The following is a 56,101-nucleotide window of genomic DNA, read 5'->3' as shown; positions in this document are numbered from 1 at the left end:
GCGAGCTCCCGTCCGCGTACCGCTGGAGCTCCACGGGCGCGCTGGCGCAGCCCAAATCGGGGTGGGCCTCACTGAAGGACTTCACCGTCGTCCCCTACAACGGAAAGCAGCTCGTCTACGCGACGACGCACGACAACGGCTCGAGCTGGGGCTCCATGAACTTCACCCCGTTCACCAACTGGTCGGAGATGGCATCGGCCGGCCAGAACACGATGTCGTCCGCGGCCGTGGCCCCGACGCTCTTCTACTTCGCGCCGAAGAACATCTGGGTGCTCACCTACCAGTGGGGCGCGACCGCCTTCTCGTACCGGACATCGAACGACCCGACCGACGCGAACGGCTGGTCGGCCCCGCAGACGCTCTTCTCGGGGAGCATCAGCGGCTCGGGGACAGGCCCGATCGACCAGACGATCATCGGGGACGGGACGAACATGTACCTGTTCTTCGCCGGTGACAACGGCAAGATCTACCGGGCGAGCATGCCGATCGGGAACTTCCCGGGCAGTTTCGGGACGTCCTCGACCGTCGTCATGAGCGACACGACGAACAACCTGTTCGAAGCCCCGCAGGTCTACAAGCTGCAGGGCCAGAACCGTTACCTCATGATCGTCGAGGCGATCGGAGCACAGGGCCGCTACTTCCGATCGTTCACGGCCACGAGTCTGAACGGGTCGTGGACGCCGCAGGCCGCGTCGGAAAGCAACCCGTTCGCCGGCAAGGCCAACAGTGGCGCCACCTGGACCAACGACATCAGCCACGGCGAACTGATCCGCACCGGCCCCGACCAGACGATGACCGTCGATCCCTGCAATCTGCAGCTGCTCTACCAGGGCCGCAGCCCCCAGTCAGGCGGTGACTACGGCCTCCTGCCCTACCGGCCGGGCCTGCTGACGCTGCAGCGCTGAGACGTGACACGGCCGGCTCCCGTCGCGTACGCGGCCGGTCGCCCCCACCCCCCGCCTCCCCCCGCCGTCGCAGCCGCGCGACGAGGGGAGGCGGGGCCCTTCGTCCGGTGCCTGTCCGCGGTCGGTAACGGTACGGAACGAGTGGCGCGGAGCGTTCGGGTCCGGGGGCACACTGCCTGTGCGTCATTCATCGGGCGCGCATCGCGGGTGCGGAGACATCGGGGGAAACCGATGCGCAGGAACAGGAAGTTGTACGTGCCGGGGCCGGCCGTCGCGGCCGCCCTGGCCACCACGGCGTGCGAGCCGGGCCTCGAGCGGATGGCCGCCGTGCAGGACAACGGGCAGCTCAAGGGCCGCCGGGCGCCCCAGTTCCACTTCCGGACGAACGTGCCGGACGGTGACCCGAACTCGATGCCGGACGGCGAGCACCTGCTGATCTACCTGTACCAGATCATCGGCGGCACGTAGGTGAGTGGTCCGGCCCTCCCCTTCGTGCACCGCAGGAGGGCCGGCCACCTCAGCGGGTGACGACGTGCCGTTGGTCCGGGACGCAGTGGGTCATCGTCAGCCCGGTGACGTCACGCGGCGGGTTGTCGCCCAGGCGGGCGAGCCGGCTTCGGTCCTCGTCGGTCAGCTCCTGGCCGGGCAGGGGTTCCAGGCCGGCGACGTCCTTCGGGGTGATGCCGAGGCCCTCGCCGATCCTGAGACCCAACTCGTTCTCCACCAGGAGGAAGTGCCAGACCATCCGCTCCCGGACCGGCCGGTCGCACTGCGAGAGCAGGTCGACGAGGTTGCGCACGAGGTCCTCGCGCTCCCACTGCTCCATCAGGAGGTAGCGCTGTCCGGCCTGGAGGTAGTCGTTGGTCCGTGGGATGCGCTTACGGGTGAGCCTGCCGCGCAGTTCGGGGCCCACCTCGTCGTGCGCGGGGTACTGCGCCTCCCGCAGGCCCCCGGTGATGGACGGCTCGTAGTTGACGAGCGGATTCTCCCCGCCGCCGTCGACGTGATACGTCATCAGACCGTCGCGCTGGTTGGTGCGTACGGTGGCGTTCTTGGCCTGGTTGACGGGCAGTTGAAGGTAGTTGGGGCCGACCCGGTAGCGCTGGGTGTCGCTGTACGAGAAGGTGCGGCCCACCAGCATCTTGTCGTCGGAGAAGTCGAGCCCGTCGACCAGCACCCCGGTACCGAAGGAGATCTGCTCGTTCTCCGCGAAGTAGTTCTCGGGCATCCGGTCGAGCACCATGCGGCCGACCGCCCTGGGCGGGAAGTCCTGTTCGGGCCAGGTCTTGGTGTCGTCGAGCGGGTCGAAGTCCAGCTCGGCGTGCTCGTGGTCGTCCATCAGCTGGACGAGCAGTTCCCACTCCGGGTGGTCGCCGCGCGCCACCGCCTCGTACAGGTCCTTGGTGGCGTGGCCGAGGCTGTCCGCCTGTACGTTGGCGGCGTCCTCCTCGGTCATGCTGCGCACGCCCGCCTTGGGCATCCAGTGGTACTTCACCAGGAAGGACTCGCCCGCCTCGTTGACCCACTTGTACGTGTTGACGCCGAAGCCCTGCATGTGGCGGTAGTCCGCCGGGATGCCGCGCGGGCTGAACAGGTTGACGAGCATGTGCATGGACTCGGGCGTCTGCGACATGAAGTCGAAGATGCGCCTCGGCTGCTGCTCGAACGTGACGGGGTCCGGCTTGAGCGCGTGGATGACGTCGGGGAACTTGATCGCGTCCCGGATGAAAAAGACCCCCAGGTTGTTGCCGACGAGGTCCCAGTTGCCGTCCTCGGTGTAGAACTTCACCGCGAAGCCGCGCGGGTCGCGGGCCGCCTCGGAGGAGTCCCGGCCGCCGATGACGGTCGAGAAGCGCACCGCCACGTCCGTACGCTTGCCGCGCTCCTGGAAGAGCTTGGCGCGGGTGAAACGCGCGACGGGCTCGTCGCCGAAGGTGCCGTACGCCTCGAAGTAGCCGTACGCGGTCACGCCCCGGGCGTGCACGACGCGCTCGGGGATGCGTTCGCGGTCGAAATGGCTGATCTTCTCGAGGAACTGGTAGTTCTCCAGGGTGGCCGGGCCACGGGCGCCGACGGTGCGCTGGTTCTGGTTGTCGTGGACGGGATGACCCTGCCGGTTGGTGAGCGTCTCGCGCTCGTCGCCGCCGGTGGGGCCACTGCTCGATACGTCCGTCACGTGCGTCGACTCCTTCGAAACGTGTACGTATGCCCCTGACCACCAAACTATGCGAGGTTCGCGTACACGGCAGGATGAGCCGTCCGCGCGGGCGGAGGCGCAGGTCCTCGGCTCCGATCGGTTCGGCTGTCGGATCGTCGTTCCCCGGTGTCAGAGCAGCAGGATGATCGCGTAGACCAGGAAGAACGCCGCGACGAGCGCCGTCACGACGGCGATGAGCGCCATCGGCGCCTTCGACCAGCCCTTCGGCGGGTTGTACGTGATGTCCTGGGGGCCCGCACCCGACATGCCGCTCTCGTCGGGCGGGGTCTCGCCGGGCGGCACCTGGCCGCCGGGTTGCGGTCCTGTTCTCCGGCGGGGTTCCGGGCCGGGGTCCGGGGTCTGCGAAGGAGTCATGTGATCCACGTTCCCCGATGACCGCCGGGTTCGCCCGCCCACAGCCCGCCCACGGCCATGCTCATGCGGGCACGGACCACGCGATGACCAGCAGTGGCGTCCCGGCACGCAGTGTGACCCGGTCCGTCGCCCGCGAGGCGTCCGGCGTCTCCCCTCCACGGCGGCCGGAGAGGAGCGGCAAGACCGCCGCGTGCGGCGGTTGGCAGGCCGCGCGTGCGACGGCCCGGCCCGGGGAGAGTGCACTCCCGGGCCGGGCCGCCTGTCCGCGGGGTTGCCGCTATCCGGCGTACGTCTCGAACTCCGCGACCCGCGGCGTGCCACTGGCGCCGGTGATCTCGAAGGTGATCTTGCGCAGGGAGGTGGCCGGGATGGTGATCGTGCCGGCTCCGCTGCCGGTCTTGAGGACCGCGCCGGTGTCCGCGTTCAGCAGCCGCCAGGAGCCGATCACGCCCTGGGCGGCCGCGGCCTCGCGGATGGTGACGGCGGAGACGGTGGTGGCGGAGTCCCACTTGACGGAGACGGAACCGGTCGAGCCGACCGGGGACCAGTAGGTGCTCAGGTTACCGTCGCGGACGTTGCCGTAGCTGGTCCCGCTCGCCTTGCTGGAGCCGTCGGCGGCCGCACCGAGGCTGAGGTTGGTGCCGGCGGGCGTGGTCGGGTCGGTCGGGTCCGGCGTCGGGTCGGTCGGGTCCGGGGTGGGGTCCGTCGGGTCCGGGGTCGGGGTCGTCGTGGAGCAGTTGCCGTCCGAGACCTTCAGCCCCTTGTTGGCGCCCGCCGTCCGGGTCACGATGTCCGGCACGCAGGCGGCCCCGTCGAGGGTGTACGCGTAGGGGATGCTGACCGTGGTGTTGGACTTCGGGTCGGGGCCGGCCGGGTGGTTCTCGCTGCTGGGCTCGGACCAGGTCACGTTGTCGAAGGTGTTGCCACTGACCTGCCAGTATCCGGTGGTGTCGGTGTAGAAGGTGCCCAGGACGTCCTTGGAGTCCTTGAAGTAGTTGTTGTCCACCTTGGCGTGGGCGCCGGCCCGGGAGTTGATCCCGGACTCGTTCAGCTTCACGTAGTAGTTGTTGTAGATGTGGGCGATGCCACCGCGCAGCAGAGGCGTGCGGGAGTCGAGGTTCTCGTACAGGTTGTGGTGGAACGTCACGTAGCCGTTGTCGAGTTGGGTCTCGCTGGAGCCGATGAGGCCGCCCCGGCCGGAGTTGCGCAGGGTGCTGTAGGACAGCGTCACGTACTGGGTGTTGTCCTTCATGTCGAAGAGGCCGTCAAACCCTTCGGATTCGCCGCCGGACGCCTCCAGGGTCGCGTGGTCGACCCAGACGTTGCGGACGCCGCTCTCCATGCCGATGGCGTCGCCGCCGTTGGAGGTGGGCGAGCCGGACTTCTTGACGTTCTTGACCGTCACGTTCTGGATGATGATGTTGCTGGACTGGCGTATGTGGATGCCCAGTTGGTCGAAGACGGCCCCGCTGCCGACGCCGACGAGGGTGACGTTGCTGATCTCCTTGAGTTCGATGACACCGTCCGCCGTGTTGCAGCTGTCGCCGGACACCTTGGCGGTGTTGGCGTGGTTGATGGTGCCCTCGACCTCGATGATGATCGGGGTGCTGCTGCTGGCCCGGCCGCACAGGGCCTGGTGGATCTGGGTTCCGGTGGTGGCCCGTACGGTCTGCCCGCCGGCGCCGCCGGTCGTTCCGCCGTTCTGGCTCGCGTAGCCGGTGGCGCCGCCCGCCACGGCGGCCGAGGCCTCGGGCATCGTCAGGAGCGCCCCGGTCGCGGCCGCCAGGGCCATCGTGGACAGTGCCGCAGAGAGTCGCAGTGCGACTGGTCGCCTCATGTTCGTTCCCATTCGTCGAAGAGAGATGGAAAGCGCTTTCCGGGTGGCGAGGATAGAGGTGCCAACGCTTCCAGTACAAGGATGTGAACACCGAAAGACTGCGCTTTCTTGATTTGGGCACGACAAATCTATGGCGTTCACGGCGTAACCGGGTCGTAACGACCGCGAGGTCCTCCCCCGGCCGGTCAACCGGCTGGACCACCCGCTGGACGAGGACCTCGACCACCCGCGGTCAGCGGGATGTTCACCTGCGCGCGGTCTATTCCTCCGCCCCGAGCGCCACGGCAGCCGGCCGAAGCAGGGCGCGCCGATGACGGCGGCGACGAGGCCGACCGGGATCCGCGCGAGTGCGATGACGGTCCGGTCGATGGTGTCGGCGACCACGACCAGCAGTGCGCCGAGCACGGCCTCGGGGAACATCGGTACAGCGGTTATCGGTGAGAACGATCATGGCCGTCTAGCACAGTGATCCACTTCGCCGCTGGGGTTCGGTGAAACGCCTCCGGGCCCGGGCCGGGGCTGGCTAAGGTCCGGCTCGTGCCGGTGGAGTTTCTGAGCGATGAACAGGCCGAGGCGTACGGGACGTTCGCCGAGGAGCCGACGAGGCCCGAGCTGGAGCGGGCTCAGGAGCCGAAGCGCACGGCGATGCTCACCGCGGTGGTGCTGCACCTGGAGGCGAAGGTGATCGACGAGGCCCTGGACCTGTTCCAGGTCCTGATGGCCACCCGCCTGCTGAACACGGCGAAGCGCAAGACGGAGAAGGAGCGGCTGTCGACGCTGCCGCAGCTGGAGAAGGCGTCTCGCGTGCTCGCGCGAGCGGCGAAGGTGCTGCTTCAGGAGCTGGAGCTGGTCGAGGAGCAGGAGGCAGACCTGGACGTGGCCGCGCTGTGGGCGGTGCTGGAGGAAGTCGCCCCGCGCGCCGCCGTGATGACCGCGGCGGCCACCGTGGTCTCGCTGGTGCCCGAGGACGAGAACTCGGCCGAGGTCGCCACGCGGGCCGCGCTCGCGAACCGGTACGCCACGGTGCGCCCGTTCCTCGCGTTGCTGGGCGAGTCGAAGGCGCTGGACGCGGCCAGCGCCGGTAAGCGGGTCCTGGCCGGGGTGCGCGGCCTTCCGGCGCTGGCCCGGCGGAAGGTGGGCGTCAAGCCGCTGCTGCCGCGCGAGGGGATGACAAGCTCGTGCCGCCCGCGTGGCGCAAGGCGGTGTACGCCAACCCGGATCTGCCGCAGGGCGCGGTGGACCGGGACGCGTACGTGGTGTGCGTGCTGGAGCAGCTGCACCGGGCCCTGAACAACCGCGACGTCTTCGCCTCGCCCTCGCACCGCTGGTCCAACCCGCGGGCCCGCCTGCTGGACGGGCTCGACTGGGGCGCGGTCGAGGAGGACGTCCTGGCGGCCCTGAGCCTGGACATGCCCGTCACCGAGCACCTGGCGGAGCTGGTGCGGGGCCTGGACGCCGGATGGAAGCAGCTCGCCGAACGGCTGGAGGAGGCGGGGCCGGCGGTGAAGGTCTCCATCGAGGTGGCCGGCGACGGGCGGGTGAAGCTGAACGTCGACAAACTGGGCGCGCTCGGCGAGCCGAAGTCCCTGACCTGGCTGCGCCAGCGGGTCGAGAAGATGCTCCCGAAGATCGACCTGCCGGACCTGCTGTTCGAGGTGAACGCCTGGACCGGGTTCCTCGACGCCTTCGTCCACCTCCGCGACGGCACCACCCGGATGAAGGACCTGCCCACCTCGGGGGTCGCGCTGCTGGTGTCCGAGGCGTGCAACATCGGCCTGGCCCCGGTGGTCAACCCCGGCTATGAGGCCCTGACCCGGGCTCGGCTCGTGGACGTCGACCAAGTACTACCTGCGCGCCGACACGTTCGCGGCGGCGAACGCAGCTCTCATCGCCGCCCAGGCCGGCATCCCGATCGTGCGGTACCGGGGCGAGGGGCCGCTCGCCTCCGGGGACGGGCTGCGCTTCCAGGTGCCGGTGCGCACCATCAACGCCGCCCCGTCGCCGAAGTACTTCGGGTTCAAGCGGGGCATCACCTGGCTCAACGCCGTCAACGACCAGGTCGCGGGCATCGGGCAGATGGTCGTGCCCGGCACCCCGCGCGACTCCCTGCACATCCTGGTCGGCGGCGTGAAGCCGGAGATGGTGGCGACCGACAACGCCTCGTATGTTGTTACCTGGACACCTCACTCCCCGTTAGCCCGGAAAAGCGGCCGGACAGGCCGTCAGACGGGGTTGTTCCGGAGGTTCCTGTGCGCGTCCTGCACCAGCGTCAAAATGGTGGGTCGCACCTGGTCGAGCTGCTCGACGATGCGGGCGAGCCGATCGAGGTCATCTCGGGGTTCCTGCGGTTCCTGGCCGCGCGGGACTGCTCGCCGAACACGCTCGTCTCGTACGCCTACGACCTGCGGCACCTGTGGCGGTTCTTCGGCGAGCGTGGCCTGACCTGGGACCAGTTCGCCCCGCCACACGCGATCCCGCTGCTGGAGTACCTGCGCTCGGTACCCTCACGCCGCCCGCGGCACCGCATGGTGCTCACCGTCGCCACGGTCACCCCGGACGGGCCGGCCACCAAGCTCGCGGCGACCACCGTGAACCGAATCCTGGCCGCAGTGTCCTCCTTCTACGAGTACGTGATTCTCGCCGGGCTGCTGGATCGGGCCAACCCGATCGAGAAGCGGCCGGACCCAGCCCTGCAGCGGGTGTCCGAGCGGCACCAGCCGTTCATGGGGCGAGCCAGCCGGCAGCGGCCGGTACGCCGTGCGGTCCGGGTCAAGACCGTCCAGTAGTTGCCCCGCCCGCTGGACGAGGTCCAGGTCAGGGCCTTGCTCGGCGAGCTGCGGTCGGTACGGGACCGGGCCTTGGTCCTGCGGATGCTCCAGGGCGGCTTGCGGCCCGGGGAGGTCCTCGGTCTGCATCTGGAGGACATCGCCTACGGCAGGCGGCGGGTGGTGATCCGCCACCGAGATGACCACCCGAAGGGTGCGCGGTCGAAGTCGCGCTACGAGCGGGTGGTGGACCTGCACGAGCCCGAGGCCCTGGCTGCGGTCAGTGCCTACGTGATGGGCGACCGGCCCACGGACGCGGCAACGCCACTGGTGTTCCTGATCGGCGGCCACGGTGCCCGGAGGCTGGAGCCGCTCGGCTACGACGGCCTGGTGCGGATGTTCTCCCGTGCCTGCACTCGGGCTGGGATCCGCGAGCCCTGGGTAACCCCGCACGCTCTGCGGCACACTCACGCCACGCGCATGTGGGAGGGCGGGATGCGGGAGTTGACGCTGCAGAAGCGACTCGGTCATGCCTCTCCGGAGTCGACTCGGATCCATACCCGGGTCTCCGATCCGGCCGTGGTGGCCGAGTACAACCGCGCCCTCGGCGGGCACAGCGCGGTGGCTGGGGAGGCGAAGTGAGGGCCCGGGCCGTCTCCACGGCGGCCATGCTGGCCAGCCCCGGATCCATTCCGCACCAGCGCCGCAGCCGACGGCACTGCCCGGAGGAGGAGTGGCGCGCCTACGTCCAGGGTCAGGACGGCAACCGGCAGTACCAGCTGATGAAGCTGCGGTTCCGTCGGCAGTTCGTCGAGCGTTGGCCCACGCTGTCCGGCTGGTTCGGCGCTCCGCTGGTCGAGCGGGTCGGCCGGTTGCACGGGGAGTCGTATCACCGCCCGTCCTACCCGGTGTCCTTCCGGGCCCGCACCTACCTGGTCTATCTCGGACTGCGCGGCTACGCGACGTTCGACTACCCGTGGCTGTTCGCCCCGGGGCAGCTCGCCATCATCGAGCCGGCCGCCGCGCTCGGTATCGACCTCGGTGCTAAGCAACTCGTCGACGACGCCATCAGCCTGGGCTTCAATCCGAACTCGGCCCGGCAGGCGATGCACTGGTCGGTCAGCCGCATCGCCCTGCACACCGGAATCTTCGACATCACCGCAATCACCGAGGACTACATTGCCGAGGCCCTGCAGGCGATCCGATTCTTCGCCGACCACCCGGACCTGGAGCAGTTCTACCCGTCCCGGCAGCGCTACCTGGAGGGTGCCGCAAAGAACTGGATCACCCACCTCCACCAGCTACAGGTGGTGCTCTACCACCGCGGCCAGGTCACGACGGAGCCCCGCAAGCTGATGCCGTCCTGGAAGCCGCCGCTGGCACTGCCCCCGCAGATGCAGGCCGTCGCGGAAAGGTGGCTCGCCGCCCGGCGGCTGACCGACCGTCCGTCGACCGTGGACAAGCTGGAGCTCGCGATCCGCCGCTTCGGGGACCGGCTCGGTGAACACCATCCCGAGATCGACTCGTTCGCCGACGTGACCCGTAACCACTGCCTGGGCTGGCTTCAGCACATCGCCGAGACGCCGACCGAACAGACCGGCAAGCCCCTCGGCGTCGTCTCCCGGATCCAGCGGACCTCCGGTCTGGGCCAGTTCTTCCGGGACACGGCCGCCTGGCAGTGGGACGGCGTCCCGGGCCACAGCCTGATCGGCCCCGGCGACTCGCCGAAGTCACCGATCAAGGTCCCGCGGTTCATCCCCGACGACGAGCTGGACCGGTTGATGCCGGTGGTCGAGCAGATCGCCTGTCCCTTCCAGCGCGCCGCGCTGCTGGTCGCCCGCTGGTCCGGCGCCCGCCGGGACGAGATCCGCCGACTGCCCATCGACTGCCTGGACCGCTACCCCGACGGCACTGCCCGGCTGCGGCTGCCCGCCCGCAAGACCTACAAGGAACGCGTCGTCCCGCTGCACGCGGATGCCGCCACCGCCCTGCAGAAGGTCATCGACCTGCGCAAGAACGGACCGGAGCGGCCCTTCACCGACGAGTTGACCGGGCAGCCGGTGCGCTACCTGTTCATGCAGCACGGCAAGCTGCTGTCGACCTTCTATCTGTTCGACACCCCGATCCAGGCGGCCTGCAAGGCCGTCGGCCTGGTCCAACCCGGTGGTCGAGGAGGCGCCGGCCGCGGCACCGTCACCGCCCACCGGTTCCGGCACACCGTCGGCACCCAGCTCGCCGAGCGCGGCGCCAAGCTCCACACGATCATGAAGGTCCTCGGGCACTCCAGCGTGTCCATGGCCCTCGTCTACGCGCAGATCAGCGACCAGGAGGTCCTCCGCGACTACAAGGCCGTCCTGGAACCCAGTGCCAGCATCGCCGGCCCGGCCGCCGAGGAGCTGAAGTCCGGCGCTCTGCCCGAGGCGGCCGTCGACTGGCTGAAGACAAACTTCTTCAAGACCGAACTCGAACTCGGCCATTGCCTGCGGCTCCCAGCCGAAGGCCCCTGCGAGTGCGACCTCTACCTGACCTGCGCAAAGTTCGTCACCACACCCGCCTACGCACCACGACTGCGAGCGCGGCGCAAGGTCGAGCACGCCCTCGCCGCCGACGCCGCCAACCACGGCTGGGCCCGCGAGATCGAACGCCACCACTGCACCGCCGGCCGCATCGAGCGACTACTGACGGACCTCGGTCAGCCACTCGATGACCCGACCGAGACCCTGGAGAAGAAGCACCGCTGATCAGCGAGTCGGGAAGGAAGCCAGGGCAAGGTCCCATTGGTCAGCTGCGTGAAGCAGCGCAGCCGTATCCACCCGCACCTCCACGACGTACTGGTAGATGTCCGCCCCGTCATCGCCCTGCTGCCACGGGGGTGCCGCCTCCAAGGACAGGTGCACGCGAATCGCCGCCTCACTGTCGCTTCGATCGGCGAGGCTAACGGCCAGGACCGGCTCGACGAACCACGTGTCCGGGGACAACCAGCCTTCGGCATCGGGTCCGGTCACAGCTACCGTCCCCGCGGCCACCGCGCGCAACCAAGCGGACACCTCACCGGCTTCATCGGTCAGCAGACACGGATCGGCAAAGGACCAGCTGCCCTCGGGAGTCGTCACCGCTCCACCGACGACCAGCCAGTTGTCGTCGTATGACTGACCCCGGACCTCGGAGAACTGATACCGCAGCAGGCGAAGCTCGACACTGCTCGCATGATCACTCAAAAGCACTGCCACAGGATTTCACGGGCCTTCCCGGCTCTGCACAGCACGGGTGATCACCCCCTTTTCGCACCCCGAGGCCCAGCCGCCCGCCCGTGCGGCACCGGCCAGCTCAGACGGACTGGCCGAATGCGACCAACTCTTCAACGCTCCGAAGACACGCCGAAGGAAGATCAACTTGAACTGTCCACATAAAGAGCGTGCCCGTTTTCGCCCTGGCGCATCTGCTGGGCTTCGATCTGATGCCCAGGATCAGGAACTGGAAGGGCCTGACCTTCTACCGTCCGTCCAAGCAGAGCGAGTACGTCCACATCGACTCCCTGTTCGGCGAGCCGGGCAAGAACGTCATCGACTGGGATCTGATCGAGTCCCAGTTCCGGCACCTGATGAAGGTGGCCGTGTCCGTGCGAGAGGGCGCCATCTCGTCCTCGACGCTGCTCAAGCGGCTGCGGTCGGGCTCGCACAAGAACTCCACCTACACCGCCTTCCGCGAGGTCGGCCGCGTGATCCGCACGGTGCAGCTGCTGCGCTACCTCTCGGACGCGCCGCTTCGCCGGCGGGTGACCGCGGCGACCAACAAGGTCGAGTCGTTCAACCGGTTCTCCCAGCGGGTCGGCTTCGGCAATCAGGGCGTCCTCGCCGACAACGACCCCATCGAGCAGGAAAAGGCGACGAAGTTCAACGCCCTGCTCACGAACGCGGTGATCTTCCACAACGCCCTGGACATCGCGGAGATCTTCCGCCAGCTCCTGGAGGAGGGCTGGGAGATCGACCCGGAGGACCTGGCCCACATCTCGCCGTACCTGACCGAGCACATCAAACGATTCGGCGAGTACTCCACCCACGAACTCGGTATCCAGCCCGAGGCGTACGACCCGAAACTCGACGTCGACTTCACCCAGCTCCGCGACCAGGACCCGGCCACCTCCGGCTTCAGCACAGCCGACTGACCGTCACCTCTGTGAAGGACCCTGTCATGCTCGTTGAGCAGTACGGCCCTCGGCCTCGCTCGCATTCGGCAGGAGCTGAGCGTCACGCCGGCGGCCGGGCGAGTTTGGCGGCCACGGCGTCGAGGACCCAGTCCAGGCCGGTCGCGAAGGATGCCTCGGCGTCCACGTCCGTGCCCTCGTACACGGCCTTGGTCAACGCCGGGAAGCGGCCCGTGGCCAGCATTCTCGTCAGGTGCGGGCCGCGGGCGCGCTGCCAGTCGTGCTTGGACAGGCCCGTGGTGCGCTCGGCCCGCAGATTCGTGATCTCGCGCCTGATCGCGCCCGTGAAGTAGGCGCTGACCGTCTCCACGGCACGCATGACGGTGTCGATGTCGGCGAGGCCGTCGAGGGCGGACAGGGTGGACTCGGCCACGGCGAGGCCGTTCGGGCCGAAGGCCGGGCGGCCGCCGAGCAGGTCGGCCAGCCATTCGTGACGGAGGGCGGCCTGCCTTGTGCGGTGGGCGAGGACGCGCAGCGCCTCCCGCCAGTCACCGGGCTGCTCCTCGGGGAGAATCTCGGCCTGGGCCTCGTCCACCATGAGGTCGAACAGCTCCTCCTTGGTGGAGATATATCCGTACAGCCGCATCGGGCCGGCCTCCAGCCGGGCGGCGACCTTGCGCAACGACACCGCTGCAAGGCCGCCCTCGTCGGCCAGCGCGATGGCGGCGGCGACGATCCGTTCCCGGTCGAGCGGCACGGGGCGAGTCGGCGGCTCAGGCCGGTCCCACACGGTCATGGTCACTCCGAACTGTTGCGATGCATCGTAATGAGCAAATACAGTGTATCGATATGAGACATCGTATCGCTGTGATCGGGAGCGGCCCCGCCGGCCTTACCTTCGCCCGCGTCCTGCACCGCCATGGCCACCCCGTCACCGTCCTCGAACGCGATCCCGCCCCCGACGCCCGCCCCCCGGGCGGCACCCTGGACCTGCACGAAGGGCTGGGCCAGCTCGCGCTGGACAAGGCGGGGCTGCTGGCGGAGTTCCAGGCGCTGTCCCGTCCCGAGGGGCAGGCCATGCGCATCCTGGACACGGACGGGACCGTCCTGCGCGACTGGCGACCCCGTCCGGACGACCGGGCCAATCCCGAGATCGACCGCAGGCAACTCCGTGACCTGCTGCTCGGCCCCCTCGACGTCCAGTGGGGCCGGGGCGTGACGCAGGTGGCGCCAGGGACCCGGGATGGCGTACTGGTCCATTTCGCGGACGGGCGGCAGGAGACGTTCGACCTCGTGGTCGGCGCGGACGGCGCCTGGTCCCGGGTCCGCCCGGCGGTCTCGTCGGCGACACCGCACTACACCGGCGTCACCTATGTCGAGACCTTCCTCGACGACGTCGACACCCGCCAGCCTGACCTCGCCCGGCTGATCGGCGACGGTTCCGTGGCCGTGTACGGCGTGAACCGAGCTCTCGTCGCCCAGCGCAACAGCGGCGGCCACGTCAAGGTATACGCCCAGTTCCGCGCACCGCTGGACTGGCACACGAACCTGGACCTGGCCGACGTCGAGGCCGTGCGATCGAGCCTGCTGGCTCTGTTCGACGGCTGGGCCGCTCCCGTCCTCGACCTCCTCCGCCACGGCACCGCTTTCGTCCACCGCCCCCTCTACGTCCTGCCCGTGTCCCACACCTGGACCCACGTCCCCGGGGTGACGCTACTGGGCGACGCCGCCCACCTGATGCCCCCACTGGGGGCGGGCGCGAACCTTGCGATGCTGGAAGGCGCCGAACTCGCCGAGTCCATCGCCACCGGCCCTGCAGATCTGGACGAGGCCGTCCACGCCTTCGAGGAACAGATGTGGGTACGGGCCGGCAGATGGGCAAAGATCACGACGGCCGGTCTGGAACGCCTCGTGAGCCCGGACCCTGCCGAAGCCCTCGCCCTCTTCGACCAACTTCAGCCATCCTGACTGCCAAGCGCCAGAGCACCAGCCACGGCTTCGCGGGAAAGTACGGCACCGCCGCGCTCCGGGACGTCCTGGCCCTCCTCCGCGTCGTCAAACGAACGAATGACGACAGGCACCGCGGGCGTCCAATGAACCCCGGCTTTCCGGGGGTCGGCAGCGGCACAGATCCAATCAGATCCGATGACGGCTGCTGACAGGGTTTGCTGACAGCCAGGGTCGAATGCCGGCACCGACACGGGGAGCGGCATGGCCAACCTGGTCTACAAACGGGTGTCGACCGACCAGCAGTCGACCGACCGCCAGAACCTCGTTCTGGCAAAGGCCGGGATCGAGGACCCGGTCGTCTTCGATGAGCAGGCCGGGACCTCCAGCCGCCTCCACCCGCTTCAGCGCCCGAAGTTCACCGAACTGCTGACCTACGCGCGGCCGGGCGACTCCGTGCACATCTCCGAGATGTTCCGGCTCGTGCGCGGCACCGGGCACATCCTCGACGTCCTCCACCGCGACCGTCTCGCCCTGCGTATCCACGACAGCGCGTTCTCCGCGATGGACCTCACCGCCCGCCACCCACTTACCGGCGAGCTGCTTTCCACCGTGAAGTTCATGGTGCAGACCCTCGCTGCCGCCGGCGAACTCCAGCACGAGCTGACCTACGACGGACTGCGAGCCGCCGAGGCCAAAGGCAACAAGGGCGGACGCCGCCCGGCCATCCCGGACGGGAAAACCCAGGTCGTACGCGCCGCGTACCTGGAAGGCCGGTCCATCGCGGCCCTCGCCCGCGACCACGACGTCAGCCGCGGCGCCATCCGCACCGCCGTCGCCGACCTCCTGCCCGAGTACACGGCCGTCGACCCGGACACCTCAACCCCTGAACTGCCGGTCATCCTCGACATGCCGGGCAAGGTCGCCGACTTCCTCCAGGCCACCGACCTGGAGCCCGCCGAACGCACCACACTCGACCAGGGCGTGACCGTCCGGCGCGGACAGGGCTACACCCTGCGCGTCACCGCCGTGCCCGCGATCCACCGCCGACTCCTCGACCTCTGCCAAGCCCTCGACGGCACCGCGGCGGTCCCGGCCCACCGCAAGGCCCGTCGCGAGTACGAGAACCGGGTCAACCTGCATGCCCCCGCTACGAACCTCGGAAGTCAGTCACGCTCCGCTACATGACGGGTAACGGCAGCTTCACGAGTACAGGGCCGATGACGCCCACCGCGGCGACGGTGGGACGCATGGATGGCCCCTCGGGGACCCGGTCGCCGTCGGCTCAGAGCACCGCGGCGAGGATGCCCGCCGTCACCAGGGCGAAGGCGCAGCCCACCCCGGTCACCAGCTCTCTGGCGCGCCGGGGCCCGAAGGCGGGCGTGCGGGCGGTCGCCGCCTCGGGCGCGTCGGCGGCGTAGTACACGGTCACGAAATCACCCTCGGTGACGTCTAGTCGGCGTCGGAACTCCTCGAAGGCGACGGTCCGGCCGGTGTCCGTACGGAACTCCAGGGTGACGTGCGCGAGGCTCATCGGGGCACCCTCGGCGTCCCGCGCCTCCTCCGTGCGCACACCCGTGCATCGCGCCTCGGCGGTGCGCCCGGCCCACGCCGCCCGCAGCCGGGGCCCCTCCAGCTGTCGGTCGAGCATCCGCGCGAAGGTCACGGACCCGGCCGCGGCGATGACGAAGTAGACGGCGGCGATGACCATGACGCTCCCCCTGGTCGGCGAACCCCCGGGGCGGCGCCATCGGGCGGTGGCCGGGCGCCGGGGGCCGCGGCGGATCGCCATGGTCCCCCGCACCGGCCCCGGCGGCAAGGCCGCCGGACTTCCGCACTTCCGCCCGCCGGAACACACCCACCCCACGCGCACAACCGCACCGTGGAGAGAACGTGCGGATTTCCTACGCGAGGGTAGTTCGCGCGCGACTCTTGCTATACCTTCCGTCTAACAGCTTGCTAGACACTGCGTCTAACAAGCGAGGGTGGCGCTCGACGGCCGGCGATCTCATCGGGCCGACACACGATGAGGGCCGGACGGCGCCGGGGTCGATCTCTCGAGTCAAGGAGCCGCAGCATGACAAGCAGCACCGTCCGGCCGGAGGACCAGGACCGGGCCGCCGAGCAGGACGTCGCCCGGCGCCTGCTCGATTCGTCCGCGAAGCTCTCGTACGACCCGGCCACCGAGGTGGACTGGGACACCCCCCTGGACACGGACCACCACGGGGCGAGCCCCGAGTGGAGCACGCTCTACGCCACCCCGTACTGGGGTGAGTTGACGGAGGATCAGCGCAAGGCGCTGACGCGCCAGGAGGCCGCGTCCGTCGCCAGTACCGGCATCTGGTTCGAGATGATCCTCCAGCAGATGGTGCTGCGCGACATGTACGCCAAGGACCCGACCGACCCGCGCTTCCAGTGGGCCCTGACCGAGATCGCCGACGAGTGCCGGCACTCGATCATGTTCGCCCGGGGCGCGGCGAAGCTCGGCGCCCCGGCGTACCGGCCGCGCCGCCCGGTGCTCGAACTGGGCCGGGCCTTCAAGACACTTGCCTTCGGCGAGGCCGCGTACGCGGCGATCCTCGTGGCGGAGGAGGTGCTCGACGTGATGCAGCGCGACTGGATGCGCGACGAGCGCGTCGCGCCGTTCGTCCGCACGATCAACAACATCCATGTGGTGGAGGAGTCGCGCCACATGAAGTTCGCCCGCGACGAGACCCGCAAGCGTCTGCGCGAGGCGGGCCCGGTGCGCCGCCACCTCAACGCGCTCGTCGTCGCCATCGCCTCGTACTACATCGTCACCAGCATGGTGAACCGGGACGTCTACGCGAACGCCGGTCTGGACGCCGCGCGGGCGCGTGCCGAGGCGAAGACCAACGAGCACCACAAGTCCCTGATGCGGTCGAGCTGTTCGGGGCTGATGGAGTTCCTGGCCTCGGCCCGTCTGCTGACGAAGCCGGCCCTGTTCTTCTACAAGCGCGCCGACCTGATCTGACCCGAGCCGAGAGCCCGAGCCGACCATGACCTACGCCATCACCCAGACCTGTTGCAGCGACGCCACCTGTGTCGCCGTGTGCCCCGTCAACTGCATCCACCCGACGCCGGAGGAAAGGGACTTCGGCAGTACGGAGATGCTGTACGTCGACCCGGAGACCTGCATCGACTGCGGGGCCTGCGCCGACGCCTGCCCGGTGGACGCGGTCTTCCCGGTGGACAGCCTCTTCGGGGCGCGCAAGGAGTACGCCGCCGTCAACGCGGCCTATTACGCGGACCGGGATCCGGAATCCGCCACCCGGCCCAACTTCCATGCCTGGGGCGCCCCTTCCTTCACACGGAGCCTGCCGTCGGACTTCGCGCCGATCCGGGTGGCGGTCGTCGGGACCGGCCCCGCCGGAATGTACGCCGCGGAGGACCTGCTGCTGCACACCAACGCCGAGGTGACCCTGATCGACCGGCTGCCGGTGGCGGGCGGCCTCGTCCGGTACGGCGTGGCACCGGACCACCCCGGGACGAAGGGGGTGGGCGAGACCTTCGCACGGTTCCACTCCCATCCCCGGGTCCGGATGCACCTCGGGGTGGAGGTCGGCACGCACATATCCGCCGAGGAGCTGGCCGCGCACCACGACGCGGTGATCTACGCGGTCGGGGCCCGTGCCGACCGCCGGCTCGGCATCCCGGGCGAGGACCTGCCGTCCAGCATCGCGGCGACCTCGTTCGTCTCCTGGTACAACGCGCACCCCGAGGTGGTGCCGGAGGCCGTGGACCTGTCCCGGGCCGAGCGCGTGGTCGTCGCCGGGAACGGCAACGTGGCGCTCGACGTGGCGCGCATCCTCGTCACGGACCCGGCCGGGCTCGCGGGCACCGACATCGCCGACCACGCGCTCGCGGCCCTGCGCGGCTCGGCGGTGCGCGAGGTCGTCCTGCTCGGCCGGCGCGGCCCCGAGGACGCCGCCTGCACCTCGTCCGAGCTGCGCGCGCTGAAGCATCTGCCGGGTGCGGAGCTGGTGGTGGACGACCACGATCCGCGCATCGGCCCCGCGATCGAGGGCGCCGCGCCGGGCAGCCCGGCCGCCGTGCTGCGGGGCGTGCGCCGGGAGCGCGTGGACTGGACGCGGCCGGCGGAGGGCGGGCGGCGGATCGTGCTCCGCTTCCACTCGGCGCCCGTGGAGATCAGCGGCCGGGACGACGTGGAGGGCGTGCGGGTCACGGCGGACGGGGGCGGGGCGGAGGTCCCGGCGCGGTTGTTCCTGCGGGCCATCGGCTACCGGGGCCTGGCGGTTCCCGGTCTGCCTTTCGACGAGGCGAGCGGCACCGTGCCGCACGAGGGCGGCCGGGTGGCCGGCCTGCGCGGCGCGTATGTCGTCGGCTGGATCAAGCGCGGGCCCTCGGGGGGCATCGGCGCCAACCGCACCTGCGCCGCCGAGACCGTCGGCACGCTGCTCGCGGACGCGGTCGCCGGCGCGCTCCCCTCCCCCGCCCAGCCGGCCAAGGCGTTCGGCCGCCTGATCCGAAGCCGCAGCCGGCATGTGGTGGACGCCCGGGGCCTGGCCGCCATCGACCGGGCCGAGCGGGCGCGCGGGCGGGACGGCGGGCGCCCGAGGGTGAAGTTCGGCACGGTGCCGGAGCTGGTCGCGGCGGCGAGGGGGCGCCGCCGGGGACGGTCCGGCTGATCCGCGTGGTCCGTGACGCCTGAAGGCCCTCGCCGGGTCCGAAGGGTGCCGCTCAGAACTCCTCCGGCTCCGGCATCCGCGCCCGGGACCGCTTGCCGACCACCGCGGCGGCCGCCACCGCGCTGCCGGCGAACGCCAGCGCGACCATCCAGGGCTGGTTGAACGTGTGGCCGGTCGCGTGGTCGACCGAGTAGCGGCCGGGGCCGGTCAGGCCGATCGCGGCGGCGGTGAAGCCGAGGAACGCCGGGTACTCGTAGCCACCGCCCTGCGCGAAGAAGCCCGCGGGCGCGTGGACGGCCACCGCTCCCGCCATCGCGCCGGCGGCGGCCGCGCCGGCGAGGGGCGTGGCCAGGCCCAGGGCGAGCAGCGCGCCGCCGCCCGCCTCGCCGAGCCCGGCGGCGATCGCGCTGTGCTTCGGCGGGTGGAAGCCCATCGCCTCCATGGCCGCGGTGGTGCCCTCGATTCCTCCGCCTCCGAACCAGCCGCCGAGCTTCTGGGCGCCGTGCGCGGCCAGCACCGCGCCGGTGCCGACGCGCAGGACGAGCAGACCGAGGTCGTGACGGTTGACGCAGCCCATGGGGTCTCCGGTGGGTTCCGGGGCCCCGCCCGGACGACGCGGGCCCCTCGATTCCGTACGTCACCACTCTCCGTGCCCCGCGCCCCGGGCGGATCGTGTTGTTACGCCGTCCGGGTGGCCGGGCCCGGGGCGTGAGCCGTGACACAGTGCGACGAACGCCATTGTGCAACTTGTTGCACAATGGCGGGGTGGTGGTCTAGAACTGGGGCGACGCCACAGCGAGGAGCCGCCGCATGAGCCCGTATCCGCACCTTCTGAGCCCGCTCGACCTCGGTTTCACCACCCTGCCGAACAGGGTGCTGATGGGGTCGATGCATGTCGGCCTGGAGGAGGTCGAGAACGGCTTCGAGCGCATGGCGGCCTTCTACGCCGAGCGCGCCCGCGGCGGCGTCGGCCTCATGGTCACCGGCGGCATCGCGCCCAACGAGCGGGGCTGTTCGTTCCCCGGCGGGGCGAAGATGACCACCGAGGCGGAGGCGGCGGAACACGTCCGGGTGACCTCGGCGGTGCACGCGGCGGGCGGGCGGATCGCCCTGCAGATCCTGCACTTCGGCCGGTACGCCCATCATCCGGGTCTGGTGGCGCCGAGCGCGATCCAGGCACCGATCAGCGCGTTCACCCCGCACGCCCTCACCGACGACGAGGTCGAGGCGACGATCGAGGACTTCGTCACCGCTGCGGCGCTGGCCCGGAGCGCGGGTTACGACGGGGTCGAGATCATGGGCTCCGAGGGCTACCTGATCAACGAGTTCATCGCCTCGGCGACCAATCACCGCGAGGACCGCTGGGGCGGCTCGTACGAGAACCGCATCCGCTTCCCCGTCGAGATCGTGCGCCGGGTCCGCGAGCGGGTCGGCAGCGACTTCATCATCATCTACCGGCTCTCCATGCTGGACCTGGTGCCCGGCGGCTCGTCCCTGGAGGAGGTGGTGCGGCTCGCCCGGGAGATCGAGGCGGCCGGCGCGACCATCATCAACACGGGCATCGGCTGGCACGAGGCCCGCATCCCCACCATCGCGACCTCGGTGCCCCGGGGCGCCTTCACCTGGGTCACCGAGAAGGTGCGCGGGGCCGTCTCCGTACCGCTGGTGACGAGCAACCGCATCAACACCCCCGAGGTGGCCGAGCAGGTGCTCGTGTCGGGGCGTGCGGACATGGTGTCGATGGCCCGTCCGTTCCTGGCCGATCCGGACTTCGTCGCCAAGGCGGCCGAGGACCGGGCGGACGCGATCAACACCTGCATCGGCTGCAACCAGGCGTGCCTGGACCACGTCTTCAGCGGCAAGGTCACCTCCTGCCTGGTCAATCCGCGCGCCTGCCACGAGACGGAACTCGTCCTGTCGCCGACCCGCACCCGCAAGCGCGTCGCCGTCGTCGGTGCCGGGCCCGCAGGGCTGGCCTGCGCGGTCACGGCCGCCGAGCGCGGCCACGAGGTGACGCTCTTCGACGCGGCCGACGAGATCGGCGGGCAGCTCAACGTGGCCCGGCGGGTGCCCGGCAAGGAGGAGTTCAACGAGACGCTGCGCTACTTCCGCACCCGGCTCGCGGAGGAGAAGGTCACCCTGCGACTGGGCGCTCCGGCCGGCGCCGGGGACCTCGACGGCTACGAGGAGGTCGTGCTGGCCACCGGGGTCACACCCCGCACGCCCGCGATCCCCGGCATCGATCACCCGAGCGTGGTCAGCTACCTCGACGTGCTGCGCCACGGGGCGCCGGTGGGCGACCGGGTCGCGCTCGTCGGGGCGGGCGGCATCGGCTTCGACGTGGCGGAGTTCCTGACGGACGGCGGCGAGGCGGCGAGCCTGGACCCGGAGGTGTTCTTCCGGCAGTGGGGCGTCGACACCGAATACCGCGAGCGCGGCGGCCTCGCCGCCCCGGAGCGCCCGAAGACGACGCGTACCGTCCATCTGCTCCAGCGCAAGGCGAGCAAGGTGGGCGCGGGCCTCGGCAGGACGACCGGCTGGATCCACCGCACCGAACTGCGCCACCGGGGGGTCACGATGACCGCGGGGGTCACGTACGACCGGATCGACGACGAGGGCCTGCACATCACGGTCGACGGCGAGCGCCGCCTCCTGGCGGTCGACACCATCGTGCTGTGCGCCGGCCAGGAGCCGCGTCGGGACCTGTACGAGGAACTGCGCGCCGCGGGCCGCGGCGCGCACCTGATCGGCGGCGCCGACGTCGCCGCCGAACTGGACGCGAAGCGCGCGATCCGGCAGGGCACGGAACTCGCCGGCTCGCTCTGACCCCGGGGCGGCCGGGCGGCTGTCGGGCCGCCCGGCCCTCCCTAGGATGCACCCCATGTCACTGCCGCACGCGATCCTCACCGCCCTGCTGGAGAAACCCTCGTCGGGCCTTGAGCTGACCCGCAGGTTCGACCGGTCGATCGGCTACTTCTGGTCGGCCACGCACCAGCAGATCTACCGCGAGCTGGGCAAGCTGGAGCAGGCCGGGCAGATCAGGGCGCTGGAGCCCGCGCAGCCGGCCCGGGGACAGAAGAAGGAGTACGAGGTGCTGCCGGCGGGACGCGAGGCGCTCTCCGCCTGGGTGGCCCGGCAGGAGGACCCGAAGCAGGTGCGCGATCCGCTGCTGCTGCGGATGCGGGCGGCGGCGGTGGTCGGGGCGCCCGGCCTCGACGCGGAGCTGCGCCGCCATCTGGAACTGCACCGGCGGCAGCTGGCGGAGTACCGGGCGATCGAGATCCGGGACTTCCCGCCGGAGCGGGACGCGCCGGAGGACCGGCTGCGGCATCTGGTTCTGCGCGGCGGCATCGATCTGGAGAACTTCTGGATCGGCTGGCTGACCCGCGCGCTCGCGGACTACCCGGCGTAGGGCGTACGTCTCAGGGCTGCCCGGCCCCGACCCCGTGCCGCTGCTCCGGGCGCACCGGGCGGGGGCTGCTGATGACCACGCGCGAGGGGGCGGCCGGCGGGGCCTCGGCGCCCGGGGGCGCGGTCTGCGCCTGGGCGCGGCTGAGCAGGATCACCCCGCGGACGGCCGCCACCGTGCCGAGCAGCGCCGGCACCAGCCCGGCCGGGCCGCCCTGGAACCGCTCCCCCAGCAGGGCCAGGCCGATGGCCGCGGCGGCGAGCGGGTTGGCGAGGGTGACCACGGCGAGCGGTGCCCCGAGGCCGCTCCGGTAGGCGGTCTGGGAGAGCAGCAGTCCGCCCGTCGCGAAGGCGGCCACGAGCACGGCGACGACCACCAGGCGCGCGCTGAGCAGCGGTCCCGTGTGGTCGGTCGCCGCGACGGTCAGGGTCTGGGTGAGCGCGGAGGCGACGCCGGAGGTGATGCCGGATGCCGCCGCGTGCCGGAGCCCGGGGCGGGCGCCGGGGCGGCTGAGGCCGGCGACGAGCACCAGGGTGCCGCCGCCCACGGCCAGCGCCTCGGTCAGGTTCAGCGTCTCGTGCGGGGCGGCTCCGCCCGCCGTCAGCAGCAGGGCGCCGAGGCCGAGCAGTGTGAGCAGGGTGCCGTGCCACTCGGTGACGGTGACCCGGCGGCCCGCGGCCCGGGCGCCCAGCGGTACGGCCGCCACCAGGGTCAGCGCGCCGAGCGGCTGGACCAGGGTGAGCGGCCCGTACTTCAGGGCGGCCACGTGCAGCAGGGCGCCGCCCGCGTTCAGGCCGACCGCGCACCACCAGGCGCCGCGCCCGAGCAGCCGGAGCGTGCCGGTGCCCGGTGCGGTGCGGGCGGCGAGCCGGGCCTGGGCCACCGCGGCGGTGGCGTAGGCGGCGGCGGAGACGAGGGACAGCGCGACGGCGGCCAGGGTGGCGTTCACCTGCATGCCCCGGAGGCTGCGTACGGAGTGGCGTGCCCACGCGGGGGCATGACGGACGGCCGCGGCAGCGACGGGCGGACCGGTTCCGCGCGTCGGAGCGGCAGCGCGGCGGGGGCCGCCGGGAGCAGGGTGGCCGCCGCGATCGAGCCGAGCCGGTGGTGGCCGGCGGTGCCGAGGACGGCGAACGGGGTGAGGGCCGGGGGCAGCAGCAGCCGCGCGACGCCCTTGCCCGGCAGGCGCGCGGCGCGTTCGCGGTCGCCGTCGCGGAACGCCTCGTGCACGTGACCGTCGGCGGCCCGGCGGCCGGGCTTGTGGATCAGGAAGAGCCCGACGACGCGGAGAAGCTCGCGGACCAGGGGCGGTCGGGCGGTGGGGTCCGGGGGCTCCGGGTCAATGGGCTGGTTACCGGCGTGCTTCACCCGGTGCCCCTTTGCTGACGAATCGGCCGTTGGCGGTTCCCCGCCCTTATCGATACGCCAGTGTACCGATACGCAGACGTATCGGAACACTCGCGTATCGGTACACTGGCGTATCGATGGACCTCGTCGCAGAGTCGCAGAGAGGGAAGGCACATGTCGCCGCAGCAGACCGAGCGGGAGCAGGCCCCCGTGCAGCGCCGCTCGAAGATCACGCCGGAGCGGGCCCAGGAGCTCTACACCGCCGTGCTCGACATGCTGAGGGAGAGCGGCTACGAGTCGCTGACCATGGAGGGGGTCGCCGCCCGGTCCCGCTGCGGCAAGTCCACGCTCTACCGCCAGTGGGGGTCGAAGCCCGAGCTGGTGGTGGCCGCCCTGCACAGCACCCGGCGCCGCGCCCTGCGGAAGATCGACACCGGTTCACTGGCGGGTGACCTGCTGGAGGCGGCGCGGGCCATCGGCGAGGGCGCGGGCCGCGACACGCCACTGATGCTGGCGCTGAGCCACGCGGCACTGCAGAGCCCGGAGCTGCTGTGCGCCCTGCGCGAGTCGCTGATCCTGCCGGAACTGGCGGCGATCGACGCGCTCGTACGACGCGGCGTGGAGCGCGGCGAGGTGGCGCCGGACAACCCGGCGGCGGAGTTCGTCTCCGCGCAGCTGTTCGGCGTGATGCGGGCCCGCCCGATGCTCGCCGGCGCCCAGGCGGACGAGACCTACCTCGTCCGCTTCGTGGCGGGAGCCGTCCTTCCCGCACTCGGCCTGGACGCCCCGGCGTCCGGGGCCTGACAGACGTGGGCCGTCGTCCGAGCGGATGGCGGCGGCCCGCCCGCGCCGCACCGTGGGGACGGGGGCGGCGCACGATCCGAACGGCCGGTGACCTCCCCGAGGTCACCGGCCGTTCGCGTACCCACCCCCATTCTCGTCCTCTTGACGATAAGCAGTCGAACCCCTTATCGTCGTCACGACGAGAAAGATTGAGGGGGTCCCCGTGGCCGACATCACCCGCCGCTTCGGCTGGCGTCATCTCCGCTCCGCGCCCACCGCGCACATCCGCCACCACAAGCGCGGCCGGCTCACCCACGACGGGGCGGGGCTGAGCTTCTGGTACCGGTCGCTGAGCGCCGCCCTCTCCGAGGTGCCGGTCAACGACCGCGAGCTGGCCATGGCGTTCCACGCGCGCACCTCCGACTTCCAGGACGTCGCGGTGCAGGCCACCGTCACCTACCGCATCAGCGATCCGGCCGAGGCCGCCGCCCGCCTCGACTTCTCCGTCGACCCGGACACCGGCGCCTGGCGCGGCGCGCCCCTCGAACAGATCGCCACCCTCCTCACCGAGACCGCCCAGCAGCACGCCCTGGACGTGCTGGCCCGCACCCCGCTGGCCGGCGCCCTGGTGGACGGGGTCGCCGCCGTCCGCGAGCGGGTGGCGGCCGGTCTCGCCGCCGAGCCCAGGCTGCCCGCCACCGGCATCGACGTGGTGACCGTCCGCGTCGTCGCCATCCGCCCCGAGGCCGAGGTGGAGCGCGCCCTGCGCACCCCCGCCCGCGAGCAGATCCAGCAGGAGGCCGACCGGGCGACGTACGAACGGCGGGCCGTGGCCGTCGAGCGCGAGCGGACCATCGCCGAGAACGAGCTCGCCAGCCGGATCGAGCTCGCCCGGCGCGAGGAACAGCTCGTCGAGCAGCGCGGCACCAACGCCCGCCGCGAGGCCGAGGAGAGCGCCGCGGCCGACGGTGTGCGCGCCGAGGCGGAGGCCGCCCGCACGGTGCGGCTGGCCGGTGCCGAGGCCGAGGCGGCCCGCGCGGTGGGTGCGGCACGCGCGGAGGCCCAGGCGGCCTGGCTGCGGGCGCACGGAGAGGTGGAGACCGCGACCCTGCACGCACTGGCGGCCACCCGGCTCGCCGAGAACCTGCCGCACATCGACAGCCTCACCCTGTCGCCCGACGTCCTCACCGGCCTGCTCGGCAAGCTCGGCCGGCCGGAGGCCGGGGCGTGAGCCTGGCCCCGCGGGCGGTGCTGGTCCACCGCACCACCGAGTACGAGGAGCTGCTCGCCCGGCACGGCACGCACGGCCAGGCCGCGTTCGTCCTGGCCGGGCGCGGCCGGTCCATCGACGAGGTGGCCCGCAGGCACGAACGGACCCGGCAGGCGCTGGCCGATGTGGCGGCGGCCGTCCCGCTCCAGTGGCGGCACTGCCGGGTGGAGCGGGCGGACCTGGACCGGTTCCTGTTCGCGCCCGAGGACGTGGTGGTGGTCGTCGGGCAGGACGGCCTGGTCGCCAATGCCGCGAAGTACCTCTCCGGCCAGCCGGTCATCGGCATCGACACCGATCCGGGCCGCAACCCCGGTGTACTGGTGCGCCATCGGCCGGCCGCCGCGGGGGCGCTCATGCGGGTGGCCGTGACGCCGGGGGGGAGGGCCGACGCGCTGACGATGGTGGAGGCGGTGGCCGACGACACGCAGCGGCTGCTCGCCCTCAACGAGATCTACCTCGGCCCGCCCGGCCACCAGACGGCCCGCTACCGGCTCGGCCACGACGCGGCGGACTCCCCCGCCGAACCGCAGGCGTCCTCCGGTGTCCTGGTCGGCACCGGCACCGGGGCCACCGGCTGGCTGCGCTCGCTGTGGCAGGAGCGCGGCAGCGCCCTTCCGCTGCCCGCGCCCGCCGATCCCCGGCTGCTCTGGTTCGTCCGGGAGGCGTGGCCCTCGCCGTCGACCGGCACGTCGTTCGTCTCGGGCGAGCTGGGGGCCGGGCAGCGACTGCGGCTGACGGTGGAGTCGGACCGGGTGGTGGTGTTCGGCGACGGCATGGAGGCGGACGCGCTGGAGCTGACGTGGGGGCAGAGCGTACGGCTCGGCGTGTCGGAGACCTCGCTCCGGCTCGCGGTGTGAGCGCGGGGCCGGGCACGACACCCCCGTAAGGGCTGTCCCGTCATCCCTGGCGGGACAGCCCTTAGGCTCGACGCCCGAAACGGACCGGCCCCTCGGAGGAACGGCATGACCACCGGCAGCCCCCTCGTCCCCTCCCGCAACACCCGCCCGCCCCAGGCCCAGGCTGCGCTGGGTGTCGGGGTGATCGTGCAGGACGCACAGGGCCGCGTACTGCTCGGCCGGCACCACAGCGGCACCTGGGAGCTGCCCGGCGGGAAGGTCGACCCGGTGCCCGAATCCGTCGCGGCGGCGGCCGTACGCGAACTCCGCGAGGAAACCGGGCTGGCGGTCCCCGAGGAGGAGGTGACGGTCTTCGCGATGCTGCACGACGCCGTCGGCGGGATCAACCGCGTGACGATGGCCGCGCTGGTGCGCGTGGACGCCGGCTCGGCGCGGGTGACCGAGCCGCACCTGATCAGCACCTGGGAGTGGACCCCGCTCGACGCGCTGCCGTCGCCGCTCTTCGACCCCTCGGCGCAGATCCTCGCGACCTGGCGCCCGGATCTCGGCATCCCGCATCCGCCCGCGCACCGGCTCTCCCTCGCACCCGAAGACCCTCAGGCGATCACCTAACCGAATTAATCGTTTGCCTAGGGTCCATAGGCAGCGTTAGCTTCGTGGGCATGAAGGCCCTGACCGAGCAGGACATCCGCTCATCGTTCGTGAATTGCTCCAAGGGGGAAGCCAAGCGTCTGCCGCTGCCCCGTGATTTCGAGGAGCTGCCGTGGGACGACCTCGACTTCCTGGGGTGGCGCGACCTCTCCGCGCCGGGGCGCAGTTACATCGTCACCGAGCACGGGGGTGAGCCGGCCGGGATCTCGCTGCGCTTCCCGTCGCAGCAGCGCGGCTTCCTGCACCGGAGCATGTGCTCGCTCTGCCTGACCACGCACCCGGGCGGCGGGGTCTCGCTGATGACCGCCCGCAAGACCGGTCCCGCCGGGCGCGAGGGCAATTCGGTCGGCCTGTACATGTGCACCGACCTGGCCTGCTCGCTGTATGTGCGCGGGAAGAAGGCCGTGGCCTCCGGGGCCCGCTTCAAGGAGAGCCTGACAACGGAGGAGCAGATCGCCCGGACGGTCGACAACCTCCACGCCTTCGTGGCCAAGCTCTTCGGCTGAGCGGGGCGGGGCGGGAGCCGCGCCCCGCGACCGCCCACGCACCCCTCCGGCTGTCCTGACCCGCCCCACCGGACACGGGGTGCCCCCGCGCAGGGGCCGAGCTCACACCCGCCGAACCCGAACCGGTCGGCACCGGCCGGAGGTACGCCTCCATCTCGTCGCCGTACGACCAGGACGAGCGCGCCGCATTCGGGGGCGCGCGCCCACCGCACCGGGCGATCCGCCCATCGCGGCTCCCAGGATGACCCCGGCCCCCGAGGGCCGTCGCTACGGCGGTCCCGGCCGGCTGTTCACCGCCCGGTTCACCCCCGACCTCACCATGACCGGCGTCCTCACCGGCACCGTCGGCATCGCGCTGGGCCCGGACTTCGCGACGGCCCTCGCCGCGGTCGCGCTCGGCACCCTCGTCGGAGCCGCGCCCACCGCGTATCCGGGCACCTGGGGCAGCCGGACCGGCTCCGGGCAACTGCCGCTCGCGCGACCGGCGTTCGGGCCGGGTGCGGCGTGCCCGGCGCCGTGCCCCCGTCGATCTCGCCACCTAAGGGCTGTCCGCGCCGGTGGTGGCCGACGCTCGCCGCAGCCTTCGCGGCGGCGGTGCCGTTCATGAGCACCGGCCTGTACGTGGGCCCGGTGACCGAGGCGCCGCACAGGGCCGATCCGGCGTACGGGGCGGCGTTCCTCGCGGCCCTCGCCGCCTACGCCCCGCTGCGGATGCGCCGGCCCCGCCGACCGGACTCGGCCCCGCGGGCCGGCCGGACTCCACCAGGTCCGCCCGCTCGGCGCGCAGGGCGAGCGCGACGCCGAACACGGCGGCCGCGTCGGCCCGGTTGAGGGTGGACCACTCGGAGACGGTGACCCGGAACATCGGGCCGGACCGGCCGACCAGGGCCGACGCCCGGCCGGGCAGGGCGGGCACGCGACCAGCACCCGCCGCTCGTCCGCCGGCGTGACCAACATGACCGAAAGAGGGCATGGACAAGGAAGGTGGCTTATGCACCTTTTGACGGATTGACGCGCCGTCACTCTTCGCGCGTCCACCACGATGTTGAGAATTTACGCACCGAATGACCGTTATGCGGCTTCGACTTAACCGTATCGCGACCTGACCAGCCTTGACGTGATCACAGGCAGTTGGAATCGTCAGCACCGGCACTGTCGAATCGGGCAGCCGCCACGAATTGACTCATTCCGACGCAAGGTTGTCGCTCCATGCCCGGCGCACTGCTCACCCCCGCTGCTCCTACCCGCGCAGCGCCGTCAGCACACCACAGACTCCTGCATCGGAACGTCTTCGCACCAATCATTTTCTGACCTCGAGAGTCCGCACGTCCTGTCCGAGCGCTCGCAACCCCGGTGCCCGGTCAACGCGGCCAAGCGTCCAGTCACTCACCGGATCTGCGGGCCCTGATTAACAAGAAAGGCCGGCTCACAGTGCTGCGTTATATCGCCCGCAAAGCAGTCGGCTGGTTTTTGATGATCGCTGTCGCAACCAACCTTACGTATTTCCTCGCTAATGCATTCCTTAAGCCTGCGTCGAACTACACCGCGTTGCGACCGCCTCGAACTCCAGCCCAGATCAACCGATCACTGGCGCAATTCAATCTCAATCCAGACAAACCGATCCTGGATCGGTGGTGGGACTGGATTTCCGGAATCGTGACCCATTTCGACTGGGGTCAGTCGCCGACCGGGGGCAGCGTCAACGAACAGGTCTCCTACCGGATCTTCGTCAGCGGCCAACTGGTCATCGCCTCGACGATCCTGTCCATCATCATCGGCATCGGGCTGGGCGTCTACACCGCCTCGCGCCAGTACAAGGCCGGCGACCGGGTGTGGCAGGGCATCTCCGTGATCTCCTTCAACACGCCCTCCGCCGTGGCCTCGCTCGGCGTGGTGCTCGTGGCCATCTGGCTCAACCAGTCCCTCGGCAGCACGCTGCTGCCCGTCGCCGGAGCGCAGAGCCCCGAAGTCGCCGGGTTCTGGCCGGTCCTGGGATCGAGGGCATTGCACGCGATTCTTCCCACGATTTCACTGACGCTCATTTCCTATGCCGGATACCACCTGTTGCAGCGCTCGCTTCTGCTGGACAACATCAACTCCGACTACGTGCGCACCGCACGGTCCAAGGGGCTGACGCGGAAGCAGGCCATCTACCGGCACGGGCTGCGGACTTCGATCATTCCGGTCGCCACCCAGGTCGCCTTCGCGATGCCTGCGCTTTTCACCGGCGCGGTCATCACGGAAACGGTCTTCGCCTGGCACGGCATGGGTGAGTACTTCACCAAGACCATCAGCACGAACGACGTGCACGGCGCCGTCGCCGTCGCAGCCTTCGGTGCCCTCATGACGGCCATCGGCGCGATCCTGGCCGACCTCGTCGTCGTGGCCCTCGACCCCAGGATCAGGGTGAGCTGACGTGGCCATCAACATGCCCGGTGCCGGGACCGCCCCCGAAGAGGCGCGTCCCGAGGCCGCAGAAGCGCTGGAACCCGGCAAGACCGGAACCGGCGGCACGCGCCTCTCCCCGTCGAAGCTCTACCTGCGGCGCTTCGCGCGCAACAAGCCAGCGCTCGGCGGTCTGATCCTGTTCGTCCTGCTCACGCTCTTCTCGGTGTTCGGCCGGTACCTGACCGACTGGAACTACGAGGAGGCGGACTTCGCCGCACTCTCCGTCGCCCCCGGCGTCGGCGGCCACCTCATGGGCACCAACAGCGCTGGCAACGATGTCTACGCCCAGCTCGTGCACGGCCTCGGCAGGTCGCTGATCATCGCCGTGACGGTGTCGCTCCTGACCACCGCCATCGCCGGTCTGTTCGGCACCACCGCCGCCTACTTCGGCGGCAAGATCGAGCGGGCGATGCTCGGCTTCGTGCACTTCCTGCTCATCCTGCCCTCGTTCCTCATCATCGCCCTGGTCGGTACGCACTACCGCGGTGACTGGCAGATCCTGGTCGTGGTCCTCACGCTGTTCGGCTGGATGCTGACCGCCCGGGTGATCTGGTCCCTGGCCACGTCCCTCCGGGAGCGCGAGTACGTGATGGCGGCCCGCTTCATGGGCGTCAGCCCGCTCCGTACCATCATCCGCCACCTCGTACCCAACATCGGGTCCCTGCTGATCGTGACGTTCACCCTCGGTGTCGCCTCGACCGTGCAGTCCGAAACGGCACTCTCCTTCATCGGGTTCGGCGTCAAGCAGCCCGATGTGTCCCTCGGTTCCATGCTTGCCGAAGGTCAGAGCACCCTGTCCACCGCTCCGTGGCTGTTCTACCTGCCGGCGGCCCTGGTGGTCCTGCTCACCGTGGCCATGGCCCTCGTCGGTGACGGTCTGCGCGACGCCCTGGACCCCACATCGCAGTCTGGAGGCCGCGCATGATCGAGCAGCGCGCTGTCACTACCGAGCCCGGCACGCAGCGGGCCCTGCTGTCCGTACGTGACCTGAAGGTGGCCTTCCCCTCGGAGGCCGGCCGGGTGGACGCCGTTCGCGGTGTCTCCTTCGACCTGCACCGCGGCAAGACCCTCGGCATCGTGGGCGAGTCGGGTTCGGGCAAGTCCGTCACATCGATGGCCATCATGGGGCTGCTCCCCGAGTACGCCTCGGTCACCGGCGAGATCCTGCTCGACGGGAAGAACCTCCTCGACCTGGACGACCGCCGGATGTCCAAGGTCCGCGGCCAGCAGATCGGCATGATCTTCCAGGACCCGCTCTCGTCGCTCACCCCGATCTTCAGCATCGGGGCCCAGATCGTCGAGACCCTCCAGATCCACCAGGACATCTCGTCCGCGGCCGCCTGGAAGCGGGCCGTCGAACTGCTGGACCTGGTCGGCATCCCCAACCCGGACCGCCGTGCCAAGGGCTTCCCGCACGAGTTCTCGGGCGGCATGCGGCAGCGGGCCGTGATCGCCATGGCCATCGCGAACAACCCCGACCTGATCATCGCGGACGAGCCGACGACCGCCCTGGACGTCACCGTCCAGGCGCAGATCCTCGACGTCCTCAAGACGGCCCAGCGCGAGACCGGCGCCGCGGTCATCATGATCACCCACGACCTCGGGGTGGTGGCCGGCTCCGCCGACGACGTCATGGTGATGTACGCCGGACGCCCGGTCGAGCACGCCGGGGTGGACGAGCTCTTCGCCCAGCCCCGGATGCCGTACACCATCGGTCTGATGGGCGCGATCCCCCGCCTGGACGACCGCGACCGGGAGGCCCTGACCCCGGTTCCGGGTACTCCGCCGCTCCTGGTGGACCTGCCCGACGCCTGTCCCTTCGCGGCGCGCTGCCCCGCGGCCGAGGACGCCTGCCGGGAGGCCGAGCCGTCGCTGCTGACGATCGGCGGGAGCGGCACCGGTGCGCGGCACTCCGCCGCCTGCCGGCGTGCCGCGGAGATCGAGGACGGCGCCATCGGCGGCGAGCCGATCTTCCCCGTCCCGGCCGAGCGGGAGGACCGCGTCGCGGACATCCCCCGCGAGGACCGGCCGAAGGTCCTGGAGCTCTCCGGGGTCACCAAGACCTTCCCGATGACCAAGGGCGGGCTGCTCAAGCGCAAGGTGGGCACGGTCTTCGCCGTCAACGGCATCGACCTGGACATCCGCGAGGGCGAGACGCTCGGGCTGGTCGGCGAGTCGGGGTGCGGGAAGACCACCACCCTGCTGGAGATCATGGGGCTGAAGCCGCCGGAGCAGGGCAGCATCGCCGTCTGCGGCCGGGACACGGCCGACCTGAAGCGGAAGCAGGACATCAGCGCCGTCCGCCGCAACATCCAGATGGTGTTCCAGGACCCCATGGGCGCGCTGGACCCCCGCATGACGGTCTTCGACATCCTCGCGGAGCCTCTCCGCGCGGTCGGCGAACGCGACAAGAAGGTGCTCAGCACCAAGGTCACGGACCTCATGGAGCTGGTGGGGCTCGACCCCGAGCACCGCGACCGCTTCCCCTCGGCCTTCTCCGGCGGGCAGCGCCAGCGCATCGGCATCGCCCGGGCGCTCTCCACCAAGCCCCAGCTGCTGGTGCTCGACGAGCCGGTCTCGGCGCTCGACGTCTCGGTGCAGGCCGGCGTCATCAACCTGCTCAACGACCTGAAGGCCGAGCTGGGCCTGTCCTACCTCTTCGTCGCCCACGACCTGTCGGTGGTGTGCCACATCTCCGACCGTGTGGCGGTGATGTACCTGGGCCGGATCGTCGAAATCGGGGCCACCGACTCCGTCTTCGACAACCCCAGGCACCCCTACACCAAGGCGCTCCTCTCCGCGATCCCGCTGCCCGATCCGGTGGCCGAGCGCACCAGGGAACGCGTCCTCCTGGAGGGCGACCTTCCCAGTCCCACCGACGAGCGGCCGGGCTGCCGGTTCGTCTCCAGGTGCCCGCTCCACACCACGCTCTCGGAGCCCCAGAAGGAGCGGTGCCGCGGGGTCACTCCCCTGCTCACCGACAGGGGCGACCCGGATCACCGCGACGCATGCCACTTCGCGGGCACGACCACGTCTGTCGACAACTAACCGAGCCAGAAAGGCCACGGCCTCATGAGAAAGATCTCCCTGAGCCTGGCGGCGCTCGCCGCCGCCTCCTCCCTCGTCCTCACCGGGTGCAGCAGCGACTCCAACGACTCCAAGGAGCCGAAGTCCAAGGGCGCCACCTCGGAGAAGGACGTCCTGACCGCGTACAACCCCCAGCCTGCGAGCAACCTGAAGCAGGGGGGCAAGCTGACGCTCCCCATCGTCGAGATCCCCGACCAGCTCAACAACTTCAACGGCGACGCGTCGCTCTACTCGGGGAAGATCGCCTGGTTCTACCAGCCGGTCCTGTCCTTCAATGACCCCAAGGGCAACATCACCTACAACAAGGACTACCTCACCGACGTCAAGCAGGAGACGGTGGGTGGCAACACCCAGGTGACGTACACCATCAACCCGAAGGCCAAGTGGAACGACGGCCAGGACATCGACTGGACGGCGTTCCGGGACACCTGGGGCGCGCTCAACGGCAAGAACAAGGAGTACAACGTCGGCTCGACCGACGGGTACTCCAGCATCACGTCGGTCAAGAAGGGCACGGACGCCAAGCAGGCGATCGTCACCTTCAAGGGCACGTTCGTCTACTGGAAGTCCCTCTTCTCCGGGATCATCAACCCGCACATCGCCAAGGCCGACGACTTCAACAAGGCCTACGTGAGCAAGCCGCACGCGGAGTGGGGTGCCGGTCCGTACACCATCTCCAAGTTCGACGCCAAGGGCGGCACCGTCACCTACAAGCCCAACCCCAACTGGTGGGGCGAGAAGCCGCATCTGGACGAGTTCACCTACGTTCAGATGGAGGCGAGCGCCAGCATCAACGCCTTCAAGAACGGCCAGATCGACGCGGTCCAGGCGACCAACGCCGAGGAGCTCAACCAGGTGAAGGGGGTGAAGGGCACCGAGATTCGCCGCGGCACGACCACCTCCAACAACCTCCTCGTCTTCAACAGCACCTCCCCGCAGTTCAAGGACGTGGCGGTGCGCAAGGCCGTGATGGAGGGGATCGACCGCTCCCAGCTGGCGAAGATCACGTTCCAGGGCCTCGGTTACACCGAGCCGCTGCCCGGCTCCTTCAACCTCTACCCCTTCCAGAAGGGGTACCAGGACAACTTCGGCAAGCTCGTGAAGTTCAACCCCGAGCAGTCGAAGAAGGACCTGGACGCCGCGGGCTGGAAGGCCGGTTCGGACGGGGTGCGCGCCAAGGACGGCAAGAAGCTTGAGCTGAGCTTCCCGACCATCGGTGACAGCTCCACCGTCAAGGCCCGTGCCACCGCCATCGCCCAGATGATGAAGAGCATCGGCGTCAAGGTGAACATCGAGGCGCACCCCTCCGCCGACTTCAACAAGGTGTTCACCAAGCGCGCCTTCGACATCTTCGGCATGGGCTTCATCTCCAGCGACCCGAACGGGCTGCTCTACATCTGCCAGATGTACTGCTCCGACTCCACGCTGAACGTGTCCCGCTCGGTGCCGAAGAGCATGGACGAGGAGACCAAGGCCGTCAGCAACCTGCCGACGCTGGAGGAGCAGGTCAAGGCCGGCAACGAGGTCGAGCTGAAGGCCATGGAGACCTACGGCATCATGCCGCTCCACAACGGCTCCACCATCTGGTCCGTCAAGAAGGGCCTCGCCAACTACGGCTCGGCCCAGTTCTACGGCCACTACGGCACCATGGGCGCCCCCGAGCTGCTCGGCTGGCAGAAGTAATCGCTTCCGGGGTTCCGCGGCACTGACGCAAAACCCCGGGGCCCGGCCGCATCGCCGTACACCCGACACCGCCCGGCAAGCCACTCGGCCTGCCGGGCGGTGTCGTAGGCTGACGCAGTCGAGCACGGACGCACGGATGCGCGCAGGCGGTCACACCACGACAGAAACGGCGCCGCCCCGGGTTCAGGTACAGCGGCGCCGAACGTCAGGAGACCAGGGCCACCAGGGAGATCTCTTCCTTGCCGACCTTTTCGGTGCCGGCGAGGACCGCACCCAGCGAGGCCAGGACGCCGGGCGCCGGGCGGTAGTACACCCAGGTGCCGCGCCGCTCGGAGGTGAGCATGCCCGCTTCCCGGAGCTTCTTCAGATGGTGGCTGACCGGGGGCTGGGAGACGCCGACGTCGGCTATGTCGCAGACGCATGCCTCACCGTTGGGATGTGAGGCCACTTTGGACAGGAGGGGGTCGGTCCTCACGCCGAAGCCGCGGGACGGCCCATGACGGCGTCGGCAGCGCTGGGGAAGCAGGCCACGCAGGCGACGTTGATGGAGTAGAGCATCGAGGTCCCCTGGCGCTCGCGCAGGACGAAACGCACGTCCGCGAGCAGCTTCAGGTGGTGGGACACCGTCGACTGTCCAACGCCCATCCGGTCCACGATCTCTCCGACACTCATCGGCCCGGTAGCCAGCGCGAGGAGATTGAGGATCTGCACGCGGGTGGGGTCGGAGAGGGCCTTGAACCAGGTTGCGTAGGACTCGGCCGTGCTTCGGTCGATCAGCTGGGCATTCATCGTACCGCTCATGATTCATCGATGTTATTCGATGACCACCCGCGACGGCAAGGTTCGTTCCGCGCAGAGGGGACCTACGGAGGGCCCACGGGGGCTCGTCGGCACCTCATGCGCGCCCGAAACCGCCGGCACGAGCGACTGCGCAGGCGCCACATGGAAGGCGGCCGCATCGGTGCGACCTGGGAACAAACTCCCCTCCCCGGCTGCCGCCACCGAAAGCGCGAGACGGATCCCTTCGGCGCGACGAGGGGCACCGGACACCCATTGCCGGACACCCATTTAATCGTCTATCATCGATATTCGATAAAGGGGATGCGGATCGGGCCTCCCCACGCGGCTCGCCACGTCCCCCGTATGCACCTTCACGGCGCCGCTCCCCTCGTGTGTCACCGTCTCAGAGAGGTTCACCCGTGGACGAATTGCGGGCCCTTGGCCTGTTCATCCTGTTCGAGGTGCTGCACTACCTCCCGTGGTTCCTGGTCGCCATCGTCCTGGGAATCGCCGTACAGCGTCTGTCGATCGACGTGGTCGCGCGCCGCAGCTTCGCCCACGGACGCAAGGGCGTCCTCGGCATCGTCATCGTCACGGCCATCGGAGCGTTCAGCCCCTTCTGCTCCTTCACCGTGATCCCCCTGATCCGCCGCTTCCTGATAGCCGGCGTCCCGCTCTCGGCCGTGATGGCGTTCTGGATCGCCTCCCCCTCCATGGACCCGGAGATCTACGCGCTCTCCGCCGCCCAGCTCGGCTTCCCCGTCGCCACCGCCCGTCTCATCGGCGCCCTGGTGCTGAGCTTCGGCGCGGGCCTCATCGTTCTCGCGCTCGAACGGCGCGGACGGTTCGCGGACCCGCTGACCGCCTCCACCGAGGAGAAGGCGCCCGCGAAGAGCTGCTCGCAGGAGGCGGTGAGCGTGCCGGAGACCGCGTGCTCGGCGGCGAAGACGACCGTGCCCGAGACCGTGACCGTCGGAGGCGGAAGTGACAGCGGTGGCAGTGCTGCCGGCCGGTGCGGCGGTGCCGCCCAGGAGGCCGAGCCCGCTCCTGCGGCCGGTGGCTGCTCCACCGCCGCGCGGAACGACGCGGACGACGACGGCACCCCGTGGCGCGTACTCGTACGGCGCGACATCAAGAACCTCCACGCCGGCGAGATCCTGAAGGAGATCGTCAGCGACTCGCTGATCCTGGGCAAGTGGCTGCTCCTGGCGATCGTCCTCGAGGCCCTGATCGTCCGATACGTACCCACGGATGTCGTCTCGGGCGTCCTGGGCACGGACGGCGTCCTCTCCGTGCTGATCGCCGCACTCATCAGCGTCCCGCTCTACCTCAACGGCGTCGGTGCCATCCCGGTCGTCGAGGGACTCCTGGACCAGGGCATGGTCGCGGCGGCCGGCGTCACCTTCCTCCTCGGCGGTGCCATCACGACGATCCCGGCCATGGTGGCCGTCAAGAGCGTCGTCAAGACGAAGGTCTTCGCCTTCTACCTCGGCGTGGGCCTCCTCGGAAGCATGGGTGTCGGCCTCGTTACGCTGCCCCTGCTCTGACCCCGTACTCCTCCTCGCCCCCACCCACGCTCCTGCGGCGGCCCCCGACGCCGCAGGAGCGTCGCCGTACCCGCTGACGAACACCGTGCGTACCCTGTCCGGCGGGAGCGCGCCGAGGCAAGGAGCACGCATGACCACACCCCCGCACCCCGGAGTCACCCTGGCCCCGATGACCGACGACCACGCGTCGGCCGTCATGGCGATCTACCAGCAGGGCATCGACGAGGGCAACGCCACGTTCGAGACCACCGCGCCGCCGTGGAGCGCCTTCGACACCGCCAAGCTCGCGGCGCACCGGCTCGTGGCACTCGACGGGCACGGGCGGGTGGTCGGCTGGACCGCGGTGTCCCGTGTCTCGGCCCGGCCCGCGTACGCGGGGGTCGTCGAGCACTCCGTGTACGTCGGTCCCACCGCGCGCGGAACCGGCGTGGGGCGCACGCTCCTGGAGGCGTTGATCGTCTCCACGGAGAAGGCGGGGATCTGGACGCTCCAAGCGGGCATCTTTCCCGAGAACAGCGCGAGCCTCGCCCTGCACGAGTCCACCGGATTCCGTGTCCTCGGCCGGCGGGAACGCGTGGCCCGCCATCACGGCGTCTGGCGCGACGTCCTGCTGGTGGAGCGCCGTAGCCCGGTCGTGGAATGACGATGCCGGTCACCATGGTGACCGGCATCGGGCCGCAGGTTCGTGGGCGGTGCGGATCGTGCCCGCACCGACCACGGTGGCAGGGAAGCCCGAAGGGCAGATCCATGCCGTCGAGCGCCGCTGCGCATCCGCAACGCCTCTCGCGGTCCAGGACGGAGACGGTCTGCAGGACCAGGTCCTTCAGGCGCTCCACGTTCGCGCCGAAGACCAGAGGACCTCGTCCCGGGAGACGCCTTCCCCGCGTTCCACGCCGCGTCGTATTCGGTGACGAGGGCGATGGAGGTGTGGCAAAGGGCGAGTTCGCGCGCGAGGACGGCTTCCGGGTGCCCGGTCGACGGCCCAGGCCGGGTTGACGGCCGTCGGGCGGGCGGCGGCGAGCCGCTGTGCGTCGGCGCGCACGGCCTCCTGCCCGTCGCCGGTGATGCCCGGTGAGCAGTGGGCGTACGCCTGGAGCGCGACGCCCAGGGCGCCCGCGAGACCTATGGAGGGGGCGCCCCGTACCGCGAGTGTCGTGATGGCTGTGATGACGTCGTCCACGGCGTCCAGGCGCAGGAGCCGCCTCTCGTGGGGCAGCGCGCGCTGGTCGAGGGTGACGATCGCGTTGTCGTCCCCGCGCGGTGACGGCTGGCCGGAGGGCTTGCTCACGGGCGGCGGCTCCTCGGAGGCCTGAAAGGTGGAACCGGTCAGTCGGCCAGAGGGCGCGACCGCAGTTCGACCAGGGTGGGCGCGGCGTCCACGTCGGCGGTCACCTGCTCGTGGTCCTCGCCGACGGCGATGACGTAGCCGTACCGGTTCATGTACGCCCGGGGCGGGAGGGCCAGCCGGGTGCCGGGGCCTGCCGTCGCGACCGCGCTGTGCACCGTGGGCCCGAAGAGGTCGTTACGGACGGTCACTTCGACTGCCTCGCAGTCGGCCTCCGGGTAGAGGAACCTGATGGCTGCGGTCCTCCGCGTCTTCGGCACGGTCTCGGGGGTGAGCCCGGCCGCCACGTGGGCGGCCGCGACCGCCGGGTCGGTCCCGGTGGCGAGCATCCCGATGAGAGGGATGAAGTCGCCGCCGAGGCGCGCGTTGATCTCGACGAGGCGGGGACCCTGGGGGGTGAGCTTGAACTCGGTGTGCGTGGCGCCGCGTTGGAAGCCGAGCGCCTTGTGGATGCGGTGCAGCTGGTCCAGGAGTTCGGAGTCCCGGAGGAGGGGGTCGGCGGCGTCGACGGTGTGGCCGGTCTCTTCGAAGTACGGGTCCATGCCGACCTGCTTGCGCGCCACGATCATCGGGGTGCACACGCCGTCGACGACGACCGCGTCAATGCTGATCTCGGGACCGGTGAGGTACTCCTCGACCAGGACGTCGGCCTCGTAGCGGGGTACTCCGGGCCAGTTGGCGGAGCTGGCCGCCTCGAAGGCCGCTTCGACAGCGTCGCCGTGGTCGGCCCGGACGACACCGAGGCTGCCGGCGAGTCCACGGGCCTTGACCACCACGGGGTAGCCGGTCGCGTCGGCCGCACGGCGCGCCTCGGCCGCCGTGGAGACCGGGGTGCAGGCCGGCTGCGGCACGTCGGCTGCCGTCAGCCGTGCCCGGGTGGTCGCCTTGTCGCGGCAGGCGAGCACCGCGTCGGGCGCGCTTCCGGGCAGGCCGAGCTCTTCGGCGAGGCGCGCGGCGGCGTGCACGAGGGACTCGTCGTAGGTGAAGACCCCTGCGACGGGAAGCCGTTGCATGACCTTCTTCGCCTCGACGAGAAGTTCGTCGAGGTTCTTGGTGTCGAGGAGTGAGGTCCCCTCCACGTACGGCAGTTGCCAGCTCGGCTCGTGGGCGTCGAGGAGCCACAGGCGGAAGTGGCGTGAGACGGCCGCCACGATGTACTCCCGGTAGCGGCGGTCGCCGCTGCCCATGAGGAGCAGGACCGGTGCCTCGGTGGTAGACGCGTGCGGGTGGGGCGTGGCGGCCATGGCGGGGAACCTTTGCGTCGACGTGTGGTCGGGGCCGAGGCCGGCCGACGGAGGGGGTGGAGCCCAGGTCGGCAACAGCACTGTCGGCCGACGGCCGGAACCCTGCCAGCATTGAGCGATGTATGTCAATAGATCGATGAATGACTGAAGGATCACCCCTTGCCCGAGTCACCGCCGCACGGTGCCCCTGCCCTGGTTCGCCCACCTTTGCAGGTGCTTGCGAAAGCCAGTCAGGTTACCCAGCGTGGGTGTTCATGCAGATGAGACCAGTAAGGGCCAAGGGCGCCCACGCACCTTGCAGTCCTGCGAATTCCGCCGTCAGGACTGCAAGGTGGCGCCCGGGACGCGCGAAACGCGGCGAAAACCGATCAGTGACCATCGATGATTCGGACGTGGCGGACAGCTCCGGATCCGACCCGCCCGACGCGGTCGCCTGCGTGGCCCACCCACCTGCGCCGGGGTCGCCAGAGAGGCGGGAAGGGAGTAGGGAGTAGCGTTCGCGCACGAATCGCGATCCGCAGCCCGCAGGGTCACGGGTGAGCGGACGTCGAGGCCGCGCGGGCGCTCGAAGGAGAAGCGGCCGGACTTCACGTCCACAACACCGGCCGGACTTCACGTCCACAACACCGGCCGGGCCCAGATGGCCGCAGCATGGCTTCGCCACTTGGCCGGCGGCCGGATCGAGGCCCGTTCGGCGGGCTCCGCGCCGGCTTCGGCGGTGCATCCGGCTGCGGACGAAGCGATGCGCGAAGCCGGGATCGACAGGGGAGAGGGACGCCGCGGCGGTGCGTGGAACCAGAACGGTCAGAGCGGCGAGCAGTCGATACCTCGGGGGAAGGCATGCTTCCGGAGCTTCCGAAGAGCATCCCAGCGGATCGAGAACCAGGCCCAGGTTCCTCGCTGTTCGCGGCGCAACAGCCCTGTTGTGGTGAGGATCTTGAGGTGACGGCTCACCGTGGGCTGGGCCAGGTCGAGCGACTCGGTCAGGTCACAGACGCAGAGCTCTCCGGCCGGCGCCTGGTCGATGAGGTGGACGATCTGGAGGCGGGTCTGGTCGGCCATTGCTTTCAACTGGGCGGTCAGCAAGTCGACTTCGCCGCGGTCGATCAGCAGCCCTGGGGAGCACGGAACGCATCGCTCCTCGTTCACGTCCTCGATCGGTATGCTCGTCGGCGGAGTTGCCATCCGGACACCATACGATCCGACAAGATCGCACGCGAATCCGAGGATCGATATCCGCCAGGGGTTCACCATTCGTTCACCCGGACGGCATCATCGCGGAAGGGTCTCGCCGGCCCGGGCGGCCTGCGCGTCCAGGACGGCGAAGTCGAGACCGCCGAGGCGGCGCAGGTGACAGCCGGCGGCGAGTCCGGCCTGCCCGCCGCCGATCACGACGACGTCCACGACGCGCGTCATTCGCCGGCCCTCCTGCCACGCATGAAGACGACCGCGACCAGTGCCAGGCCCACGACCGCGCCGATCAGCTGCATGCCGATGAACGCCGGGACGGAGGCCGGGGCGATGCCGGCGAAGGTATCGGTGAACGCCCGGCCGATGGTCACCGCCGGGTTCGCGAACGACGTCGACGAGGTGAACCAGTAGGCCGCGCCGATGTACGAGGCGACCGCGACGGGCGCGAAACGCAACCGGTCGGTACGGGCCAGGCCGAAGATCAGCAGGATCAGGCCGGCGGTCGCCACGACCTCGCCGAGGAGGAGGTTCCCGGCCGAGCGGTCGTGCGTGGACCACTTCACCAGCGGCTCGCCGAACATGGCGTCGGCCAGGATCGCGCCGAGGATCGCGCCGACGATCTGGGCGGGGATGTACACCGCGAGCTCGCGGGCGGTCACGCCACCACCCCCGCGGCGAGCGGTCCACCACTCGGTCAGGGTGACGACCGGGTTGAAGTGGGCGCCGGATACCGGGCCGAGGAGCGCGATGAGGACGCCGAGGCCGAAGACGGTGGCGGTGGAGTTGGCGAGGAGCTGCAGCGCCACGTCGTCGGTGAGTTGCGTGGCCTGGATGCCGGAGCCGACGACGACCGCCACGAGGGCGGCGGTGCCGACGAGCTCGGCGGCCGCGCGTGCGACGAGCGGGGTAGGGGGCGGGGTGGCGCCGGGCGCGGGCTGCGGCGACGGGGCGGTGGCTATGGCGTCGCTCGCAGCGGGCTCGATGACGGTCACGGGTCGGATCTCCTCGGACAGGTGAGGCGAAAGCGGACCGGCCGTGCCCTCAGGGGCTTGGCCGTCCGGCCGCGATCGCGAGCGAATGGAGGCAGCCGGCAGGTGTGGCGACGGTCTCCTGGACGGTGGCCGTGCGGTGCGGCGTGCCCCTGGCGCCCGTCAGGGGCACGCGTCCATGGGGACGTCGTCGCTCCTGTCGGACGTTGCGCGCGCCGGGACCGGCACGCAGACGAGCACGGCCGTGCGAACCGTGGCCGGAAGCTTGGGCTCCGGCCACGGCCCGGGTGTGACGACATGGTCAGCAGCAGGTGCCGCCGGGCTCGCACTCCTGCGCGCCGACGGTGCTGTCGACCGGCTTGTGGGCGCGGATGATCGCGGCGTGGAGGCCGTCGGCCGCCTCCTGGGTGAAGACGACCTCCGCGTCCTTCAGGCCGACCGCCTCGAGGAGTTCCTCGTACTCGGAGACGGACAGCGCGCCGGCGATGCACTGGCTGTGCCCGCCGCGCTCGGCCCGCTCCTCGGGGCTGAGCCGGTCCTCGGCGACGACGTCGCTGATGCCGAGGCGGCCGCCGGGGGTGAGGACGCGGGCCATCTCGGCGAAGACGGCGGGCTTGTTCAGCGACAGGTTGATCACGCAGTTGGAGATGATCACGTCGACGGTGTCGGCCGGCAGCGGGATGGACTCGATCGTGCCCTTGAGGAGGACGACGTTGTCGATCTCGGCGTCGGCGACGTTGCGGGCGGCGAGGGCGAGCATCTCCTCCAGGAAGTCCAGGCCGAAGACGCGGCCGTCGGGGCCGACGCGCCGGGCGCTGAGGATGACGTCCAGGCCGCCGCCGGAGCCGAGGTCCAGGACCGTCTCGCCCTCGCGCAGTTCGGCGACGGCGCTCGGGTTGCCGCAGCCGAGGCTGGCGAGGAGGGCGGCGTCCGGGGCGGTGCCGGGGCCGATCTCGTCGTACGCGGCGGGGCCGAAGGTCTGCGGGTCGGGCGAGCAGCAGGCGCCGCTCGTCTCGGCTTCGGCGGCCTTGGCCCGGTAGTACTCCCGGACCTCTTCCTGCAGGCTGCCGGCGGTGGTGGTGTCGCTCATGACGAGTGGTCCTTCTCGGTCAGGCACCGGCGGGGGCGAGGCGGTGCACGGGGCGCGGGTAGGAGGGCTTGAACGACACCGGGGAGGTCGCCGAGGAGGTGACGGCGGTGGCCAGGTCCGCGGCCCTGACCGCCTCGGTGACGGCCGTGTCCAGGGCCTCGGGCTCGCAGGCGACGCGGGCGTTGACGACGGCCCTGCCAGTCGGCGCGTTCGCCTCGGTGGCGCGGTCGAGGGTGGGCTGCGCGCCGGATTCGGTGAGGCTGAGCTTGGCGAAGTCCCCGTCGGCGGTCTCCACGGTGATCTTGGCGTGGCCGATCACAGCGTCGTGCTCCGCGGCCCAGACGGACAGCTCCTGAAGGACGGTGCGGGCCCAGGCGGTCGCGTCGAACCCGTCCCCGGCGGCGGTGAGGTCGAGGTCCTGGTTCATCCAGGCGAGCTGGGCCTCAGCGGCCGCGTAGCGGTCGTAGTCGATGTCGAGGACGACGTCCTCGTTGGTGGCCGGCGCCTGCCACGCGTCGAGCAGATTCTCCAGGTGAGCGCCGGTGGTGGCGGAGTATCCGACGACGGTCGCCTTCGGGTTGCTCGCGCGGAGCGAGGCGAGGAGTTCCTCGGCCCGGTCCGCCTTGATGGTGTCCAGCTTGTTCACGGCGATGACATCCGCTTCGGTGACCTGCTGGCGGAAGAGGTACGACAGGTCCGACTCCGGCTCGCCCCGCTCGGCGGCGCGGGCGAAGGCCAGGTGCCGCAGCGGGTCGACGACGGTGGTCAGCGGGGCGACGACCATGTCGTCGCCGTAGTACTGGCGCAGCGGTCGTACGACGGTGGCCTGGAGGTCCGTGCAGCTGCCGACGGCCTCGGCGATCACGGTGTCGACGCTGTCGGAGGCGACCAGAGCGACGATGGCCTCGACGAGGTCCTCGAACTTGCAGCAGAAACAGCCGCCGGTGACTTCGGCGACGCTGTCGATCTTGCTGCGCACCAGCTTGGTGTCGACCAGCTCGACCCCTTGGTCGTTGGTGATGACGGCGACCTTGCGGCCCTGCTCCTGGAGTGCGAGCGCGGCGGCGGTCATGGTCGTGGTCTTGCCCGCCCCAAGGAATCCGGTCAGGGGGATGAAGGTGATCATGTGGTCCTTCTCGTCCTTGTCGTGGTGTCGGGTGGGATCAGCCGCAGCAGCTGTCGCCGGAGCCGCCCAGGAGGGGCAGGTCCGCCGGCTGGGCCGGGGCGGGGGACGCGGCACCGAACGCGACGCGCCTGCTGCTGCCGAAGGCGTCGAGCCAGGCGCTCGCCTGCGGCCGCAGCGCCGGGTCGGAGAGCAGCATCGAGGTACGGACTTCGCGCGGGGTGCAGCCGCGCAGGGCCTTCGCCTGGTGGGCGCCTGCGCCGAACTCGACGGTGCGCAGGCCCTCGGCGTACGCGTCGCGGACGGGCGCGTCCAGGACGAGGGCGAAGTAGATGCCGCTGCGCTCGCCGATCGCGGCGTAGTCGAAGCCGGCCCACTTCGGGAAGAGGCGGTGGTTCTTGCGGATGGTGACGCAGGTGGCGACCAGCGCGCCGTCCTTGTAGCCGAGGTAGGCGCGGACGTCCGCGCCCTCGTCGATGAGCGCGGAGAGGACGCCGACGATGTGCTCGGGCTCCTCGCCCGCGCCGTTCTTCTCCCGGTTGAGACAGGTGAGTTCGGCGATGCGCGCGACGTAGGGGCGGATTCCGGTGCCGTCGGCGCGCTCGATCGTCACGCCGGCGGCTTCGGCGCGGCGGACGTCGCCCTTGATGCGCTGGCGCTTCTTCAGCGGCAGGGCGGCGAGGTGTCCTTCCCAGTTCGGCGCGTCGAGGCTCATGAAGTCCTCATAGCCCCAGAAGGTGGTGGACGCGCCGGCGGCGTCGAGCGCGTCGACGAGGGCGTCGTTGCCGCGCCGGCTGGGAATCCAGGGGGCGACGATGCAGCGGACGCCGGCCTCGAAGGCGGCGGGCACGAGCTTGTCGATGATGGACCCCATCAGGGTGGGGGTCCAGAAGTTGTAGGCGACCTCGGTGCGGTAGCCCAGGGGGGAGCCGAGCAGGAGCGTCGGGAAGAAGGGCTCGGTTCCCAGGGCGTCGACCTCGGCGCTGCGCGCGGCGTCGGTCTCGGCGCCGCAGCACACCTCTTCACCGGAGGGTGCCTGCCACCCCAGGTAGGTGCGCGGTTCGTGGTCGACGACCGGCGGGGTGGTGAGGATGTAGCCGGGGAGGAGGGCCAGTTCGCCGCGGGCGCGATGGGCCAGGGTGTGCCAGGGCTGGACGTCGGGGAGTACCTTCTCCGTGGCCCGCAGCCAGGTGGGGCCGAGGTACGGCCACGAGTCGGTGAGGCCGGCGAGCTCGCCGGTCCAGTCCATGTCCGGGAGTGCCTGACCGGTGGAGATGACGACGCGGGGTGATCCACCCATGTCGGTGTCCTTTTCTCGTGAGCGGGAGGTCAGCACTTCACGCAGCAGCGGATCTTGCCGGCGTCCTCTGCGTCGGTGCGGCGCTCCTGCCAGAGCTCCTCGACGCGCTTGTCGGGGTGGGTCCACTCGACCCAGAAGCCGCGGTCGACGGTGGCGATGTCCTCCATCCAGGGCGAGGAGAGCAGCGGGGAGCCCTTGAACAGCAGCAGTCGGGTCTGCAGGGCGGTCGGGTCGGTGACGCGGGCGAGGCCGGTCTCGACCAGCCAGTCCTCGAAGCCGAGGAGCTCCTCGTACTCGATCCACGGGGTGAAGGGGATGAACGTCGGGTACAGCTCGAAGCCGATCCGCTCGGCCTCGGCGACCGCCTCGCGCATGTGGTCGACGTCGATGTGCTTGTCGAAGATGCGCAGGATGCGGTTGGAGGGGAACTCGAGGGCGCAGGTGACGCGGCGCAGCCCGAGCGAGACGAGCTTCTCCAGTTCCCTGGTGTAGTCGAGGACGTGGTCGACGCGCGTCGTGAACTCGAACGTGATCGGCCCGATGGCCTCCACGAGCCGCTCGACCACACCGATGCCGATGGTGCGGGAGTTGAAGAACTCGGCGTCGATGAAGCAGAAGTGCCGGACGCCCTCTTCCGCGAGCTGCAGGGCGTCGGCCAGGACGCTGTCGGCGTCGTAGGCGGCGACACCGCCGTCGTAGGCGCCGTAGACGGAGCAGTACGTGCACTTGTGGTGGCAGCCGCGGGACGCCTCGATGTTGCCCATCAGGCCGAACGGCGAGTGGTGGGCCGGGTAGTGCACGAGGGAGGGGAACAGGTCCCGGGCGGGCTTGGTGACCGAGATGCGCCGGCGCGGGGGCTTGGTCCGCATGCCCGTGCGGGTCATCAGGGCGGGCACCGCGTCGAGCGCGATGGTGCCGGCGGCGAGCTGGGCCAGCTCCTCGCTGATGAGCTCGGGCTCCTCCATGATGATGCCGTCGGCGACGTCGAGGAACTCCCGGTGGTTCATCTGCGCGTACTGGCCGAAGGTCACGACCGTGGTGCCGTACGCCTCCGAGACCCTGCGTGCCAGGTCGATCCCCCGTTCGAGGCCCTCGAACTGCTGGACCGAGACGAGCGTGAGGTCGAAGGGACCTTCCGGAATGGCGTCGGGAAGCAGGTGTGCGTCCCAGCCGACGACGTCGGCACCGTGCTGCTGCAGAGCGGCGGCCGCGCACGCGGACGTCAAGGGCTGGAGCTCCGCTTCGAACGCGGAGGCCACCAGAACACGGGGACTACTCACACTTCCCCCTAAGGAGTGATCAAGGAGCGTGACGGATCGAGATGCGGCCGGGTCGGAGCCCAGGTCGGTAACGACGCTGTCGACCGACGGCCGGAACCCTGCCAGCGTTGAGCGATGTATGTCAATAGATCGATGAATGACTCAAAGGCCATCTCCTCGGCCTTCCGTTGCCGCAGAGTGGCGCTGCCCCGATTCGCCCTCCTCTGTGGCTGGTTGCGAAGAGAGGTCATCCGCTTGAACCCTGTTGTTCACACAGCTCGAAGCCGCCGAGGGCGAAGGTTTCGACTGGATGCCCCTACGGCTTCGGAATTCGTGACCGACCCCGGACAGCGCCCTCCACCACCCCGGTGTGTGACTCAAATTCAATCGCCGAACATCGATGATTTCTCCCATCAAGGTGTCGCCGGGGAGACTCGGAGGCGGTAACGTTCGCCCACGGCCTCACGGTCCGCACCCGGGGTCAGCGGGTGGGCGGATACCGATGCCTTGATGCTTCAGGCCCTGCAAAGGGGAGCGGGCCGAGCACCAGTCGGGCGCCGGCGAGTCCACCGTGCTGCGCGCCCTGGTCGACCTGCTGCCCCACGGGCTCCGCCGTCAGGGCGAGGTGGTCCTCGGCCCGTCCCGTCCGGTACGGCAAGGGCGACACCGGCCTGCGCAGCACCGTCGTCCTGGTACCGCAGACCCATGTGGTCTTCGGCGGCAGCACCCTGGCAACGCCCTGTTCGGCCTCCGTCACCTGGTGCGGGCGGCCCGGACGGAGATGCACGACCGTGTCGAGCAGGCACTGCGCGAGGCCGGCCGGTGGAGCGAGATCTCCAACCGGCTGGACACGCCGGCCCAGACACTGCCCAACGGCCAGCGCCAACGGCTCTCCCGGGCCTCGGCCCTCGAGCCTGCGGCCCGTACCGCAGGAAGCAAACGGAACGGCTGTCCGGACCCGGCGGGGCAGGCGGGCCCGAAGATCCGCCCCCTCGTCGCCCAGCGCATCCTGGCCGTCGGCCCCGATCCCGACGCGCGCATGTTCACCGGCCCACGGGGCGGCCGTGTCTCCACCGCGGTCCTGCGCGACGCGCCCCCTTGGGACGACGTCGTCCTGAAACTCGGCTACGAACACCTGCGCCGCCACGGCCTCCGGCACACCGGACTCACCCGGCTCGCCGCCGCCGCGCTCTCGGCGCACCTCAGCATGCTCCGCGCACCCCGGCCCCTGCCGGGCCCGATCGTGGTCGCCCGCTGACCGGTCAAGGCGAGTTGGTCCCCGAATGGTCCCCAAAAACGGTCAGGGGCCGTTTCGGATTGCTCCGAAACGGCCCCTGACCCGCGACTTCGAAAAGTCGGGACGACAGGATTTGAACCTGCGACCCCTTGACCCCCAGTCAAGTGCGCTACCAAGCTGCGCCACGTCCCGCTGCCGCTTCCCGGGTCTGACCGGGTGGCGGCTGCAGGACAAACATTACCTCACTCGGAGGACCTGATCGACGCGCGTGCCTGCTGAGCGCGTGCGGCCAGTCCTTCCGCGCCGCAGGCCGTGGCCAGTTTGTGGGCCCGGGCCAGTTCGCGGGGCGAGCGGGTGGCGATGCCGTAGTCGACGAGCGCCTGGGCGAACTCGTAGCCGGAGGGCGACGCCTCCAGGTGGCGGACCGCCTCGCCCAGGAGGTGTACGGCCTCCTCCGGGCGGGCGAAGAGGGCCACGCAGCGCAGGGCCTCGCCGATGGCGGTCTCCGTGCCGAACCGCTCCGCGTGGACCCGGGCGGTGTTGGCGAGCTGGGCGGCGCGGCCCGGGTCATCGTCGGCCAGGGCGCGTGCCAGGTCGCCGGCCCAGGGTCCCCAGATGCCGTTGAACCTGCCGCGCGGCTCCAGCGCCCGCCCGGCCGCCTCCAGCTCGGTCACGGCCTCCTTGATACGGCCTTCGGCCAGGAGCAGGCGGCCCCGGACGCAGGGGGCGTCCGGCAGCACCATGGCACTCGGGTAGGGCAGCCCGAAGTCGTACTGGTCGGCGATCTTGCGGGCCTCGGGGACCCGGCCGCGGGCCAGCAGCGTGTCGATCAGCAGGCAGGCGGCGTCCCAGTGGACGGGGAGCCCGCTGCCGACGCGGTCCGCGAGGCGCAGCCCCTCGCGCAGGAAGCCCTCCGCCTCGGCGAGGCGGCCGCGGCGGCGGTGGACCAGGCCGAGGAGGGTGTGGGCGAACGCCAGGTGGGCGCCGCTCCAGCCGGAGATCTCGAAGGCCCGGACCGCCTCGCCGAAGAGCTCCTCGGCGCGGTCGAGGCGGTCGGTGAAGGCGTAGGTGATCCCGACCATGGCGGGGAGCTCGAAGCCCCACTCGGAATCGGTCCAGCCGAGTCCGCGTGCGGGGTGGCCGTCCACCAGGGCGCGCTCGCAGAGGTCGACGATGACCTCGGCGTTCTCACCGCGCAGCATGGCGTCGAAGGCGCGCAGGGTGAGCAGGGCGCGTTCGGCGTTGTCCCGGCCGGCGAGGTGGTCGGCGTTGGCGGCGAGCCGGCGCGAGCGGCCCGGTCCGTCCTCCTCGGTGGCCTGCATGCCCTCCCAGAGGAAGTGGGCGGCCTGGAGGCGCATCAGGCCGGGTCCCGGCGCCGTGCGCTCGGCCTCGGCCGCGAGGGTCAGGGCCGCCTCCTTGAGCTGGTTGTTGTGGGACAGCGCGGCGGCGAGCCGGAAGGTGGCGTCGACCCGCAGCTCGTCGGCGAGGCCGGGCATGTCCAGGGCGGCCCGCAGGTGCTGCACGGTGGTGGCCGGGGAGCTGAGCAGCGTCGCGCAGCCGAGCTCGTACAGCAGGGTGGCGCGTGCGTCGTGACGCGGCGGCTCGTCGAGGGCACGCTCCAGGCAGCGCCGGGCGGCCTCGGGGGCGCCGACGGCGAGGTGCTGCTTCGCTGCGGCCCGCAGTTGCTCGACGAGTTCCTGGTCGTCGTCCGGGTGGACTTCGAGCAGGTGGCGGGAGGCCGCGGCGGGGCCGAGCCCGGCGCGGGCGATCGCCCAGGCGGCCCTGCCGTGCATGGCCGTACGGGTGGCCGGCGGGATGGAGCGGTAGACGGCGGAGGCGATCAGCGGATGCACGAACTCCAGTGGGTCGAAGCCGCTGACGATGCGGGCCTCGCGCAGCCGGGCGGTGCAGTCCGCCGCCTCGGCCGGGCTCATCCCGGCCAGGGTCGCGGCGAGGTCCTGGGAGATGTCGGTGCCGAGGACGGCGGCCGCCCAGGCGAAGCGGTTGGCGTTGGTGCCGAGCCGTTCCAGCCGGGCGACGAGGCCGCTGCCCCGGGCGGACGCGCCGAGTTCGCGCAGGAGCCCGGCGGACTCCTCCAGCGGGACCAGCTCGCGGTCCTGGACCTTGGCGACGAGCTCGACCGCCTCGTACGGGTTGCCACCGGTGACGGCCCAGACCTCGCGGCAGAACGGGTCGTCGGCGTGCTCGCCGAGGGTGGCGCGGACCAGCTCGGCGGTGGCGTCGGGCGTCAGGGCGCGCAGGGCGACGCGGATCTGCGTGGGATGGCCGCCCGCCGCGTTGCGCGCGGCCTCCCGGGCGGCGAATTCCTCGGGGCGGTGGGCCTGCACGACGAGGACGCGCAGGTCGCCTAGGCGGGCGGTGAACGAGGCGAGCCAGGCCAGGGATTCGCCGTCCGCCCAGTGGGCGTCGTCGATGACGAGGAGCAGCGGACGGTGGCTCAGCCGGGACGCGAGCCGCTTGACGACGTAGTCGAGGCCGTCGCGCACACCCTGCGGATCGGGCTGCGGGCCGGAGGGCTCGGCGAGGCCCAGGGCCGGGGCGGCGACGTCGAACCAGGGGCCGAACAGGGCCCGTACGTCGTCCGGCGGGAACTGGCCCAGTGCGGGCTGGAGCAGTTGCCGTACGACGTGGAACGGCACCGAGGTGACCGTCTCACCGCCGCGTGCCGACCAGATGGTGCACCGGTCCGCCGCCATGGCCTGGATCTCTTCCAGGAGCGCGGTCTTGCCGATGCCTGCCTCGCCGCTGTAGATCAGCAGCCCGCCGGTGGCCTGCGCCCCGCAGAGCGCGTCGATGGCTTGCGCGGCAGTGGCGAGTTCCGGTTCGCGCTCATAAAGCGGCCGGGACGGCTTCATGCCTACCCTCCCCCAAAGTGGTGACCATGGTGGCCGAGCCTAGTCGCGCGCGGGGTCGCTCCGACAGTGGTTCGGCCAGTTCGCCGCAGGTGCGGGGCACAATCGGGGTGTGAACGAGACACGCAGGGACCGGAACTCCGAGGGACGGGCGCACAACGCGCGCCCCCGCGACGGGCTGGGACGCCCGCTGCCGTACGGGTCACCGGGGGTGGAACGGCAGCCGGAGGGTGTCGAGCGCACCGCCGGTGAGACCGTCCGGGAGGCGCAGCGGCTGCTGGACGCGGGGATGCCGTTCCACGCGCACGAGGTCTTCGAGGACGCCTGGAAATCGGGCCCCGACGGAGAACGGGAGTTGTGGCGGGGGCTCGCCCAGCTGGCCGTGGGCCTGACCCATGCCGCCCGGGGCAACGCGACGGGCGGGGCGCGGTTGCTGCGGCGGGGCGCGGCAGCGCTGGAGGCGTACGGGGCCGGCGAGGCGCACGGGATGGGGCTCGGGGAGCTGGCCGGCTGGGCGCGGGAGTTGGCGGCGCGGGTGGAGCGTGCGGGCGCGGGACCGGTGGACGCGGCGGCGGAGGCCCCGAGGCTCCTGGCAGGCCCCTCCTAGCGGCAGCCAGGTGCACCGTGCCGTGAACTCGGCCTGGTTTCGACGGTGTTGGTTGACAACGGCGAACACGCCCCGGTGGAGCCATTACGATCCGGCGGCATGAGCACTTCTGACCAGGACCGAGCCGTGGAGGCCCCCGTAGTGGATGCGCCGATAGCCGAAGACGCCGCCCAGGACGTGCGGGACGACATGGCGGACGGCCTCACGGAGGGTGGGGACACCGGGGAGCGGCGGCTGACTCCGCGCCAGGCGAGACGGCTGCGCGTCGTGCTCTCGTCGGCCGGTATGGCGGCGATGGCGGTGGTGCTCGGGCTGCGGATCGCGAGCCGGTCCTCCGTCCTGGTGGTCGGGGTGTACGGGCTGGCGCTGATCCTCTGCGGGATCGTGGTCGAGTTGAGCCGGAACGGGCGTACGCGTCTGGGGAGTTGGCTGCTGGCGGTCGGGCTCGTCGCCGCGATCGGCTCGGACTGGCTGCTGATTCCCTGAGCCGTCGCCGTGAGACGTGCCCGGGCCACCGTGCGGTGGTTCGTCGCGCGACGTCCGTACGGCACGCCGTCGGCGTGGGGGAACGCGCGGCGGCGGGCGGCGGGCGAGGAGGGCATCCTCCGACCGGCGCCCCCGGTCGGCCGCCGCGGACGGGCGTCCGTGGGGCCACCGGCGTACCACCGTCAGGTCAGGAGCAGCTGCAGACCGCCGAGGACGGTGGCGGCCAGCACCAGGCGCTCGAAGAGCCGCTGGTTGATCCGGTCCACGCACCTGCGGCCGAGCCAGGCGCCCGGCAGCACGAACAGCAGCAGGCAGGCGTCCAGCAGCAGGGACTGGCCGTCGATCAGCCCGAGGCCCACGCTGAACGGCACCTTCGAGGTGTTGACGATCAGGAAGAACCACGCGGAGGTGCCCAGGAAGCCCAGCTTCCGGAATCCGGCCGAGAGCAGGTAGAGCGACATCACCGGCCCGCCCGCGTTGGCGACCATGGTGGTGAAACCGCCGAGCACCCCGTACGAACGGGCTTTGAGCCGCTCGGCGGTGGTCGGTGGCCCGTCCTTCGCCCCGGGTTCCGCGACCGCCTCCGCCTGCCGCCGGCGCCAGACGGTGACACCGGCCATGAACACCAGGATCGCACCGATCGAGGTCCGCACGGTGGCGTCGTCGGCCCACATCATGAACAGGGTGCCCGCCACCACGCCCACGGCGACGGCCGGGAAGAGCCGCAGCAGGGTCGGCCAGTGCGCGTGGCGCCGGTAGACGAGCACGGCGAGCACATCGCCGGCGATCAGGACCGGGAGCAGCACGCCGGTGGACTCGCGGGCGGGGAGTACCGCCGCGAAGACCGCGAGGCTGATCGTGTTGGCGCCGCTGACGGCGGTCTTGGAGAAGCCGACGAGTGCGGATGCCGCGGCCAGCGCCGCCAGTTGCCAGAGAGTAAGTGTGTCCATGCCAGGCAGAGAGCGTAATCCCGCCCGGCGGGATCGCCTAAACGTCTGTGCGAATCACCACCGCCAGGGTGCGCGGGCCGTGGACGCCCTCGACCCGTTCCAGTTCGATGTCGGAGGTGGCCGAGGGGCCGCTGATCAGGGTGGTGGGGCGCTCCGGCACCAGCCGTGCCACCGCCTCCGGTACCCCCACCTCCACGGTCGACAGATCGACGACGCACACATGGAGGTCGGGCACCAGGGACAGCGCCCGCCTGCCCTGGTCGGGCGAGCCGTCCAGGAAGATGGTGCCGGTCTCGGCGCAGCTGACGGCGGACGCGGTGACGACCCCGTCGAGGGCGTCCAGACGCGGCGCCGGGATGTCCGCGGAGTCCTGCCGGACCTCGCCGTCGTAGGCGCTCAGCCACCCGGGGTCGAGTCCCGGCGGCACGCCGATCCGCGTGGCGCCCCGGTCCCGCAGCACCTCGGCGACGACCTCGGCGGTCCGGTCGGCGGTGCAGGGGTGGACCTGCGCCTTGTAGTCGACGAGGCGGTCGGTGAACAGGGCGAGGCGTTCCTCGTCGGGCAGGGTGCGCCCGGTTCGGTAGGCGCGCGGTACGGGGGTCTCGCCGGCGGGTGCGAGGGCGAGTGCGTCCCGGACGCGGCCGAGCACGGTCTCACGGGCGGTGGTCACTTGCCGTCCTCCTGCTGCTGGTTGCGGGTGTGCTCGGCCGACGCCTCGCGCATGGCCGCCGCACCCTCGGACGAGGCCAGCCAGGCGCGGAAGGTCTGCTTCGGCGGGGCCGGGGTGTCGCGGCTGTCGCTCCAGCCGGAGAGCGGGGGCGGCAGGTGCGGAAGCTTCCCGTCCCGGCCGGCCAGGACCCGGCCGAGCCGGGAGGCCTTCTGCGCGGCCGTGTAGACGGCGGGCCTGCCCATCACGGCGCCCGCCGCCTTCATGGCCAGCTTCTCGGCCGTGGTGCCGGACCGCTCGGTGTGCTGATGGCGCAGCTCGACCAGCAGCGAGGGGATGTCGATCTTGACGGGGCAGGCGTCGAAGCAGGCCCCGCAGAGGCTGGAGGCGTACGGCAACGAGCTGTTGGGGTCGTCCTTGGCGGCGTGCATGCCGGCGAGCTGCGGGGTCAGTACGGCCCCGATCGGCCCGGGGTAGGTGGATCCGTAGGCGTGGCCGCCGGCGCGTTCGTACACCGGGCAGACGTTGAGGCAGGCCGAGCAGCGGATGCAGTTGAGCGCCTCGCGGCCGATGCGGTCCGCGAGGGCCGCGGTCCGCCCGTTGTCGAGGAGGACGAGGTGGAAGGTCTGCGGTCCGTCGCCGGGGGTGACACCGGTCCACATCGAGGTGTACGGGTTCATCCGCTCGCCCGTGGAGGAGCGTGGCAGGAGCTGGAGGAAGACCTCCAGGTCCTGGTAGCGCGGGAGGACCTTCTCGATGCCCATGACGGTGATCAGCGTGTCGGGGAGGGTCAGGCACATCCGGCCGTTGCCCTCGGACTCGACGACGGAGAGGGTGCCGGTCTCGGCGATGCCGAAGTTGGCCCCGGAGACCGCCACCCCGGTGGTCATGAACTTCTCGCGCAGGTAGGCGCGGGCGGCGGCGGCCAGGTGCGCGGGGACGTTGTCCAGGGCCGGGTCGACGCCGGGGATCTCCTTGAGGAAGATCTGCCGGATCTCGTCCCGGTTGCGGTGGATCGCGGGGACGAGGATGTGCGAGGGCTTGTCGTGGGCGAGTTGCACGATGAGTTCGGCGAGGTCGGTCTCGTGCGCGGTGATGCCGAGGGATTCGAGGTGTTCGTTGAGGCCGATCTCCTGGGTGGCCATCGACTTGACCTTGATGACCTCCTCGCTGCCCGTCTCCTGGATCAGCCGGGCGACGATCTCGTTGGCCTCGACGCCGTCGCGCGCCCAGTGGACGGTGCCGCCGCGCGCGGTGACGTTGCGCTCCAGCTCCTCCAGGAGTTCGGGGAGCCGGTTCATGGTGTCGGTCTTGATGGCCGATCCGGCGTCGCGCAGCTCCTCCCAGTCGGGCAGTTCGCCGGTGACGTTCAGGCGTTTGGCGCGGATGGTGCGGGTGGCGCGGCCGAGGTTGCCGCGCAGCTGCTCGTTGCGCAGCTCGTCGTGGGCGGCGGCGGGGAACTTCCGGTCGCCGCGCAGGTTTCCCGTGCCGTACGGGGAGCGGGGCGGGGTCGCGGGCATGCCGAGAAAGGTTGCGCTCATCGGGCGGCCTCCGTCAGGACGTGCGGCGAGGTGCGGGTGGAGGAGAGGATCTGGGCGAGATGCAGGGTGCGGGTGCCTGCCTTGATACGGGAGAGGCCGCCGCCGATGTGCATCAGGCAGGACGAGTCGCCCGCGGTGCACACGGCGGCGCCGGTGGCGGTGACGTGACGCATCTTGTCCTGGAGCATCGCCGTCGAGGTCTCGGCGTTCTTCACGGCGAAGGTGCCGCCGAACCCGCAGCAGGCGTCCGCCTCGGCCAGCTCGACGAGGTCGATCGCGTCGACGGCCCGCAGCAGCCGCAGCGGCTTGTCGCCGACCCGGAGCATGCGCAGCGAGTGGCAGGTGGGGTGGTACGTGACCCGGTGCGGGAAGTAGGCGCCGACGTCGGTCACGTCCAGCACGTCGACCAGCAGCTCGGAGAGCTCGTACGTCTTCGCCTTGACGGTGGCGACGCCGGCGCGCAGGGCGGCGTCCCCGTACCGCTCGGCGACGATCTCGTGCTGATGGCGGACCGAGCCCGCGCAGGAGCCCGACGGCATGACGACGGCGTCGATGGAGGCGTCGCCGAACTGCTCGGCGAAGTTGCGCACCAGCGGGACCGGCTCGCGCTGGTATCCGGTGTTGACGTGCATCTGGCCGCAGCAGGTCTGGCCCGGCGGGAACACCACCTCGTGGCCGAGGCGGGCCAGCAGCAGCGCGGTGGATTTCACCGCCTCGGGGAAGAGCGTGTCTCCCAGACAGGTGGCGAAGAGTCCGATGCGCATGGGTCTCCCGATCATGGCTCTGGGTGGGCGGGCGCCGCGCGTCCGGCTTATGGTCCGACCATACTACGCTCCCTCCTCACGGGGTCCAGAAGTACGGGATACGAAAGAGCCGCCGCGCCGACACCCCTTCCGGAACCAGCTCGCCCGACTCGCCCCGTACCAGCGGGGTGGTGAGCCGGTCGCGCTGCTGGGCGTAGCGGAAGGCGAAGCGGCCCTTGTCGCAGAGCCAC

Annotated in this window: 49 protein-coding genes, 1 tRNA gene and 8 pseudogenes (1 of these 58 cut by a window edge); 30 read left to right on the top strand and 28 right to left on the bottom strand. The window is 70.8% G+C overall.

Translation table 11 applies throughout. The annotated features are described in order from the left end of the window. Together ABZ564_RS18045 and ABZ564_RS18040 are read left to right on the top strand one after the other, a co-directional pair. Positions 1-905: the 3' portion of a non-reducing end alpha-L-arabinofuranosidase family hydrolase gene (locus ABZ564_RS18045; RefSeq protein ID WP_360856887.1), read on the top strand. The gene continues 568 nt to the left of window position 1, outside the view; 905 of the gene's 1,473 nt are visible here — the last part of the coding sequence; its start codon lies beyond the left edge, outside the window; the stop codon is at positions 903-905. Between the two features lie 231 nt (positions 906-1,136). Further along, complete coding sequence (locus ABZ564_RS18040; protein ID WP_360856884.1) at positions 1,137-1,373, top strand: hypothetical protein; 237 nt, start codon at positions 1,137-1,139, stop codon at positions 1,371-1,373. Between the two features lie 49 nt (positions 1,374-1,422). On the opposite strand, the gene ABZ564_RS18035 is transcribed toward ABZ564_RS18040, so the two are convergent. The 4 genes and pseudogenes from ABZ564_RS18035 to ABZ564_RS18020 form a co-directional block, all read right to left on the bottom strand. Beyond that, entirely contained in the window at positions 1,423-3,081 is a 1,659-nt protein-coding gene (locus ABZ564_RS18035; protein ID WP_360856881.1) for a catalase, read from the bottom strand. A gap of 150 nt (positions 3,082-3,231) precedes the next feature. Beyond that, positions 3,232-3,477, bottom strand: coding sequence for a DUF6480 family protein (locus ABZ564_RS18030; RefSeq protein ID WP_360856879.1), 246 nt, complete (start codon positions 3,475-3,477; stop codon positions 3,232-3,234). A 277-nt stretch (positions 3,478-3,754) separates the two neighbouring features. Continuing rightward, positions 3,755-5,314, bottom strand: a complete 1,560-nt coding sequence (locus ABZ564_RS18025; RefSeq protein WP_360856995.1) for a pectate lyase — start codon at positions 5,312-5,314, stop codon at positions 3,755-3,757. A gap of 303 nt (positions 5,315-5,617) precedes the next feature. Then, a pseudogene (locus ABZ564_RS18020) lies at positions 5,618-5,734 on the bottom strand (iron chelate uptake ABC transporter family permease subunit); the annotation flags it as partial. A gap of 192 nt (positions 5,735-5,926) precedes the next feature. Between ABZ564_RS18020 and ABZ564_RS18015 the strand changes: the two are divergent. The 4 genes and pseudogenes from ABZ564_RS18015 to ABZ564_RS18000 form a co-directional block, all read left to right on the top strand. Continuing rightward, positions 5,927-7,480, top strand: a pseudogene (locus tag ABZ564_RS18015) (Tn3 family transposase); the annotation flags it as partial. 83 nt (positions 7,481-7,563) lie between these two features. Further along, complete coding sequence (locus ABZ564_RS18010) at positions 7,564-8,100, top strand: site-specific integrase (protein ID WP_360856876.1); 537 nt, start codon at positions 7,564-7,566, stop codon at positions 8,098-8,100. Beyond that, positions 8,101-8,721, top strand: a complete 621-nt coding sequence (locus ABZ564_RS18005; protein ID WP_360856873.1) for a tyrosine-type recombinase/integrase — start codon at positions 8,101-8,103, stop codon at positions 8,719-8,721. It begins immediately after the preceding gene. Further along, entirely contained in the window at positions 8,718-10,820 is a 2,103-nt protein-coding gene (locus tag ABZ564_RS18000; RefSeq protein ID WP_360856871.1) for a site-specific integrase, read from the top strand. The genes ABZ564_RS18005 and ABZ564_RS18000 overlap by 4 nt, the downstream gene beginning before the upstream one ends. On the opposite strand, the gene ABZ564_RS17995 is transcribed toward ABZ564_RS18000, so the two are convergent. Further along, a complete protein-coding gene (locus ABZ564_RS17995; protein WP_360856868.1) occupies positions 10,821-11,303 on the bottom strand; it encodes a hypothetical protein in 483 nt (160 codons plus the stop codon). A 191-nt stretch (positions 11,304-11,494) separates the two neighbouring features. Here ABZ564_RS17995 and ABZ564_RS17990 point away from each other — a divergent pair, with 191 nt between their 5' ends. After that, entirely contained in the window at positions 11,495-12,244 is a 750-nt protein-coding gene (locus ABZ564_RS17990) for a Tn3 family transposase (protein ID WP_360856865.1), read from the top strand. Between the two features lie 82 nt (positions 12,245-12,326). Here ABZ564_RS17990 and ABZ564_RS17985 read toward each other — a convergent pair whose 3' ends face one another. Beyond that, a complete protein-coding gene (locus ABZ564_RS17985; RefSeq protein WP_360856862.1) occupies positions 12,327-13,019 on the bottom strand; it encodes a TetR/AcrR family transcriptional regulator C-terminal domain-containing protein in 693 nt (230 codons plus the stop codon). Positions 13,020-13,072: 53 nt separating this feature from the next. Between ABZ564_RS17985 and ABZ564_RS17980 the strand changes: the two genes are divergently transcribed. Both ABZ564_RS17980 and ABZ564_RS17975 read left to right on the top strand, forming a co-directional pair. Further along, positions 13,073-14,191, top strand: coding sequence for an NAD(P)/FAD-dependent oxidoreductase (locus ABZ564_RS17980; RefSeq protein ID WP_360856859.1), 1,119 nt, complete (start codon positions 13,073-13,075; stop codon positions 14,189-14,191). Positions 14,192-14,434: 243 nt separating this feature from the next. Beyond that, complete coding sequence (locus tag ABZ564_RS17975; protein WP_360856856.1) at positions 14,435-15,358, top strand: recombinase family protein; 924 nt, start codon at positions 14,435-14,437, stop codon at positions 15,356-15,358. Positions 15,359-15,455: 97 nt separating this feature from the next. Here the strand turns inward: ABZ564_RS17975 and ABZ564_RS17970 are convergent, their stop codons facing one another. Beyond that, a complete protein-coding gene (locus ABZ564_RS17970) occupies positions 15,456-15,881 on the bottom strand; it encodes a DUF3592 domain-containing protein (protein ID WP_360856854.1) in 426 nt (141 codons plus the stop codon). A gap of 366 nt (positions 15,882-16,247) precedes the next feature. Between ABZ564_RS17970 and ABZ564_RS17965 the strand changes: the two genes are divergently transcribed. Both ABZ564_RS17965 and ABZ564_RS17960 read left to right on the top strand, forming a co-directional pair. After that, on the top strand, positions 16,248-17,162 hold the full coding sequence (locus tag ABZ564_RS17965; RefSeq protein WP_360856852.1) for a diiron oxygenase: 915 nt from the start codon (positions 16,248-16,250) through the stop codon (positions 17,160-17,162). 25 nt (positions 17,163-17,187) lie between these two features. Next, positions 17,188-18,837: an FAD-dependent oxidoreductase gene (locus ABZ564_RS17960; protein WP_360856850.1), complete on the top strand. Its 1,650-nt coding sequence runs from the start codon at positions 17,188-17,190 to the stop codon at positions 18,835-18,837. A gap of 52 nt (positions 18,838-18,889) precedes the next feature. On the opposite strand, the gene ABZ564_RS17955 is transcribed toward ABZ564_RS17960, so the two are convergent. Next, positions 18,890-19,414: a DoxX family membrane protein gene (locus tag ABZ564_RS17955; protein ID WP_360856847.1), complete on the bottom strand. Its 525-nt coding sequence runs from the start codon at positions 19,412-19,414 to the stop codon at positions 18,890-18,892. Positions 19,415-19,647: 233 nt separating this feature from the next. Here ABZ564_RS17955 and ABZ564_RS17950 point away from each other — a divergent pair, with 233 nt between their 5' ends. Further along, positions 19,648-21,663: an NADPH-dependent 2,4-dienoyl-CoA reductase gene (locus ABZ564_RS17950; protein ID WP_360856845.1), complete on the top strand. Its 2,016-nt coding sequence runs from the start codon at positions 19,648-19,650 to the stop codon at positions 21,661-21,663. A gap of 55 nt (positions 21,664-21,718) precedes the next feature. Beyond that, positions 21,719-22,249: a PadR family transcriptional regulator gene (locus tag ABZ564_RS17945; RefSeq protein ID WP_360856842.1), complete on the top strand. Its 531-nt coding sequence runs from the start codon at positions 21,719-21,721 to the stop codon at positions 22,247-22,249. Between the two features lie 10 nt (positions 22,250-22,259). On the opposite strand, the gene ABZ564_RS17940 is transcribed toward ABZ564_RS17945, so the two are convergent. Both ABZ564_RS17940 and ABZ564_RS17935 read right to left on the bottom strand, forming a co-directional pair. Next, on the bottom strand, positions 22,260-23,195 hold the full coding sequence (locus tag ABZ564_RS17940; RefSeq protein ID WP_360856992.1) for a hypothetical protein: 936 nt from the start codon (positions 23,193-23,195) through the stop codon (positions 22,260-22,262). After that, positions 23,192-23,614, bottom strand: a complete 423-nt coding sequence (locus ABZ564_RS17935) for a hypothetical protein (protein ID WP_360856839.1) — start codon at positions 23,612-23,614, stop codon at positions 23,192-23,194. The genes ABZ564_RS17940 and ABZ564_RS17935 overlap by 4 nt, the downstream gene beginning before the upstream one ends. Positions 23,615-23,767: 153 nt before the next feature. On the opposite strand from ABZ564_RS17935, the gene ABZ564_RS17930 reads away from it, so the two are divergent. The 6 genes from ABZ564_RS17930 to ABZ564_RS17905 all read left to right on the top strand — a co-directional run bounded on the left by ABZ564_RS17930 (position 23,768) and on the right by ABZ564_RS17905 (position 28,267). Then, positions 23,768-24,397, top strand: coding sequence for a TetR/AcrR family transcriptional regulator (locus ABZ564_RS17930; protein WP_360856836.1), 630 nt, complete (start codon positions 23,768-23,770; stop codon positions 24,395-24,397). 202 nt (positions 24,398-24,599) lie between these two features. Then, positions 24,600-25,607 (top strand): SPFH domain-containing protein, encoded by a 1,008-nt coding sequence (locus tag ABZ564_RS17925; protein ID WP_360856833.1) that lies wholly within the window; start codon positions 24,600-24,602, stop codon positions 25,605-25,607. Further along, a complete protein-coding gene (locus ABZ564_RS17920) occupies positions 25,604-26,503 on the top strand; it encodes a hypothetical protein (protein ID WP_360856831.1) in 900 nt (299 codons plus the stop codon). The genes ABZ564_RS17925 and ABZ564_RS17920 overlap by 4 nt, the downstream gene beginning before the upstream one ends. A gap of 105 nt (positions 26,504-26,608) precedes the next feature. Beyond that, the gene (locus ABZ564_RS17915) at positions 26,609-27,115 is read left to right on the top strand and encodes an NUDIX domain-containing protein (RefSeq protein ID WP_360856828.1); all 507 of its coding nucleotides are present in this window, start codon (positions 26,609-26,611) and stop codon (positions 27,113-27,115) included. A gap of 50 nt (positions 27,116-27,165) precedes the next feature. Next, positions 27,166-27,660, top strand: a complete 495-nt coding sequence (locus ABZ564_RS17910) for an FBP domain-containing protein (RefSeq protein ID WP_360856825.1) — start codon at positions 27,166-27,168, stop codon at positions 27,658-27,660. Positions 27,661-27,901: 241 nt separating this feature from the next. Beyond that, positions 27,902-28,267, top strand: a complete 366-nt coding sequence (locus ABZ564_RS17905) for a cytosine permease (RefSeq protein WP_360856822.1) — start codon at positions 27,902-27,904, stop codon at positions 28,265-28,267. 144 nt (positions 28,268-28,411) lie between these two features. Here ABZ564_RS17905 and ABZ564_RS17900 read toward each other — a convergent pair. Further along, a pseudogene (locus ABZ564_RS17900) lies at positions 28,412-28,576 on the bottom strand (TROVE domain-containing protein); the annotation flags it as partial. 515 nt (positions 28,577-29,091) lie between these two features. Between ABZ564_RS17900 and ABZ564_RS17895 the strand changes: the two are divergent. From ABZ564_RS17895 to ABZ564_RS17880, 4 genes are read left to right on the top strand one after another with little or no spacing between them, the layout of a single operon-like run. Next, the gene (locus tag ABZ564_RS17895) at positions 29,092-30,075 is read left to right on the top strand and encodes an ABC transporter permease (protein WP_360856819.1); all 984 of its coding nucleotides are present in this window, start codon (positions 29,092-29,094) and stop codon (positions 30,073-30,075) included. 13 nt (positions 30,076-30,088) lie between these two features. Next, positions 30,089-31,033 carry an ABC transporter permease gene (locus tag ABZ564_RS17890; RefSeq protein ID WP_360856989.1) on the top strand — a complete coding sequence of 315 codons (945 nt, stop codon included), beginning with the start codon at positions 30,089-30,091 and terminating at the stop codon, positions 31,031-31,033. Continuing rightward, positions 31,030-33,156 carry an ABC transporter ATP-binding protein gene (locus ABZ564_RS17885; protein WP_360856816.1) on the top strand — a complete coding sequence of 709 codons (2,127 nt, stop codon included), beginning with the start codon at positions 31,030-31,032 and terminating at the stop codon, positions 33,154-33,156. The genes ABZ564_RS17890 and ABZ564_RS17885 overlap by 4 nt, the downstream gene beginning before the upstream one ends. A gap of 24 nt (positions 33,157-33,180) precedes the next feature. Further along, positions 33,181-34,878 carry an ABC transporter family substrate-binding protein gene (locus tag ABZ564_RS17880; RefSeq protein ID WP_360856814.1) on the top strand — a complete coding sequence of 566 codons (1,698 nt, stop codon included), beginning with the start codon at positions 33,181-33,183 and terminating at the stop codon, positions 34,876-34,878. A gap of 205 nt (positions 34,879-35,083) precedes the next feature. Here ABZ564_RS17880 and ABZ564_RS17875 read toward each other — a convergent pair. Both ABZ564_RS17875 and ABZ564_RS17870 read right to left on the bottom strand, forming a co-directional pair. Further along, positions 35,084-35,332, bottom strand: a pseudogene (locus ABZ564_RS17875) (metalloregulator ArsR/SmtB family transcription factor); the annotation flags it as partial. Between the two features lie 17 nt (positions 35,333-35,349). Then, on the bottom strand, positions 35,350-35,679 hold the full coding sequence (locus ABZ564_RS17870) for a metalloregulator ArsR/SmtB family transcription factor (RefSeq protein ID WP_229902042.1): 330 nt from the start codon (positions 35,677-35,679) through the stop codon (positions 35,350-35,352). Positions 35,680-36,077: 398 nt separating this feature from the next. Between ABZ564_RS17870 and ABZ564_RS17865 the strand changes: the two genes are divergently transcribed. Both ABZ564_RS17865 and ABZ564_RS17860 read left to right on the top strand, forming a co-directional pair. Further along, entirely contained in the window at positions 36,078-37,205 is a 1,128-nt protein-coding gene (locus ABZ564_RS17865; RefSeq protein WP_360856811.1) for a permease, read from the top strand. Between the two features lie 130 nt (positions 37,206-37,335). After that, positions 37,336-37,848, top strand: a complete 513-nt coding sequence (locus tag ABZ564_RS17860) for an N-acetyltransferase family protein (protein ID WP_360856808.1) — start codon at positions 37,336-37,338, stop codon at positions 37,846-37,848. A 180-nt stretch (positions 37,849-38,028) separates the two neighbouring features. Here ABZ564_RS17860 and ABZ564_RS17855 read toward each other — a convergent pair whose 3' ends face one another. Next, on the bottom strand, positions 38,029-38,493 hold the full coding sequence (locus ABZ564_RS17855) for a hypothetical protein (protein WP_360856805.1): 465 nt from the start codon (positions 38,491-38,493) through the stop codon (positions 38,029-38,031). Positions 38,494-38,531: 38 nt separating this feature from the next. Further along, entirely contained in the window at positions 38,532-39,794 is a 1,263-nt protein-coding gene (locus ABZ564_RS17850) for an ATP-grasp domain-containing protein (RefSeq protein WP_360856802.1), read from the bottom strand. Positions 39,795-40,410: 616 nt separating this feature from the next. Between ABZ564_RS17850 and ABZ564_RS17845 the strand changes: the two are divergent. Then, positions 40,411-40,557: pseudogene (locus ABZ564_RS17845) on the top strand (phosphotyrosine protein phosphatase); the annotation flags it as partial. Positions 40,558-40,598: 41 nt separating this feature from the next. Here the strand turns inward: ABZ564_RS17845 and ABZ564_RS17840 are convergent. The 7 genes and pseudogenes from ABZ564_RS17840 to ABZ564_RS17810 all read right to left on the bottom strand — a co-directional run bounded on the left by ABZ564_RS17840 (position 40,599) and on the right by ABZ564_RS17810 (position 46,767). Beyond that, positions 40,599-40,979 carry a metalloregulator ArsR/SmtB family transcription factor gene (locus tag ABZ564_RS17840; protein WP_360856799.1) on the bottom strand — a complete coding sequence of 127 codons (381 nt, stop codon included), beginning with the start codon at positions 40,977-40,979 and terminating at the stop codon, positions 40,599-40,601. 117 nt (positions 40,980-41,096) lie between these two features. Continuing rightward, a pseudogene (locus ABZ564_RS17835) lies at positions 41,097-41,210 on the bottom strand (NAD(P)-binding protein); the annotation flags it as partial. Continuing rightward, a complete protein-coding gene (locus tag ABZ564_RS17830) occupies positions 41,207-41,977 on the bottom strand; it encodes an aquaporin (RefSeq protein ID WP_360856796.1) in 771 nt (256 codons plus the stop codon). The pseudogene ABZ564_RS17835 and the gene ABZ564_RS17830, both read right to left, overlap by 4 nt. 298 nt (positions 41,978-42,275) lie before the next feature. Continuing rightward, entirely contained in the window at positions 42,276-43,064 is a 789-nt protein-coding gene (locus tag ABZ564_RS17825) for a methyltransferase domain-containing protein (RefSeq protein ID WP_360856793.1), read from the bottom strand. Between the two features lie 19 nt (positions 43,065-43,083). Then, the gene (locus ABZ564_RS17820) at positions 43,084-44,190 is read right to left on the bottom strand and encodes a GTP-binding protein (protein ID WP_360856790.1); all 1,107 of its coding nucleotides are present in this window, start codon (positions 44,188-44,190) and stop codon (positions 43,084-43,086) included. A 37-nt stretch (positions 44,191-44,227) separates the two neighbouring features. Then, positions 44,228-45,487, bottom strand: a complete 1,260-nt coding sequence (locus tag ABZ564_RS17815; RefSeq protein WP_360856787.1) for a GNAT family N-acetyltransferase — start codon at positions 45,485-45,487, stop codon at positions 44,228-44,230. Between the two features lie 29 nt (positions 45,488-45,516). Next, positions 45,517-46,767 carry an RCCLKC-tail radical SAM protein gene (locus ABZ564_RS17810; protein ID WP_360856784.1) on the bottom strand — a complete coding sequence of 417 codons (1,251 nt, stop codon included), beginning with the start codon at positions 46,765-46,767 and terminating at the stop codon, positions 45,517-45,519. Positions 46,768-47,305: 538 nt separating this feature from the next. Between ABZ564_RS17810 and ABZ564_RS17805 the strand changes: the two are divergent. Further along, positions 47,306-47,644: pseudogene (locus tag ABZ564_RS17805) on the top strand (ABC transporter); the annotation flags it as partial. A gap of 81 nt (positions 47,645-47,725) precedes the next feature. Continuing rightward, a pseudogene (locus ABZ564_RS17800) lies at positions 47,726-48,004 on the top strand (site-specific integrase); the annotation flags it as partial. 97 nt (positions 48,005-48,101) lie between these two features. Here the strand turns inward: ABZ564_RS17800 and ABZ564_RS17795 are convergent. Both ABZ564_RS17795 and ABZ564_RS17790 read right to left on the bottom strand, forming a co-directional pair. Further along, a tRNA-Pro gene (locus tag ABZ564_RS17795) sits at positions 48,102-48,175 on the bottom strand. A 50-nt stretch (positions 48,176-48,225) separates the two neighbouring features. After that, positions 48,226-50,859 carry an AAA family ATPase gene (locus ABZ564_RS17790; RefSeq protein ID WP_360856781.1) on the bottom strand — a complete coding sequence of 878 codons (2,634 nt, stop codon included), beginning with the start codon at positions 50,857-50,859 and terminating at the stop codon, positions 48,226-48,228. Positions 50,860-50,968: 109 nt separating this feature from the next. Between ABZ564_RS17790 and ABZ564_RS17785 the strand changes: the two genes are divergently transcribed. Both ABZ564_RS17785 and ABZ564_RS17780 read left to right on the top strand, forming a co-directional pair. Next, positions 50,969-51,463 carry a DUF309 domain-containing protein gene (locus tag ABZ564_RS17785; protein ID WP_360856778.1) on the top strand — a complete coding sequence of 165 codons (495 nt, stop codon included), beginning with the start codon at positions 50,969-50,971 and terminating at the stop codon, positions 51,461-51,463. A 99-nt stretch (positions 51,464-51,562) separates the two neighbouring features. Beyond that, a complete protein-coding gene (locus ABZ564_RS17780; protein WP_360856775.1) occupies positions 51,563-51,949 on the top strand; it encodes a hypothetical protein in 387 nt (128 codons plus the stop codon). Positions 51,950-52,131: 182 nt separating this feature from the next. On the opposite strand, the gene ABZ564_RS17775 is transcribed toward ABZ564_RS17780, so the two are convergent. From ABZ564_RS17775 to ABZ564_RS17760, 4 genes are read right to left on the bottom strand one after another with little or no spacing between them, the layout of a single operon-like run. Continuing rightward, on the bottom strand, positions 52,132-52,899 hold the full coding sequence (locus tag ABZ564_RS17775; protein ID WP_360856772.1) for a sulfite exporter TauE/SafE family protein: 768 nt from the start codon (positions 52,897-52,899) through the stop codon (positions 52,132-52,134). Between the two features lie 37 nt (positions 52,900-52,936). Next, positions 52,937-53,569, bottom strand: coding sequence for an LUD domain-containing protein (locus ABZ564_RS17770; protein WP_360856769.1), 633 nt, complete (start codon positions 53,567-53,569; stop codon positions 52,937-52,939). After that, positions 53,566-55,107, bottom strand: coding sequence for a LutB/LldF family L-lactate oxidation iron-sulfur protein (locus tag ABZ564_RS17765; RefSeq protein ID WP_360856766.1), 1,542 nt, complete (start codon positions 55,105-55,107; stop codon positions 53,566-53,568). The genes ABZ564_RS17770 and ABZ564_RS17765 overlap by 4 nt, the downstream gene beginning before the upstream one ends. Further along, positions 55,104-55,871, bottom strand: a complete 768-nt coding sequence (locus ABZ564_RS17760; protein ID WP_360856763.1) for a (Fe-S)-binding protein — start codon at positions 55,869-55,871, stop codon at positions 55,104-55,106. Before ABZ564_RS17760 ends, ABZ564_RS17765 begins: the two co-directional genes overlap by 4 nt. Positions 55,872-56,101: the final 230 nt, after the last annotated feature.

This window comes from Streptomyces sp. NPDC019224, assembly GCF_040632605.1.
Taxonomy (GTDB): domain Bacteria; phylum Actinomycetota; class Actinomycetes; order Streptomycetales; family Streptomycetaceae; genus Streptomyces.
Note: the sequence above shows the minus strand (reverse complement) of the source record. Positions and strands in the feature narration are given on the sequence as shown.

Excerpts from the sequence above, each read along its gene's own strand:
- ABZ564_RS18040 (WP_360856884.1), top strand. The coding sequence starts at position 1,137 with ATGCGCAGGAACAGGAAGTTGTACGTGCCGGGGCCGGCCGTCGCGGCC.
- ABZ564_RS18030 (WP_360856879.1), bottom strand. The coding sequence starts at position 3,477 with ATGACTCCTTCGCAGACCCCGGACCCCGGCCCGGAACCCCGCCGGAGA.
- ABZ564_RS18025 (WP_360856995.1), bottom strand. The coding sequence starts at position 5,314 with ATGAGGCGACCAGTCGCACTGCGACTCTCTGCGGCACTGTCCACGATG.
- ABZ564_RS17985 (WP_360856862.1), bottom strand. The coding sequence starts at position 13,019 with ATGACCGTGTGGGACCGGCCTGAGCCGCCGACTCGCCCCGTGCCGCTC.
- ABZ564_RS17980 (WP_360856859.1), top strand. The coding sequence starts at position 13,073 with ATGAGACATCGTATCGCTGTGATCGGGAGCGGCCCCGCCGGCCTTACC.
- ABZ564_RS17975 (WP_360856856.1), top strand. The coding sequence starts at position 14,435 with ATGGCCAACCTGGTCTACAAACGGGTGTCGACCGACCAGCAGTCGACC.
- ABZ564_RS17970 (WP_360856854.1), bottom strand. The coding sequence starts at position 15,881 with ATGGTCATCGCCGCCGTCTACTTCGTCATCGCCGCGGCCGGGTCCGTG.
- ABZ564_RS17965 (WP_360856852.1), top strand. The coding sequence starts at position 16,248 with ATGACAAGCAGCACCGTCCGGCCGGAGGACCAGGACCGGGCCGCCGAG.
- ABZ564_RS17960 (WP_360856850.1), top strand. The coding sequence starts at position 17,188 with ATGACCTACGCCATCACCCAGACCTGTTGCAGCGACGCCACCTGTGTC.
- ABZ564_RS17955 (WP_360856847.1), bottom strand. The coding sequence starts at position 19,414 with ATGGGCTGCGTCAACCGTCACGACCTCGGTCTGCTCGTCCTGCGCGTC.
- ABZ564_RS17950 (WP_360856845.1), top strand. The coding sequence starts at position 19,648 with ATGAGCCCGTATCCGCACCTTCTGAGCCCGCTCGACCTCGGTTTCACC.
- ABZ564_RS17945 (WP_360856842.1), top strand. The coding sequence starts at position 21,719 with ATGTCACTGCCGCACGCGATCCTCACCGCCCTGCTGGAGAAACCCTCG.
- ABZ564_RS17930 (WP_360856836.1), top strand. The coding sequence starts at position 23,768 with ATGTCGCCGCAGCAGACCGAGCGGGAGCAGGCCCCCGTGCAGCGCCGC.
- ABZ564_RS17915 (WP_360856828.1), top strand. The coding sequence starts at position 26,609 with ATGACCACCGGCAGCCCCCTCGTCCCCTCCCGCAACACCCGCCCGCCC.
- ABZ564_RS17910 (WP_360856825.1), top strand. The coding sequence starts at position 27,166 with ATGAAGGCCCTGACCGAGCAGGACATCCGCTCATCGTTCGTGAATTGC.
- ABZ564_RS17905 (WP_360856822.1), top strand. The coding sequence starts at position 27,902 with ATGACCCCGGCCCCCGAGGGCCGTCGCTACGGCGGTCCCGGCCGGCTG.
- ABZ564_RS17890 (WP_360856989.1), top strand. The coding sequence starts at position 30,089 with ATGCCCGGTGCCGGGACCGCCCCCGAAGAGGCGCGTCCCGAGGCCGCA.
- ABZ564_RS17885 (WP_360856816.1), top strand. The coding sequence starts at position 31,030 with ATGATCGAGCAGCGCGCTGTCACTACCGAGCCCGGCACGCAGCGGGCC.
- ABZ564_RS17880 (WP_360856814.1), top strand. The coding sequence starts at position 33,181 with ATGAGAAAGATCTCCCTGAGCCTGGCGGCGCTCGCCGCCGCCTCCTCC.
- ABZ564_RS17870 (WP_229902042.1), bottom strand. The coding sequence starts at position 35,679 with ATGAGCGGTACGATGAATGCCCAGCTGATCGACCGAAGCACGGCCGAG.
- ABZ564_RS17860 (WP_360856808.1), top strand. The coding sequence starts at position 37,336 with ATGACCACACCCCCGCACCCCGGAGTCACCCTGGCCCCGATGACCGAC.
- ABZ564_RS17850 (WP_360856802.1), bottom strand. The coding sequence starts at position 39,794 with ATGGCCGCCACGCCCCACCCGCACGCGTCTACCACCGAGGCACCGGTC.
- ABZ564_RS17840 (WP_360856799.1), bottom strand. The coding sequence starts at position 40,979 with ATGGCAACTCCGCCGACGAGCATACCGATCGAGGACGTGAACGAGGAG.
- ABZ564_RS17825 (WP_360856793.1), bottom strand. The coding sequence starts at position 43,064 with ATGAGCGACACCACCACCGCCGGCAGCCTGCAGGAAGAGGTCCGGGAG.
- ABZ564_RS17820 (WP_360856790.1), bottom strand. The coding sequence starts at position 44,190 with ATGATCACCTTCATCCCCCTGACCGGATTCCTTGGGGCGGGCAAGACC.
- ABZ564_RS17815 (WP_360856787.1), bottom strand. The coding sequence starts at position 45,487 with ATGGGTGGATCACCCCGCGTCGTCATCTCCACCGGTCAGGCACTCCCG.
- ABZ564_RS17790 (WP_360856781.1), bottom strand. The coding sequence starts at position 50,859 with ATGAAGCCGTCCCGGCCGCTTTATGAGCGCGAACCGGAACTCGCCACT.
- ABZ564_RS17780 (WP_360856775.1), top strand. The coding sequence starts at position 51,563 with ATGAGCACTTCTGACCAGGACCGAGCCGTGGAGGCCCCCGTAGTGGAT.
- ABZ564_RS17775 (WP_360856772.1), bottom strand. The coding sequence starts at position 52,899 with ATGGACACACTTACTCTCTGGCAACTGGCGGCGCTGGCCGCGGCATCC.
- ABZ564_RS17765 (WP_360856766.1), bottom strand. The coding sequence starts at position 55,107 with ATGAGCGCAACCTTTCTCGGCATGCCCGCGACCCCGCCCCGCTCCCCG.
- ABZ564_RS17760 (WP_360856763.1), bottom strand. The coding sequence starts at position 55,871 with ATGCGCATCGGACTCTTCGCCACCTGTCTGGGAGACACGCTCTTCCCC.